At 42.1% G+C, this 57,671-nt stretch carries 44 protein-coding genes and 2 pseudogenes (1 of these 46 running past the window's edge); 23 read left to right on the forward strand and 23 right to left on the reverse strand.

Features of this window, described 5'->3' with window-relative positions; translation table 11 throughout:
- From HMPREF2794_RS01525 to glf, 4 genes are all read left to right on the forward strand, one after another.
- Positions 1–327 (forward strand): peroxiredoxin family protein (locus HMPREF2794_RS01525; RefSeq protein WP_139147225.1); only part of this gene is annotated, 327 nt, incomplete at its 5' end.
- A gap of 20 nt (positions 328–347) precedes the next feature.
- A complete protein-coding gene (locus HMPREF2794_RS01530) occupies positions 348–2,555 on the forward strand; it encodes a peptidase domain-containing ABC transporter (protein WP_371489939.1) in 2,208 nt (735 codons plus the stop codon).
- Entirely contained in the window at positions 2,555–3,868 is a 1,314-nt protein-coding gene (locus HMPREF2794_RS01535) for an HlyD family secretion protein (protein WP_070750699.1), read from the forward strand. Before HMPREF2794_RS01530 ends, HMPREF2794_RS01535 begins: the two co-directional genes overlap by 1 nt.
- Before the next feature lie 36 nt (positions 3,869–3,904).
- A complete protein-coding gene (gene glf / locus HMPREF2794_RS01540) occupies positions 3,905–5,002 on the forward strand; it encodes a UDP-galactopyranose mutase (RefSeq protein WP_070750730.1) in 1,098 nt (365 codons plus the stop codon).
- Between the two features lie 202 nt (positions 5,003–5,204).
- Here glf and HMPREF2794_RS01545 read toward each other — a convergent pair whose 3' ends face one another.
- Positions 5,205–5,930, reverse strand: a complete 726-nt coding sequence (locus HMPREF2794_RS01545; protein ID WP_070750701.1) for an RDD family protein — start codon at positions 5,928–5,930, stop codon at positions 5,205–5,207.
- Between the two features lie 100 nt (positions 5,931–6,030).
- Between HMPREF2794_RS01545 and HMPREF2794_RS01550 the strand changes: the two genes are divergently transcribed.
- Genes HMPREF2794_RS01550 through HMPREF2794_RS01575 form a run of 6 tightly spaced genes read left to right on the forward strand, consistent with a single transcriptional unit; the run spans position 6,031 to position 12,155 of the window.
- On the forward strand, positions 6,031–6,993 hold the full coding sequence (locus HMPREF2794_RS01550) for a stage II sporulation protein M (RefSeq protein WP_029425716.1): 963 nt from the start codon (positions 6,031–6,033) through the stop codon (positions 6,991–6,993).
- Positions 6,974–7,909 carry a hypothetical protein gene (locus tag HMPREF2794_RS01555; protein WP_070750703.1) on the forward strand — a complete coding sequence of 312 codons (936 nt, stop codon included), beginning with the start codon at positions 6,974–6,976 and terminating at the stop codon, positions 7,907–7,909. The genes HMPREF2794_RS01550 and HMPREF2794_RS01555 overlap by 20 nt, the downstream gene beginning before the upstream one ends.
- An 18-nt stretch (positions 7,910–7,927) precedes the next feature.
- Entirely contained in the window at positions 7,928–8,542 is a 615-nt protein-coding gene (locus HMPREF2794_RS01560; RefSeq protein ID WP_070750705.1) for a DUF4129 domain-containing protein, read from the forward strand.
- Positions 8,539–9,813 carry a DUF4350 domain-containing protein gene (locus tag HMPREF2794_RS01565; protein ID WP_070750707.1) on the forward strand — a complete coding sequence of 425 codons (1,275 nt, stop codon included), beginning with the start codon at positions 8,539–8,541 and terminating at the stop codon, positions 9,811–9,813. Before HMPREF2794_RS01560 ends, HMPREF2794_RS01565 begins: the two co-directional genes overlap by 4 nt.
- A gap of 11 nt (positions 9,814–9,824) precedes the next feature.
- Positions 9,825–10,799, forward strand: a complete 975-nt coding sequence (locus tag HMPREF2794_RS01570; protein ID WP_010539430.1) for an AAA family ATPase — start codon at positions 9,825–9,827, stop codon at positions 10,797–10,799.
- Between the two features lie 45 nt (positions 10,800–10,844).
- Positions 10,845–12,155, forward strand: coding sequence for a DUF58 domain-containing protein (locus HMPREF2794_RS01575; RefSeq protein ID WP_070750709.1), 1,311 nt, complete (start codon positions 10,845–10,847; stop codon positions 12,153–12,155).
- 35 nt (positions 12,156–12,190) lie between these two features.
- On the opposite strand, the gene HMPREF2794_RS01580 is transcribed toward HMPREF2794_RS01575, so the two are convergent.
- From HMPREF2794_RS01580 to HMPREF2794_RS01595, 4 genes are all read right to left on the reverse strand, one after another.
- Positions 12,191–12,427 (reverse strand): immunity 17 family protein, encoded by a 237-nt coding sequence (locus HMPREF2794_RS01580; RefSeq protein WP_010539428.1) that lies wholly within the window; start codon positions 12,425–12,427, stop codon positions 12,191–12,193.
- Positions 12,424–12,837 (reverse strand): tRNA (adenosine(37)-N6)-threonylcarbamoyltransferase complex ATPase subunit type 1 TsaE, encoded by a 414-nt coding sequence (tsaE, locus tag HMPREF2794_RS01585; protein WP_008759702.1) that lies wholly within the window; start codon positions 12,835–12,837, stop codon positions 12,424–12,426. The genes HMPREF2794_RS01580 and tsaE overlap by 4 nt, the downstream gene beginning before the upstream one ends.
- A gap of 14 nt (positions 12,838–12,851) precedes the next feature.
- Positions 12,852–13,661, reverse strand: coding sequence for a metal ABC transporter permease (locus HMPREF2794_RS01590; RefSeq protein WP_010539426.1), 810 nt, complete (start codon positions 13,659–13,661; stop codon positions 12,852–12,854).
- Between the two features lie 86 nt (positions 13,662–13,747).
- Positions 13,748–14,182, reverse strand: a complete 435-nt coding sequence (locus HMPREF2794_RS01595) for a YidH family protein (RefSeq protein WP_010539425.1) — start codon at positions 14,180–14,182, stop codon at positions 13,748–13,750.
- A gap of 111 nt (positions 14,183–14,293) precedes the next feature.
- Here HMPREF2794_RS01595 and HMPREF2794_RS29220 point away from each other — a divergent pair, with 111 nt between their 5' ends.
- The 9 genes from HMPREF2794_RS29220 to HMPREF2794_RS01640 all read left to right on the forward strand — a co-directional run bounded on the left by HMPREF2794_RS29220 (position 14,294) and on the right by HMPREF2794_RS01640 (position 30,587).
- Positions 14,294–15,397, forward strand: a complete 1,104-nt coding sequence (locus HMPREF2794_RS29220; protein ID WP_022301562.1) for a leucine-rich repeat domain-containing protein — start codon at positions 14,294–14,296, stop codon at positions 15,395–15,397.
- Between the two features lie 107 nt (positions 15,398–15,504).
- Positions 15,505–18,081 (forward strand): Kelch repeat-containing protein, encoded by a 2,577-nt coding sequence (locus tag HMPREF2794_RS01605; protein ID WP_022301563.1) that lies wholly within the window; start codon positions 15,505–15,507, stop codon positions 18,079–18,081.
- Between the two features lie 133 nt (positions 18,082–18,214).
- Positions 18,215–19,279, forward strand: a complete 1,065-nt coding sequence (locus tag HMPREF2794_RS01610) for a LamG domain-containing protein (protein ID WP_022301564.1) — start codon at positions 18,215–18,217, stop codon at positions 19,277–19,279.
- A 22-nt stretch (positions 19,280–19,301) separates the two neighbouring features.
- Complete coding sequence (locus tag HMPREF2794_RS01615) at positions 19,302–22,292, forward strand: SusC/RagA family TonB-linked outer membrane protein (RefSeq protein WP_022301565.1); 2,991 nt, start codon at positions 19,302–19,304, stop codon at positions 22,290–22,292.
- 14 nt (positions 22,293–22,306) lie between these two features.
- Positions 22,307–23,950, forward strand: a complete 1,644-nt coding sequence (locus HMPREF2794_RS01620; RefSeq protein WP_022301566.1) for a RagB/SusD family nutrient uptake outer membrane protein — start codon at positions 22,307–22,309, stop codon at positions 23,948–23,950.
- Between the two features lie 18 nt (positions 23,951–23,968).
- Positions 23,969–25,873: a GxGYxYP domain-containing protein gene (locus HMPREF2794_RS01625; RefSeq protein WP_070750711.1), complete on the forward strand. Its 1,905-nt coding sequence runs from the start codon at positions 23,969–23,971 to the stop codon at positions 25,871–25,873.
- A gap of 101 nt (positions 25,874–25,974) precedes the next feature.
- Complete coding sequence (locus HMPREF2794_RS01630) at positions 25,975–28,251, forward strand: GH92 family glycosyl hydrolase (protein ID WP_022301569.1); 2,277 nt, start codon at positions 25,975–25,977, stop codon at positions 28,249–28,251.
- Positions 28,252–28,400: 149 nt separating this feature from the next.
- Entirely contained in the window at positions 28,401–29,546 is a 1,146-nt protein-coding gene (locus tag HMPREF2794_RS01635) for a leucine-rich repeat domain-containing protein (RefSeq protein ID WP_010539423.1), read from the forward strand.
- A gap of 39 nt (positions 29,547–29,585) precedes the next feature.
- Complete coding sequence (locus tag HMPREF2794_RS01640) at positions 29,586–30,587, forward strand: M28 family metallopeptidase (protein ID WP_010539422.1); 1,002 nt, start codon at positions 29,586–29,588, stop codon at positions 30,585–30,587.
- A gap of 928 nt (positions 30,588–31,515) precedes the next feature.
- Here the strand turns inward: HMPREF2794_RS01640 and HMPREF2794_RS01650 are convergent.
- From HMPREF2794_RS01650 to HMPREF2794_RS01670, 5 genes and pseudogenes are all read right to left on the reverse strand, one after another.
- Positions 31,516–31,698, reverse strand: a pseudogene (locus HMPREF2794_RS01650) (AAA family ATPase); the annotation flags it as partial.
- Between the two features lie 127 nt (positions 31,699–31,825).
- Positions 31,826–35,851, reverse strand: coding sequence for a hybrid sensor histidine kinase/response regulator transcription factor (locus HMPREF2794_RS29365; protein ID WP_240052957.1), 4,026 nt, complete (start codon positions 35,849–35,851; stop codon positions 31,826–31,828).
- Between the two features lie 167 nt (positions 35,852–36,018).
- Positions 36,019–38,010, reverse strand: coding sequence for a beta-L-arabinofuranosidase domain-containing protein (locus tag HMPREF2794_RS01660; RefSeq protein WP_178678301.1), 1,992 nt, complete (start codon positions 38,008–38,010; stop codon positions 36,019–36,021).
- Positions 38,011–38,052: 42 nt separating this feature from the next.
- Entirely contained in the window at positions 38,053–39,672 is a 1,620-nt protein-coding gene (locus HMPREF2794_RS01665; protein ID WP_070750737.1) for a RagB/SusD family nutrient uptake outer membrane protein, read from the reverse strand.
- A 23-nt stretch (positions 39,673–39,695) separates the two neighbouring features.
- Positions 39,696–42,695, reverse strand: a complete 3,000-nt coding sequence (locus HMPREF2794_RS01670) for a SusC/RagA family TonB-linked outer membrane protein (RefSeq protein ID WP_070750740.1) — start codon at positions 42,693–42,695, stop codon at positions 39,696–39,698.
- Between the two features lie 247 nt (positions 42,696–42,942).
- Here HMPREF2794_RS01670 and HMPREF2794_RS27450 point away from each other — a divergent pair.
- Positions 42,943–43,144, forward strand: a pseudogene (locus tag HMPREF2794_RS27450) (hypothetical protein); the annotation flags it as partial.
- Between the two features lie 21 nt (positions 43,145–43,165).
- Here HMPREF2794_RS27450 and HMPREF2794_RS01675 read toward each other — a convergent pair.
- From HMPREF2794_RS01675 to HMPREF2794_RS01695, 5 genes are all read right to left on the reverse strand, one after another.
- A complete protein-coding gene (locus tag HMPREF2794_RS01675) occupies positions 43,166–43,882 on the reverse strand; it encodes an SDR family NAD(P)-dependent oxidoreductase (RefSeq protein ID WP_070750717.1) in 717 nt (238 codons plus the stop codon).
- A gap of 73 nt (positions 43,883–43,955) precedes the next feature.
- Positions 43,956–44,525 (reverse strand): Crp/Fnr family transcriptional regulator, encoded by a 570-nt coding sequence (locus HMPREF2794_RS01680; protein WP_010539414.1) that lies wholly within the window; start codon positions 44,523–44,525, stop codon positions 43,956–43,958.
- Between the two features lie 13 nt (positions 44,526–44,538).
- A complete protein-coding gene (gene aroA, locus HMPREF2794_RS01685; RefSeq protein ID WP_055270605.1) occupies positions 44,539–45,768 on the reverse strand; it encodes a 3-phosphoshikimate 1-carboxyvinyltransferase in 1,230 nt (409 codons plus the stop codon).
- A gap of 43 nt (positions 45,769–45,811) precedes the next feature.
- On the reverse strand, positions 45,812–46,402 hold the full coding sequence (locus HMPREF2794_RS01690) for a hypothetical protein (protein WP_070750718.1): 591 nt from the start codon (positions 46,400–46,402) through the stop codon (positions 45,812–45,814).
- The gene (locus HMPREF2794_RS01695; protein ID WP_070750720.1) at positions 46,389–46,883 is read right to left on the reverse strand and encodes an RNA polymerase sigma factor; all 495 of its coding nucleotides are present in this window, start codon (positions 46,881–46,883) and stop codon (positions 46,389–46,391) included. Before HMPREF2794_RS01695 ends, HMPREF2794_RS01690 begins: the two co-directional genes overlap by 14 nt.
- 264 nt (positions 46,884–47,147) lie before the next feature.
- Here HMPREF2794_RS01695 and HMPREF2794_RS01700 point away from each other — a divergent pair, with 264 nt between their 5' ends.
- Positions 47,148–48,203: a winged helix DNA-binding domain-containing protein gene (locus tag HMPREF2794_RS01700; RefSeq protein ID WP_070750722.1), complete on the forward strand. Its 1,056-nt coding sequence runs from the start codon at positions 47,148–47,150 to the stop codon at positions 48,201–48,203.
- Between the two features lie 140 nt (positions 48,204–48,343).
- On the opposite strand, the gene HMPREF2794_RS01705 is transcribed toward HMPREF2794_RS01700, so the two are convergent.
- Positions 48,344–49,009 carry a DUF1349 domain-containing protein gene (locus tag HMPREF2794_RS01705; RefSeq protein ID WP_010539411.1) on the reverse strand — a complete coding sequence of 222 codons (666 nt, stop codon included), beginning with the start codon at positions 49,007–49,009 and terminating at the stop codon, positions 48,344–48,346.
- Between the two features lie 87 nt (positions 49,010–49,096).
- Between HMPREF2794_RS01705 and HMPREF2794_RS01710 the strand changes: the two genes are divergently transcribed.
- Complete coding sequence (locus HMPREF2794_RS01710; RefSeq protein ID WP_022301581.1) at positions 49,097–49,870, forward strand: response regulator transcription factor; 774 nt, start codon at positions 49,097–49,099, stop codon at positions 49,868–49,870.
- 35 nt (positions 49,871–49,905) lie between these two features.
- Here the strand turns inward: HMPREF2794_RS01710 and HMPREF2794_RS01715 are convergent, their stop codons facing one another.
- Positions 49,906–50,601 carry an HAD family hydrolase gene (locus HMPREF2794_RS01715; protein ID WP_022301582.1) on the reverse strand — a complete coding sequence of 232 codons (696 nt, stop codon included), beginning with the start codon at positions 50,599–50,601 and terminating at the stop codon, positions 49,906–49,908.
- 190 nt (positions 50,602–50,791) lie between these two features.
- Here HMPREF2794_RS01715 and HMPREF2794_RS01720 point away from each other — a divergent pair, with 190 nt between their 5' ends.
- Entirely contained in the window at positions 50,792–51,856 is a 1,065-nt protein-coding gene (locus HMPREF2794_RS01720) for a DUF2027 domain-containing protein (protein ID WP_010539408.1), read from the forward strand.
- A 123-nt stretch (positions 51,857–51,979) separates the two neighbouring features.
- On the opposite strand, the gene HMPREF2794_RS01725 is transcribed toward HMPREF2794_RS01720, so the two are convergent.
- The 6 genes in view from HMPREF2794_RS01725 to HMPREF2794_RS01750 are tightly spaced (at most 45 nt apart) and all read right to left on the reverse strand, a layout consistent with a single transcriptional unit that may run on beyond the window.
- Positions 51,980–52,588, reverse strand: a complete 609-nt coding sequence (locus HMPREF2794_RS01725) for a LysO family transporter (protein ID WP_010539407.1) — start codon at positions 52,586–52,588, stop codon at positions 51,980–51,982.
- Positions 52,585–52,872: a LysO family transporter gene (locus HMPREF2794_RS01730; RefSeq protein ID WP_010539406.1), complete on the reverse strand. Its 288-nt coding sequence runs from the start codon at positions 52,870–52,872 to the stop codon at positions 52,585–52,587. The genes HMPREF2794_RS01725 and HMPREF2794_RS01730 overlap by 4 nt, the downstream gene beginning before the upstream one ends.
- Before the next feature lie 45 nt (positions 52,873–52,917).
- Positions 52,918–53,934 carry a DUF4249 domain-containing protein gene (locus HMPREF2794_RS01735; protein WP_070750724.1) on the reverse strand — a complete coding sequence of 339 codons (1,017 nt, stop codon included), beginning with the start codon at positions 53,932–53,934 and terminating at the stop codon, positions 52,918–52,920.
- A 6-nt stretch (positions 53,935–53,940) separates the two neighbouring features.
- Positions 53,941–56,634, reverse strand: coding sequence for a TonB-dependent receptor (locus HMPREF2794_RS01740; RefSeq protein ID WP_070750726.1), 2,694 nt, complete (start codon positions 56,632–56,634; stop codon positions 53,941–53,943).
- The gene (locus HMPREF2794_RS01745; protein ID WP_070750728.1) at positions 56,635–57,513 is read right to left on the reverse strand and encodes a FecR family protein; all 879 of its coding nucleotides are present in this window, start codon (positions 57,511–57,513) and stop codon (positions 56,635–56,637) included.
- Between the two features lie 23 nt (positions 57,514–57,536).
- Positions 57,537–57,671 carry the end of a hypothetical protein gene (locus HMPREF2794_RS01750; protein ID WP_022301588.1) on the reverse strand. It continues 300 nt past the right edge of the window, so 135 of the gene's 435 nt are visible here — the last part of the coding sequence; its start codon lies beyond the right edge, outside the window; its stop codon occupies positions 57,537–57,539.

Here is a 57,671-nt window from a genome sequence, read left to right on the forward strand (position 1 = left end):
TCATGGTGCGGACCTTGTAAAAAGGAAATTCCACATTTGAAAAAAGTTTATGATGATTATAAAGACAAAGGCCTTTCAATAGTCAGTGTTTCAATTGATGATTCAGATAAGAAATGGAAAGAAGCAGTGGACAAATTTGAAATGCCTTGGGAACAACTTAGGACAAGCTCGAATGAAGAGATGAAGTCTTTTATGGGAGATTATCTAATAGGAGGAATTCCTCACATGATTATAATTGATAAAGAAGGAATTATAGTCTATGCTGGTTCAGCTCTTCGTGCAGAAAAAGGACAATTGCAGAATTTGTTAAATGAAAAGTTGAAATAATGCATGATGTGTAATATATTATGATTAAAGAATTTCCTTTCTATACGCAACTTGACGCAATGGATTGTGGTCCTACTTGTCTGCGGATGATCGCTCGCTATTATGGTAAATCATATTCTTTACAGTCACTTCGTTCTCGGTCATACTTGACAAGGAACGGAGTGTCTTTGCTAGGTATAAGCGATGCAGCTGAAGCTATTGGTTTTCGCACAATAGGTGCTAAAATAACATTCGAACAGTTAATTAGTGGAATCCCACTGCCTTGTATATTGCACTGGAATCAAAATCATTTTGTAGTGTGCTATAATATTAGGAAGAAAAACAAAGAGTATTTGATTGATATAGCAGATCCTGTTGGTGATTTGATAACTTATAAAGAGCAAGAATTTAGAAAACAATGGATAACGACAGTCAGTGAGAGGGAATCTAAAGGTACTGTTTTAATATTGGAACCTAGTGCTGAGTTCTATGAAATGGAGGATGAAAATAAGAAAAACAAAAGAAGCCTTGATTTTTTCTTAAGATATTTGTCTCCATATAAGAAGGAATTATTACAGTTAACGTTAGGAATGTTAATTGGAAGTTTGCTACAATTAATTTTTCCATTTCTTACTCAATCATTAGTTGATATAGGAATTCAAGATGGAAGTCTCTCTTTTATTACTCTAATATTAATAGCACAGTTAATTGTTTTCTTATCTCAATTATCTGTTGAGTTTATTAGAAGTTGGATAATGTTACACATGAATACTCGTATTAATATATCATTAATTTCGGATTTTCTCTGTAAACTAATGAAACTTCCGTTGAGGTATTTTGACTCAAAAATGGTCGGTGATATATTGCAACGTATAGGTGATCATGGTCGTATTGAAAGCTTTCTAACAGGTTCCTCAATAGGAACCTTGTTTTCCTTTGTCAATTTCTTTGTTTTTGCCTTTGTGCTAGCCTACTATAATTTGAGTATCCTAGCTATTTTTCTGTTTGGAAATACTTTGTATGTTTGTTGGGTTCTATTGTTTTTGAAATATCGTAGAGTATTAGATATACGCCGTTTTTCACAGTCATCAAGTGAACAAAGTAATATGATCCAGTTGGTGACTGCAATGCAGGAAATCAAATTGAATAATTGTGAGAAACAAAAAAGATGGCAATGGGAACGGATACAAGTGAAATTGTTTAAGATAAGTGTTAAAGGATTAGCTCTTGGGCAAATTCAGCAAATAGGATCTGTTTTCTTCTCACATACGACCAATATTATTATAACTTTTATTGCTGCAAAATCGGTTGTAGAGGGGGATCTAACTTTAGGTATGATGATGTCCCTTACATATATAATAGGGCAGCTATCTGCGCCAGTTAGTTCTTTTATTAGTTTCGTTCAACAATTTCAGGATGCACAAATAAGTCTTGAACGTCTGAATGAAGTTCATGAGATAGAAGACGAAGAACATAATATTGATATGAAAATGGCTTCATTGCCAGCATTGAAATATATTGAATTAAATGATTTGTCATTTAGTTATGATGGAGCAGATAGGGACTATGTACTAAATGGTATCAATTTAGTAATACCTGAACATAAAGTAACAGCTATTGTTGGTGCTAGTGGGAGTGGTAAAACAACTTTGGTAAAACTAATGTTGGGATTTTATAAACCGAATAAAGGGAAGATATTAGTGGGCGGAACACCTTTAGAAAATATAAATCCACATTTATGGCGCGCAAGTGCTGGTGCAGTAATGCAAGATGGTTACATTTTTTCAGAGACAATAGCGCAAAACATAGCAGTCGGTGAAGAGCAAATAGATATAGAAAAATTGCGCCATTCTGTAATGGTTGCAAATATTAGGGAGTTTATCGACTCTTTACCTTTAGGGTACAATACTAAAATTGGAATGGAAGGAAATGGTATCAGTCAAGGGCAACGTCAGCGTTTATTAATTGCCAGAGCTGTGTATAAAAATCCTGAATTCTTGTTTTTCGATGAAGCTACTAATTCTTTGGATGCAAATAATGAGAAAGAAATCATGGCGCATTTGCATGAGTTTTATAAAGGAAAAACGGTTGTGGTTGTTGCGCATCGATTAAGTACAGTGAAAGATGCAGATAATATAGTGGTATTAAATAATGGGCAGGTTGCTGAACAAGGTACTCATCATGAATTAACCAAAAGAAAAGGGTTATATTATGAATTAGTAAAAAATCAACTTGAGTTAGGTCTTTAATGAAAGAGGAAAAGGATTATAGAGATATCGAGATTCGTAGCGATGAAGTTCAAGAAGTTATGAATCGAATACCATCCTGGATTTTGAGATGGGGTACTACTGTGATATTTGGTGTTGTTAGTTTTATTATAATAGGATCCTATTGGTTTAAATATCCTGATAAAATAAATGCTCAAATCACATTGACGATGCTAGATCCACCCACATATTTGGTTACGAAAGTATCAGGAAAAGTCGATTCTCTTTTTGTGGAAAATGGAAGCGAGGTCAAAGTCGGTCAGCGTTTGGCATTAATAGAGAATGTTGCATCCTTTCAAGATATAGATTCTCTAAAGATGTTATTGAACCAATGGAAAAATGAAGGATATGATTTGACTTATGGCAATCAGTTATTTGGTGAAAAGACTTTTCAATTGGGTGAAGTCCAATCAACCTATGCTTCATTTGTTACTTTGTTGAAGGATTATGCGCGATTCTTGAAACAGGATTATTATAGGAAAAAGATATTAAGTGTACAAAAACAATTAAATCTTCAAGAAGCTTATTACAGTTTAGTTAAAGATGGGTTGTCTATATCTGAAGAAGATTGTGCATTGGTATATAAGATGTTTGCACGTGATTCCTTACTTTTTTCTCGTAAGATTGTAGTTGCTGAAGAGTTTGAGAATTCAAAACGAAATTATTTGCAGGGTTTAAGTGCAAATAAAAATTCACACATGTCTGTAGCACAAGTTGAATTGCAAATTGAAAGAGAAAAAAGTAACCTAGTTGATATACAAAAAGAATGGGGTAATGAAGATGAAACTTATCAGTTGAATCTGAAAAACAGTTTAGAGCAACTTTGGGTTCAAATTTCTTTGTGGGAGCAACAATACTCATTAATCGCTCCAATAAGTGGGCGCTTATCTTATATAGGAATATGGAGTGGAAATCAATGGGTAACTCAAGGTGAGACAGCATTTGTAATTGCACCGATAGAAAATGCGCTTCCAATCGGTAAAGCTTTTATGCCAATTCAAGGTTCTGGTAAAGTAAAGGTCGGGCAGCAGGTTCACATTCGCTTAAACAATTTTCCAGATCAGGAATTTGGATATTTGAAAGGAAAGGTTAGTAACATTTCTCCTATGCCAATTGTACAGGAACAACAAAATGGATATGTTGTAGAAATAGTATTACCTGAAGGAATGAACACTAATTATGGTAAGACACTACCTGTAACGCGTGAGATGAGTGGGCAAGCGGAAATAATAACTGAAGATTTGAGGTTGATTGAACGTTTGTTGCAGCCATTAAAGAAAATATTGAAGAACTAAAGCTATTAATAATGTGATGTATAATCTTTGAACATTATGAAACAATATGATTATCTAATAGTTGGTTGTGGCTTATTCGGTTCTGTAGTGGCAGAACAAATGACTAAAAAAGGAAAGTCTTGTTTAGTTATTGATAAGCGTGGGCACATTGGAGGTAATGTGTATACAAATACTGTAAATGGGATTACTGTTCATCAATATGGAGCACACATTTTCCACACAAATGATAAGAGAGTATGGAAGTATATAAATTCATTTGCAGAATTCAATAGATATACAAATTCTCCTATTGCTAATTATAAAGGTAAATTATACAATTTGCCTTTTAATATGAATACCTTTTATCAAATGTGGGGTGCTATAACTCAAGAAGATGTACGTAAGATTATTGAGCTTCAAAAAAAGATGGCTAACATAGAAGAACCGTCCAATTTAGAGGAACAGGCAATATCTTTAGTCGGAAAAGATATATATGAGACTTTAATAAAAGGATATACAGAAAAGCAGTGGGGCAGAAAAGCGACGGAACTTCCACCCTCAATAATAAAACGTATTCCTGTACGATTCGTTTTTGATAATAATTATTTCAATGATAACTATCAAGGAATTCCGATAGGTGGTTATACTCCTATTATTGAAAGAATGTTGATCGATTGCGATGTTATGCTAAATACAGATTATTTTGAGAAGAAAGATTGTTTTGATAATATGGCGGCACGGATAATCTATACGGGAGAGATCGATCGATATTTTAATTATTGTTATGGTAGATTAGAGTATCGTAGTTTGAAGTTTGATACCACCTTATTGAATGGAGTTGAGAATTACCAAGGAAATGCTGTAGTTAATTATACTGATGCTGAGGTTCCTTATACTCGAATTATTGAGCATAAGCATTTTGAATTTGGAAATCAACGAGATACGGTAATTACTATAGAATATCCACAGAGTTTTGCTAAAGGAGGTGAGCCTTATTATCCAGTGAATGATGAACATAATAATACCTTGTATGAGAAGTATCGGATGTTAGCTCAGCAAGAAGAAAGAGTAGATTTCGGAGGAAGACTAGCTGAATATAAGTATTATAATATGGATGAAGTCGTAAAAAAAGCGCTAGACTTTAGTAATAAGTAATTATACAATCAATAATCTTATCAGGTAGGTCTATAAAATAAATAGTAATATCTTTTTGAATTATTATCTTTCTGAAATATACTAATAACTAGATTGAAAATATGGAATTTACTGGATTTATAGAGCTTTAATTAAAAAAATATGGAACAAAAGTGAAATCCGATTTTGTGAATATGCGAATTGTGGCAGAGTAATGTGGAGTTTAGATTTCCTCCAACGCATAATACTGATAATCCCGAAGTATCGTTTGAAGAAACTTCTCCTGATTATTCTCTCGTGGAGTAACAGATAAGATTTCCTGTACCTTTTTGGCGAGTAACGTAACGCGCCTTACCCGATCCTTTTCACCGGACTCCAGCGTTCGGGTGATTACGTTCACCTGTTCCAATGATAAATCAGCAGATTGTGGATACGTCGGATGATAATTCTTTGTCAGATAGTCAAATTCATCGAGGCTGACGTGTATTTTGCGATAATTCTTCTCTTTGATCACCATCGTTCCGGCTGCTAAATCACCCAGTCTCTGACTGTTTTTAGTCAGCAGGACGACTAGGAGCCCCAACCCTCCTGTAGCAGGACCATCAATAATGAATAGAAGCCAACGCAACAGATAAGCGCTGATGCTGGGAGTAGAGCCGTCTGATTTTACGACACGTATATTCATCAGACGCTTTCCGAAGCTTTGTCCGTGATTGAACATCTCGCAGAGAAACGAGTAAAAAAGTACAGGCAAATAGACGAGACACAGAAAGAAGACCGTGCCGACTCCAGAGGATAAGTGCAGTTTGACAATGAGTGTCGTTACAGAATATAGATAAATCACGATCAGAAAATAATCGATGACCAAAGCTAGCAATCGTTCGCCGATACTGGCGGGCGTTTGGCTGATTCGAACAAACTGACCGGTAATAATTGTAGATTCTGCCATTCTTGGTTAAACATTTTTAGGTTTAAGTTGCAAATATATCATAATTCTTTTACTTTTGCTTCCGGTTTCGGACAAAACTTATCCGAAATCTCTGAAAAGCATGAAGGAAGTAACGTTTATCCGTCGGAATATCGAGAAATGGAAAGAGACCGAGAAGGTGGTGGAACAGGCTGCAACTCTGTCCCCTGACCAACTGGCCGACGCCTATACGGAGTTGACTGCCGACCTTGCTTTCGCCCAGACTCATTTCCCGACTTCCCGCATTACCATTTATTTAAATAATCTCGCTTCAGCCCTGCATAATGAAATCTATCGGAGCAAACGCGAGAAGTGGACACGGATTATCACCTTTTGGACGCAGGAAGTGCCGCAAACCATGTATGATGCCCGCCGGGAGTTATTAACTTCCTTTATTATCTTTGCGGTCTGTATGCTGATCGGGGCTGTTTCTGCTGCCAACGATTCTGAGTTTGTGCGTCTGATATTAGGAAACAGGTATGTGGATATGACGCTGGATAATATCGCCAGAGGTGAACCGATGGCAGTATACAATGGCTCTCCCGAAGCTCCGATGTTTTTGGGCATTACAATCAATAATGTGAGAGTATCTTTCCTGTGTTTTGCATCGGGTATATTGACCAGCTTTGGTACAGGCTTCATTCTCCTTCAAAATGGAATCATGGTAGGGGCATTTCAGACGTTCTTTTATGAACATGGTTTGCTCAAGGAGGCTGCTCTTGCTATCTGGTTGCACGGGACGCTTGAAATATGGTCGATTATAGTAGCCGGTGCTGCCGGACTTGCTTTAGGTAACGGCTGGTTGTTTCCCGGAACCTATTCCAGGCTGGAATCGTTCCGCAGAGGAGCGAAAAGAGGGTTGAAGATTGTGATTGGTACGGTACCTGTGTTTATTATGGCAGGATTTATCGAAGGCTTTATCACCCGCCACACTGAACTTCCCGATATGTTGAGGCTCGGAATCATCCTGACATCCCTTGCATTTATTATCTTTTACTATATTTACTTACCAAATAGAAAAAAAAATGGAATCACAGAAACCTAAGGTTGCAATGTACGTGAAACGTTCCTTTGGTGAAAAGTTGAACGCTTCTTTTGACTTCATAAAAGAGAACTGGAAACTGTTGTTGAAGTTCATTACTTATCTGCTTTTGCCGGTAAGCCTTATTCAGGCATTGAGCTTGAACGGGCTGATGGGAGGAGCGCTGAAAATATCTGCAGTGGCCAGTACTACTGCCATGGCTGCCAGTCCGAGTTCCTTAGTGGGATTCATGTCCTATTACGGTCTATATATGCTTGTCTTTATGATAGGGACTATCTTATTGACTTCCTTGATCTATGCAATGATCCGGACTTATAATGAACGGGAAGAACGATTGGAGGGAATCACATTGGGGAGTTTGAAACCTTTGCTGTTTCACAATATAAAGAAATTGCTTATACTGACACTTTTCGGTATCCTGCTGGTACTCATCGTGGGGGGTGTGATAGGTGTTCTCGCTGCTTTATCCCTGTTCACTTTGTTTCTGACCATTCCTGTTATTATTGCATTCACCGTGCCGCTTGCCTTATGGGCGCCCATCTACTTGTTTGAGGACATTACCGTGATGGAGGCTTTCAAAAAAACATTCCGACTCGGGTTTGCCACATGGGGAGGCATCTTTCTGATCTCTTTAATAATGGGAATCATAGCCAATGTATTGCAGAGCGTTACCATGATGCCGTGGTATATCGCTACGCTGGTGAAATATTTCTTCTCTATGAGTGATGCGGGAAGTGAGACGACCGTATCGGCAGGATATGGTTTTCTCCTTTATCTGCTTGGCATTGTTCAGGCATTCGGCGCTTATGTTTCGATGATCTTCACCTATGTCGGATTAGCCTATCAGTATGGACACGCTTCGGAGGTAGTAGATAGCGTCACTGTAGAAAGTGATATCGATAATTTTGATAAACTCTAAACTAATATTTAAGAATAGATGCTGACATCCCCGGCTGATACATTGGTTTGCGACACCGTGCAGATTGCCAAATGGCAATCCAACCCGGCGTATGACTACAATCGTGAACTGATTACGCCTGAAATTAATGTCTTTGAATGGCTGAGTAGGCGGTTTGGGGAATTGTTACAAAAGATATTCGGCAGCCGTTTTGCCGAAGAATATTCCGGACTTATATTGATATGTCTGGCCATTGTTATTTTACTTCTTATTATATGGTTTCTTTATAAGAAGCGTCCGGAGTTATTCATGCGTTCGCCTAAAAATAAACTCCCTTATGAGGTAGAGGAAGACACGATTTACGGTGTCGATTTTCCGGGAGGGATTGCCGATGCGCTGTTCCGTTCCGATTATCGGGAGGCAGTGCGGTTACTTTATTTGCAGACGTTGAAGCGGCTTAGTGATGAGAAACGCATTGACTGGCAGCCCTACAAAACACCGACACAATATATCAATGAAGTACGGATACCCGTATTCCGCCAGTTGACCAATCATTTCCTGCGGGTGCGTTACGGTAATTTTGAGGCTACGAGGGAACTTTTTGACTCTATGAAGTCTTTGCAGGAAGAAATAGGGAAAGGGGGTAACTCATGAAGGGGAGCCGTTGGTTTATCATCTTTATAGGTGCTTTTCTGCTAGTGATGTTTGCCATAGAATATCACTTGCCGAAGAAGTTTGTATGGACACCTACCTTTAGCCACTATGATGAGCAGCCTTTCGGATGTGCTGTGTTCGATAGCCTGCTGACTGTTTCTTTGCCTTCGGGATACACGCTGTCCCGAAAGACCTTTTATCAGTTGGAGCAGGAAGATACAGCCCATCATAAAGGAATACTTCTGATAGCCAGTAACCTGCCTTTCAGTAAGGTCGATATTGATGCTCTGCTCAAAATGGCAGACCGGGGGAATAAGATCATGCTGGTAAGCAGCTCTTTTACTAAGCTTCTGGAAGACACCCTGAAGTTTGATTGCACTTATTCTTATTTCAGATCGGTCGATTTGAAGAAATATGCCGCTTCGTTATTAAAGCGGGACAGTATATATTGGATCGGTGATCCGGAAGTCTATCCGCAACAGATATTCCGTTTTTATCCGCAGTTCTGCAAATCCTATTTTCGCCAATATGACTCGTTGCCGGTACGGAAATTGGCCGAGATTGATTTGGCAAAAGATATGGGGAATGCATTGGATGAACTGGACTCTGCGACAGTTTCCCGCAATTATCATCCGTTGGTAGCTATGGTTCGTCCGTGGGGGAAGGGAGAAGTCATTTTGGTTTCCACTCCTTTGCTTTTTACCAACTACGGAGTGCTGGACGAGAAAAATGCGACTTATATATTCCGTCTATTATCGCAGATGGGAGAGTTGCCTGTCGTCCGTACCGAAGGATATATGACAGAAACTGCTCAGACGCAGCGATCTCCTTTGCGTTATTTTCTGTCGCAAAGACCGCTTCGCTGGGCGATATACCTGTCGATGTTTGCCATATTACTCTTTATGGTGTTTACGGCGCGAAGGCGGCAGCGGGCCATACCCGTAGTGCATGAACCGGAAAACAAATCCCTTGAATTCACCAAGCTGATAGGTACGCTTTATTACCAAAAGCATGACCATGCGAATCTGGTTCATAAGAAGTTTACCTATTTTGCAGAAGTGTTGAGGAGAGAGATTCAGGTAGATGTGGAAGAAGTGGCGGATGATGAGCGCTCTTTCCATCGGATTGCTCAGAAGACGGGGATGAGTGTGGAAGAAATCAGTAAGTTTATCCGCGAAATCAGACCGGTGATTTATGGAGGACGTGTCCTTTCCGGTGAGGAAATGAAGGGATTTATTGACAAAATGAATGAAATAATCAATCATATTTAAAGAAGATATTTATGGAAGAGAATACAGAACAGCGGGTAGATTTAACTCTCTTTTCCGGGAAGATACAGGAATTGAAAGATCAGATTGCTTCCGTTATTGTGGGTCAGGAACAGACGGTGGATTTGGTACTGACGGCAATCCTTGCCAATGGTCATGTGCTGATAGAAGGAGTGCCGGGAGTGGCAAAGACATTGCTTGCCCGCCTGACAGCCCGCCTGATTGATGCGGATTTCAGCCGTATCCAGTTCACACCGGACTTGATGCCGAGTGACGTGTTGGGTACCACTGTGTTCAATATGAAAACCAATGAGTTTGACTTTCATCAGGGACCGATCTTTGCTGATATCGTACTGGTGGACGAGATCAACCGTGCTCCTGCCAAAACACAGGCAGCCCTGTTCGAGGTGATGGAAGAGCGTCAGATCAGCATTGACGGTATTACTCATAAGATGGGAGAGCTTTATACCATTCTTGCTACACAGAATCCGGTGGAACAGGAGGGAACCTATAAACTTCCCGAAGCGCAGCTCGACCGCTTTTTGATGAAAATAACGATGGATTATCCTTCGCTGGAGGAGGAAGTAAATATTCTGGAACGTCACCATACGAACGCTTCATTAATTAAGCTGGACGATATCAAGCCTGCCATCACCAAAGAAGAGCTCTTGTCACTGCGTGCTTTGATGAATCAGGTATTTGTAGACCGTACATTACTCCAGTATATAGCATTGATTGTGCAGCAGACGCGTACCAGCAAAGCCGTATATCTTGGTGCTTCTCCGCGTGCTTCTGTGGCGATGCTGCAATCTTCCAAAGCGTATGCCCTTTTGCAGGGACGCGACTTTGTGACACCGGAAGATATTAAGTTTGTTGCTCCGTATGTACTTCAGCATCGTCTCATTCTGACGGCAGAAGCGGAAATGGAAGGATATTCTCCGGTAAAAGTAACCCAACGTTTGATCGATAAAGTAGAGGTTCCCAAATAATAACCGGATCTCTATAATTCGTAACTTAAAACTCAGAACCTGAAATTGTACTTAACCCGTCGTTTCTATATTGCCCTTATTCTGGTTATCCTGTTGTTGGGTAGCGGATATCTGTTTGCTCCGTTTTTTAGATTCGGGCAGTGGGCGCTCTTAGCCTTGTTTCTATTTGTGTTGGCAGATGGATATGCTCTCTATCAGACCAAAGGGATTCAGGCATCCCGTCGATGTGCTGACCGTTTCTCCAATGGGGATGATAATGAAGTGAGTATCCGTGTCGAAAGTACTTATCCGCGTCCGATCTCGTTGGAGATCATAGATGAAATACCTTTTATCTTCCAGAATCGGGATATCAGCTTCCGGACGACTCTCCAGCCGGACGAAGGGAAAATGATCCGTTATCATCTTCGCCCGACCCGTCGCGGCGTTTACTCTTTCGGACAAATCCGCGTATTTGTAACCGGTAAGATCGGTTTGCTTTCTCGTCGGTATACGTGTGGGAAGCCACAGGATATCAAAGTATACCCTTCCTACCTGATGCTTCACCGCTATGAATTGCTGGCAATGAGTGATAATCTGACCGAACTGGGTATCAAGCGTATCCGCCGGGTAGGCCATCAAACGGAATTTGAGCAGATTAAGGAATATGTAAAAGGAGACGATTATCGGACTATTAACTGGAAAGCGAGTGCCCGCCGGCACGAGTTGATGGTGAATGTTTATCAGGACGAACGTTCTCAACAGATTTACAGTGTGATAGATAAAGGCAGAGTGATGCAGCAGGCTTTTCGGGGAATGACTTTGCTTGATTATGCTATCAATGCTTCACTGGTACTTTCGTATGTAGCGATGCGGAAAGAGGATAAAGCAGGGTTAGTGACCTTTGACGAGCATTTTGATACTTTTGTTCCGGCTTCCAAACAGCCCGGCCACATGCAGACGCTGCTTGAAAAGCTGTACAGCCAACAGACTACTTTCGGTGAAACGGATTTCTCGGCTCTTTGCGTGCATTTGAACAAACATGTCAATAAGCGTAGCCTTTTGGTTCTATATACCAACTTTGCCAGCATCAGCAGCATGAACCGCCAGTTAGCTTATTTGCAGCAGCTTAATCGTCAGCATCGTTTACTGGTTGTTTTCTTTGAGGATGCCGACTTGAAGGCGTATATAGAAAGTCCGGCCCGAGATACAGAAGATTATTACCGGCATGTGATTGCAGAAAAGTTTGCTTTTGAGAAGCGACTGATCGTTTCTACATTAAAGCAGAACGGCATTTATTCGCTGTTGACAACTCCCGAAAATCTGTCGATTGATGTAATCAATAAATATCTGGAGATGAAATCGCGGCAATTGTTGTAGCAGAGTTTCGTCTCAAATTACTGGTGATTTCTTGTTTAAAAAGGGGATTGTCCCATTGCCTTTCGGGTTTCTACAAAGAAGAATACAGCCATCCCTATGATAATGACTCCCAATATGCCGTAGAAAAGCCGTGCTCTGCCACGTCCTACATTCCTGACAATTGTTTGGGCGTTGCGTGTGGTGAAGAACCAGTTCCAGTTCAATAATGAGGCTAGCAGGGAGGTGATTCCCGCTAGCGCAAAAATAGCTTGTACGATGTATTGTCCGGTCATAGTCTGATCACTCTGCTTCCGTCTTCCAGTTCTTCAATCGTAACCTTTACAGCATCCCCCGGCAGCAATTCTTCCACCAGTTCCGGCCATTCGATGAAGCAGAGGGCGCCGCTGTAGAAATAATCTTCGTATCCCATGTCATACACTTCGCTTAACTTTTTGATGCGGTAAAAGTCGAAATGATAGATCAATTCTCCGGTTTCGTCCGAACGATATTCATTGACGATAGCGAAAGTAGGAGAACTGATGACGTCTGATACACCCAGTTCCTCGCAAAGAGCTTTGACGAATGTTGTTTTGCCTGCTCCCATTTTGCCGTATAAAGCGAAAACAGTGTTATCACCCATAGCAGCGATAAATTCGCGGGCTGCTTCGTGGATACTTTCCAATGATTGAATCTTGATTTCCATATACTATTCTATTATTATGACTGTTTCTTGCAACAACTCTTTCCGATCTTGCAAACGGCATAAATCAGGATGGAGAAGAATATAATCGAGGCTCCCGAAGGAACTTTCCAATGATAAGAGATAAACAGACCGCCCAGACATCCCAGAAAACCGATACCTATGGACAGCCAGATGATTTTTTTGAAACTGTACGTGAAGAGGTTTGCCGTCATTTGCGGAATGGTGAGCAGTGAAATGGCCAGAACGATACCGACCATGCGCAGACAAGCAACGATGGTCAGGGCGATAAACATCATCAGCACATATTCGAATACCTCTACCGGAATCTTTTGAGAACGGGCAAACTCACGGTCGAATGCGATAGATACGATTGGACGGATAAACAGATAAAAGAATCCGGTCAGTATGAATGCCAGTATGCCGAGCATCCACAGGTCCGCCTGATTGATGGTCAGGATATTACCGAAAAGATAGGCTGATAAGTCCGGAGCAAATCCCGGTGACAGGAAGCTGAACATGATTCCTAAAGCCATTCCTAATGTCCAGAACACCGCGATCGCGGAATCTTCGCGCATATCTTTCCGCCGGCTCAGCCACTCCACGCCGAATGCGGATAATACGGAGAAGACGGCGGCTGACAATATGGGAGAAATTCCCGCGAACAGTCCCAGCCCTATTCCTCCGAAAGATGCGTGAGTAATTCCTCCACTGATAAATACCAGGCGGCGGGTGACAATGTAAGTACCGATAATCCCGCAGGCGATGCTTGCCAGTAAGCTGCCTAGCAGAGCATGTTGGAAGAATGTATATTGTAGTAAATCCACTTCTTTAGTTATTGATTACAAGTTATATGATAAATAACAAATTCCACGCGGCTACTATCGACCGATGACAGATGATGTGCAGGCGGTCAGGCCTCTTTGTGTCCTGCGGTTCTTCTTTCTCCGATGATCAGAAAAACTTCATCTTTGAGGTCATCCGGCAGTTCAATACCGCGAAGCTGTAAACTGCGTACCCAGCCTGCTACATCGATATCCTGCATAGTATATAACACATCCCTGAATTGGTTTGTTTCTTCTTCCGTATAAGCATCCGCCTCTTTTCCGATGAACAGATCCAGTTCTTCGTCATCGTAGTACTCTATTTTTTTGCTGACAGCAGCCAGCAGGCTGTCCTTTTCGCACACTTCGTGTTGTCCGCAGCATTCTGCATCTACTTCTTTCACTTCCGGCATGTGATCCAGTTCGCCTCTTTCTATTTTCTTTTTCAGTCTGTTGTTGCGGATATAGCCGGCTATCAATGCAATGATACCTAGCAACACTAGACCTATAATAAGTATCCACATAGTCTGTACTGATTCAAATTTCTGCAAAGTTACTTATTAATTTGCATTCTATCATGGATGGTATCTATTTCTTTTCTTACTTTTGTGCGTTACTAACTTAAATATACATAGATGGTGAAGCATAGAAAGTGGATGATTTGCATATTTATAATATGTTTGATTGGTGGACTTTCTTCTTGTGCGGAAGATAGAAGTGTGATTGGGGATGATTTTGAGATACCAAAGTTGACAGACGAAAATACGATTGAATTTACTGTAGATGTTCTCGGTGAGTGGACGCAACTGGAAGTATTTGGCGGTGGCGGCAGAATGGCTATCGAGTGGGGAGACGGAAGACTGCAGAAGATCGAAGATCCCGAAGCGGGACTGATTACATATAAATATGGCAACAGAAGAAGTTACCGGGTGAGAATATGGGCGGAAGAGCTGGATTATTGTAATCTGGGAAGTTTGCTGCTTCCCGTAAAAGACCTTCGTATAGGGAACTTGCCTAAAATGAGAGATTTGGCTCTTACCTGTTTTGCCAATACCCGGGAAATTGACCTGAGTCGTTCCTGTCCCAATGTGGAGAATGTGAACATAGGCAATTGTGCTGATCTGGAGTATGTCGATATAAGTCAGTGTGATAGCCTGAAGTCGGTATTGATTGGCGGAAACCCGAAACTGACATCACTCGATGTGACTGATAAATGTAAACTTAAAAATCTGAATTGCTCCGGCAATCAATTGAGTTCTCTTTCGCTTAAAGACTTACCCCAGTTGAACAGTCTCGATTGTAGCTACAATCCGGAATTGAGCAGGTTGGAATTTGATGAGAAAATGGAGATTAGCACCTTGTTTATAGGTCATTGCAACTTTCAGAATCTGGATTTCCTGGACAGGCTGCCTTTGTTGCTGGAGTTTGTCTGCCGGAACAATCAATTGAAAGAGCTGGAATTGCCGGAATCTCTTTGGATAAAGTATCTGGATTGCAGCAATAATCAGCTGACTCGTTTGTCTATTTCGGAAAACTGGTTATTAACGAGGGTCGATTGTCATTCCAACCGGCTGGACAAAGAAGCATTGAATCAATTATTTGAAATGCTGGGTACGGCCAGTGATTATCCTCATTCTAAATCATATCTTTCTTACTATGATAATCCGGGCGAGTATACTTGTAATCAGGAGATGCCCGTAAGAAATGGGTGGACTATAGAAGAAAAGGGTGCTCAATAAAAAGCGCAAACAGTAAGTACGGCGGTAGAATAGTGAAGGCTATTTTTACTCGTCTGAACGGTTATTTAAAATAATCCCGTATATTTGTGATAATAAATCGGATGACTATGATACGACGTAGGCTTTGCCTCTTATTCTTTCTGACTGGGCTGACTATGTTTGCCTATTCGCAAGGGTTGTTATTCCAGGCTAATGATAAACAGATAAAGGAAAGGACTTCTCTTCAGATCTTTAGTGAAGAGGAGATACCTTGTTTTACGAAAAACTTTCAGTTAAGCTTTGAACTTTCTATTCGCGATTTTGATACTTTCGGATATGTTTTCCTGTTGAAAGAAGATCAGGGAAAGATGAAATACAGCTTTACATATACTTATCTGGACGGTGATAACAGTACGTTCAAGTTTAATACGGACGGTAAAGAAAATCATTACTCTCTGAACTTACGGAATGATGCGTTGGCATACCAGTGGATTCCGGTTTCGTTTACATTCGATTTGCAGCACGACCTGCTGACCATTCATATTGGAGACAACGAGAAAGAAATCAAGACTCTGGGATTGAAAGCACCTTTTTGTCCGCAACTTTTCTTTGGACGTCATGATTATATTCTGGATATGCCGACTTTTGCCATTCGTAACTTGAAGCTGGAAGGAGATAAAAGTTACTCATGCACTTTTCCTTTGAATGAAAATGAAGGAGAAGAGGTGCATACCTCTACAGGAAAGGTACAGGGAACGGTTGTTAATCCGGTCTGGCTTATTAACGGTTCTTATCATTGGGAGAAGCTTTTTGAATATCATTCACAAACACCCTCCGGCATCACTTTTGAACCGGACAGCCAGAGATTGATCGTTTTCAGTCAGGATTCACTTCTTACTTATAATTTGTTGAAACGTCAGTCGCAGACTAGCTCTTATGCCAACAGGCTGCCGGTAAAACTGCAACTGGCTACTCACTTTATGAATACTACCGATGGCAAACTCTATGTCTATGAATTAAACAACCTTCCTTTGGGAGATGTTACCGTAGCGGCTCTTGACTTGAATAAGTGGGAATGGGAACAGACGGGTACGGCTGCCTTGCCCGTACAACTGCACCATCATGATGGCTTCTGGGATGAAACGACCGGTAAATATCTGATATTTGGTGGTTTTGGAAATAAGCGCTATAATAATACTTTCCTTGAATATGACATTGCGACAGACCGGTGGGATACGCTATCTTATTCGGGTGACAGAATTATTCCCCGTTATTTCTCCGGTATGGCGGTCAATAAGAACCGGGAACATGTGTATATTTTCGGAGGAATGGGCAATGAATCGGGCGAGCAAAGTGTAGGCAGGAATTATCTTCAGGATTTCTATCTGCTTGATAAAAAACAGAAAACGGTAAGACTCTTGTGGCAGAATACTTCGGAGCACCGTCTCGTAGTAGCCCGGGATATGATACTGACTCCTGATGAGAAATATGTTTATGCCTTGTGTTATCCGGAATACCTCTCGGATACGTATCTGCAACTATACCGTTTGACGGTTGCCGATGGAACGGTAAAAATCTTGGGAGACTCAATTCCGATGCGTTCCGAAGAGATCATGACGAATGCGAATCTTTATTATAATTCACTGACACATGAGTATTATTGTACTACAGCGGAGTTTGACAAGGAAGGCCATACGGTCATTCGGACTTACGTATTGGCTGCTCCTCCGGTTTCGCTGGATGAGATTCGTTCTTATGGTGCAAGGTCTTCCCTCGCGCTCTCCTGGGGATGGCTTATTGCAGCAGTAGGAGGGATATCGTTGTTTGGTATCGGATTCTTATTTGTCAGAAAACGACGGAGGAAATTATCGGAGAAGATTTTGAAACAATCGCCGGCACCAGAGCCGGTATCTGCTCCGACAGAACCGGGGAAGAATGTGTCAGTGAAAACTGCTCCTTCGAGAGAAAAGATTGAAGAATTGATCGTACGTCCTAATGCGATCTATATATTCGGTTCTTTTACGGTGACCGATCGTAATGGCCGTGATATAACCCATTTGTTCAGTTCCAGATTACGGCTGGTATTTGTCTATGTTTTGCTTCATAGTACTCATAATGGTGTTTTGTCCGCTTCTCTGAATGAAGTCTTCTGGCCGGATAAACCCGATGATAAGGTTAAAAACCTGAAAGGGGTAACGATTAACCAGATACGAAAGAACCTGACCGAGCTGGACGGAGTGGAACTGGTATATGATAAAGGTTATTTCCGGTTGGTATTTACTGACTGTTATTGTGATTATTTCCGTTTCCGCATGTTGAAGAATGCTGAAGAAGTAGAGAATGAACTGGGTATCTTATTAATGCGTGGGAAGTTTCTGGAGGGTATGGATGCAGGAATGATGGATCACTTTAAGCAGAAAGTAGAAGAATTCCTGGCTTCTTTCTTACCGTTGGAAATCGAACGTTTGTATCAGCAGCACAAGTATGACGCTGTCATCCGTTTCTGTAATGTGCTTTTCCGGGTAGACCCGGTGAGTGAGTTGGCATTGGCGTATTGTATACATGCGCTTCATCATATAGGCTCTACGCAAGAGGCTATCATGCAATATTCTCTTTTTGTTCGTGAGTATAAGCAGATGATGAATGAAGATTATTCGACTTCTTATGCTGACCTGATGAGTAAAAATCCTCCATTTCATCGATGAAAAATCATTGGTTAATGATATTTATCCGCTTATTAATCCGTTATTAACCCACCACTAATAAGTTGCTTAACCTCGCTACATTAGATTTGCAGCGATGTTATTTACTTATTGTTTTATTTAAAACCTAATACGTATGAGAACAAGATTCATTATGAAACTTTGTTTCCTTTATTTGTTGGTTTGGTGTATGAGCTCGTGCAAGAGTGACAATGGCGATTCGGTACGACCGGTAGCTCTTGAATGTATGTACACCCATCTGACTGACATGACGAACATGCTTGATACTGCAAAGATCGGTACAAGCGACGGTACTTTTCCCCTGGCAAACGCCCAAAGTCTGCAAAGTGCCGTTGAAGAACTGCAAAAGGGTATTTCTAAAGGTATGGCAGGACAATTTGTATTACAGTATGAGATTGATAATTACTGTATTGCTGCCGAAAAGGCGATTACCGAATTTCAGGATTCCTATCAACAGACATTGCAACCGGGCACACCAGCCGAGCTGAAAATATTCGGTATCGATGGTAAGGGACGTATTGAATTTGGTGCCGATCCTGCCTATGGTGGCGGCAATACCTTTACGGTAGAGAGCTGGGTGAAGTATGATGCTGGTTTCTTTGAATCGGGAATCGGAAGTTTCCTTTCTACTTTTGACGGCAGACAGCCTAATGAGGGATGGATGATTAACTTTTTAGGCTCTAATCTTCGTACTACTATTGGTATGGGACCGCAGGAAGGTCGTGTGCTGGAAGAAGGCCGTGCTTATCCTGACAATTTTGGTAAATGGAATCATATTGTAACAGTTTGGGATAATACCCTTTCGGAAGGACAGCTTAAAATGTATGTGAATGGTGAGTTATTCTTCAGCAAGACGAATGATGTGAAGAATGATGCCGGTGTCTTGCAGAATTATATGCCGAATACCCGTAACCAGAATATGTGGGCATTCCAGGAACCGACGGATAATTCTCGTTGTATGACGGGCTTTATCAAGAAATTCCGTATGTGGAGTACAGCGAAGTCTGCTGATGAAGTAAAGACATTGATGAATTCGGACGTGACCGGGATAGAAAGCGGACTAGTGTGTGCATGGGACTTTACATCAGTGGCGGAGGACGTTACTAACATTCCTGACAAGACAGGAAAGCATGCGGCAAAGATCGTAGGAAACTACAAGTGGTTTAAAGCTGGAAACTAACCTTAATAAACAGACGAAGAATATGAAAAATAATATAATAAAAATAAGAGCTTTCCTGTGTCTGCTGTTTCTGGCGTGCGGATGGGTAAGCGTACAGGCACAGCAAGTGCTTACGGTGAAAGGTGTTGTGGTAGATGCTCTGAAAGAGCCGTTGCCCGGAGCCAGTATTCAGATAGTGGGAATGTCTACCGGTACGGTGACAGATCTGGACGGTAACTTCAGTATTCAGGTGCCGAAGGGAAAAAGCATTTCAGTTTCTTTTATAGGATATGTAACGCAGGAAATTCCTGTTAACCAGAATCAGACAAAACTGACAATTCAGTTGCAGGATGACTCCAAACAGCTGAATGAAGTAGTTGTGATCGGATATGGTACTGTAGAAAAGAAAGACCTTACAGGATCGATTCAATCGGTAAGCAGCAAAGAACTGAGCAAGCTAGTTACTACTGATGTGACGGAAACATTGAACGGACGTGTCGGTGGAGTACTTGTAAACAAGACCTCCAACCGTCCCGGATCAGATACGAAAATAGAAATTCGTGGTATTAACTCCTTCAATTTCTCCAATGAACCTTTGTATGTGATTGACGGTGTACCTTCACAAACAGGAATGCGTCATCTGAATGCTGCTGATATTGAGTCTGTTGATATTCTGAAAGATGCTTCTTCCAGTGCAATCTACGGTTCACGTGGCGCAAACGGTGTAGTGATTATCACTACTAAAGGGGCTAATAAACGTCAGGGATTCAACATTGACTATGCAGGCTATGTAGGATTCAAAACTCCCACACGTATTCCGGAAATGATTGGTAATATGGGTAATGGTATGGAATATGTAGATTACCGCATTGCTTTGTGGAAGAAGAAATACGGAGATGCTTCTTTGAGCCGTCCGGACTTTCTGACTGATGACGAGAAACGCCGCATCAAGCATGGTGAATATTACGATTGGTTGCGGGAACTTTCTCAGAACGCATTGACTACCAGCCATTCTCTTTCTGCTACGGGAGGAACGGACAAATTGTCTTTCTCTTTCGGATTGGGATATTTGAAGGATGACGGTATGGTAGGTGATGAAAGTTTTGAGCGTATCACAGCCAATATCGGATTGGAATACCGTTTTTCGGAAAAATTTAAGACAGGTATTAACAGCTATATATCTTTGAATAATACGAATGAAGGGGCCAATGATGCATTGATCAATGCTTACTTTTTACCACCGACGGTTAGCCCGTATGATAAAGACGGAAGTTATCTTTTCAATTGTCAGCCTACTTCCAGCAAAATCAATCCGTTTGTTCAGATTGAAAATAATAAAAGAGAAAAAGAAGCGAACTATACCAACTTCTCCGGTTATCTGGAATATCAGCCGATTAAGGGACTGAGACTGAAATCGCAAATTGCGGTACAGTATGATTCGGATATAAGCGGAGAATGGGTTGGAACCATGACACAGGCCAAGGGAGGTTTAAATGCACCGGAAGCCTACCGGAGTGAAGGACGGAATATGAACTGGGTATGGGATAACATTATCACTTATGATAAGACATGGAAAGATATTCATCGTCTGAATGCTATCGGTCTGTACAGTGTACAGAAAGAAACTCACAAAGGTTCGGAAATGCGTGGTGACGGTCTGCCTTACAACTCCGACTGGCATGCGATTGAAACTGCCGAAGAAATCCGTGATGTGAAGAGCTATTATTGGGAATCGTCCATGCTTTCTTTTATGGGACGCGTCAATTATACATTGATGGACCGTTACTTGTTCACCTTAACAGGTCGTTATGATGGAACATCCCGTCTGGCTACCGGAAACCAATGGGGATTTATGCCATCGGCTGCTGTCGGCTGGCAGATGAAGAACGAAAACTTCCTTAAAGATGTGGATTGGCTGAATAGCCTGAAGTTCCGTGTCAGCTGGGGTAAATCGGGTAATAACAGTATCGATCATGATATCACTTGGACGAAACTGGACCTGACACATTACATCTATGGCGGCAAGGGAGAAAATGCTTTTGGGCTTGGTGACCGTAAAGGTAACAAGGACCTTCGTTGGGAGATGACGTCGGAATGGAACTACGGTCTTGATTTCGGATTTCTGAATAACCGTATCAATGGTACTATTGACATTTATAGCCGTACTACTAAAGACTTGATCTTTGCCCGTTCGGTAGGTAACCTGAACGGCTATGGCTCTATCCTCGAAAACATAGGAACGTCTTCCAATAAAGGTGTGGAAATCGGATTGAATACAGTGAACGTTGCTACAAAAGACTTTACCTGGAAGACAAACCTGACATTCTCACTGAACCGTAATAAGATTGTAGACCTTTATGGTGACAAGAAAGACGACCTGGCGAACCGCTGGTTCATCGGTCAGCCGATGAAAGTGATCTATGACTTGGAGAAAGTGGGTATCTGGCAGACGGAAGATAAGGAACTGGCTGCTAAATACGGTCAGGTGCCGGGACATATCCGCGTAGCCGATCTCGATGATAATTATGTGATTGACGAGCGTGATTATAAAGTACTCGGAACCCCGTCTCCCGACTGGACAGCAGGTATGACCAATACCTTTGCCTACAAAAACTGGGATCTTTCTTTCTATATGTATGCGCGTATCGGTGGTATCTATAATGATGATTTTACTTATATGTTTACCGCATGGGATAATGAACACTGGAACAAACTGAACGTGAAATACTGGACTCCGGAAAACCACAGCAACGAATATCAGCAGATAGGTGCGCAATCTTATCATACGCAGGTATTGGGTAAGATTTCCGGTTCGTTCCTGAAAATACAGAGCATAACGTTGGGGTATACCCTTCCCGAAACCTGGATGAAGAAGATGAAGATGAAAAATGCACGTGCTTATATCAATGTGCAGAATCCGTTTACATTTACAGACTATCTCGGTCCGGACCCGGAAACCATTGGTGAAGATGTGTATAAATCTCTGTCGCTCTATCCGATGACGTTTACTTTTGGAGTGAATTTAACCTTCTAAATACTTGAACCCTTATGAAACGACTAAAAGAACAAATCAAATATGTGGCACTGCTGGCAGTATGCTTGTTGAGCGGATGCTCCGATTTTCTGGACAGTTACAATCCTTCGGCAGTAACGGATGATTTTTACAATACGAAAGAAGGACAGCAGAAATTGCTGACTGATATAAATGCCCGTTACCGCAATGTCTTTAATACAGGCGAGTTGCAATATTACGGAACAGATATCTATATGGCTATCTCCGAAGAACCTGCCGAACGTATGTTCAACGGATACGATAAGACGTTCAACTCTACCGCTCCTGTCGTGGGCGATTACTGGAAAGTGCTTTATAAGATTGTGCAGGAAAGCAATATCCTGTTAAACCGCTGTACCCCGGCTATTGCGGGAAATGATTATACTTCACTGACTGCGCAAGCCCGTTTCTTCCGGGCAATGGCCTATTATTATCTGGTCGAAACTTTCGGTCCCGTTCCATTGCTTGTCGAAGAAAATACAGATGTCATTCAACAGGCGGAACGTACGAGCGAACAAGCGATTTATACTTTTATCATTACTGAACTGAATGCTATCAAAGACCAGTTGGACATGACTACCAATTCAGCAGGAAAGGTGACCAATGCGGCAGTGATTCATTTTCTGGGTAAGATGTATCTGACACGTGCTTACAAATCTTTTGCCGAAGCGAATGACTTCTCTGAAGCAGCTACGACATTCGACCTGCTGATAGAGAATCCTTCCTCGGGATATGCTTTGCAAGAGAACTTTGCGGCTTTGTTTGACGAAAACAATCAGGCTAATTCCGAAGTAATCTGGGCGATACAGTACGGACTGGACAAGAACTATCGGGGAGGCGGAAATCCGCAACAGGCACAATTCGGATTTAATATTGTAGCATTGGAGCCTGATATGTTTACGAAGAGTCAGAGTGATTATTCTAATGCGTCCCGTAAATACTGGGTAAATCCGAAAGCTCATGAACTTTATACAAATCCGGAGATAGATACCCGGTATGATGTCACTTTTGCACGTGAATACTACATTAATAACCCGGATAATGCCGACTACGGTAAACTGGGAATCTATTTTCCCCGTTGGAATGATAAGTCGGGGATGAGTAATAATGCGAAGAAGTACTATCCGTTTAAGCAGGATGATGAATATGTATGGTATCCGCAGTCTACGGCACTGCCTGTTCTGGAAACAGCCTCAGACCGTATGCCGATGATTCAGAAGTTCCGTGACACGAAGATACAATGGGGAGAAGGCGGTTCGCGTGAAGATGTAATCTTCCGTTTGGGTGATACTTACTTGTTGTGTGCTGAGGCTTATCTGGGAGCCGGTAATAAGAAACTTGCTTTGGAACGGATCAATAGCATACGTAAACGTGCAGCCAAAGATGCCACTGCTTACGAAGCCATGAAATTGACGGATTTGGATATCAATGTGATTATGGACGAACGGGCCCGCGAGTTGATGGGAGAGCATGACCGCTGGTTCGATCTGAAGCGTACGCAGACATTGCTGGCACGTGTACCGGCATACAATCCGTTTGTGGTGAAATATGATAATTTGAATGCGAATCATCTGGTACGTCCTATTCCGCAGGATGAACGGAATAAGGTGGACGGATTATCACAGAATGAAGGTTATTGATTAATGGTTAACTAACAAATGAAAGAATTAATTATGAAAACGACTATATGTGGTGCTGCACTATTGCTCAGTCTGACGGTAGCCAGTTGCGAAGTGTACGAATCACCGGAAATAAATCAGGGTTTAGACGAAGAAAACAAGACTTCTCTTTATGTAGATGCTTACGATCCTATCAGTAATGTGGGGCAATACTACATGCCGGAGATGACAGTGAAACCGAAAAAATATTGGAACTGCGTGGAAGTTGTTACGGTCGGCAGTCGTAATGACCTGGGACAAACCGAAAAAGTACGCGGATTACAATATCACTTGATGTGTCAGTCATTGGCAGGATTGGCTAACCGTGCCGTAGAACAAGGTAAAAGCGAAATAGCCGTTTGGCTGCACGACCACGGAGGCAATGACTCTTATAAATTATCTAAGCAGGCGCTCGAAGATATGGGTATTCATGAACAGGGAATGCAGAGTGGTCTGGAACTGGCACGTAATGATTATGGACCGTCTGAAGGAGTAACTATTCAGTTGAAAGGTATGTTTGACGGATATGTGTTGACGGATATCGAGCGTAATCCGGAAAGTGGAGTGGTAGCTTCTGTGGCATCTCATGTGTATAACTCTATTATAGTGGATGTTCGTGATAAAGAATATTACGAGGAGGCAGGATATGCGATGAAGTATGATGCCAGAAACAAAACCACAGCTCAGGCATGGGCGGAATTTAAAGACAAGTGTAGCAACAAAGCCTTGGTGGTAATGCCTGTACAGACGGGTGAACTTCGGGAGTTTGCTATTAAGAATAATCTTTTTGTTCTGAATCTGAATAAACGTCAGGGCAGTTCGGCAGGTGGACAAAATACGGCTCTGCTGAAAGAAATCCTGGCTTGGCTGGAACCCAATGCACCTGTATACGGATGGGAGCAAGGGGTAAGTGAGGATGCTTTTGTTGATCTGGTGTCCAAGAGCGGCCATCCGATGATTCCTTGTGACTGGAGTTATAATCACTCGCTGACTTCTTTGCTCTATTCTCAACGTCAGCGACCTACATTGGCCCGTGTCAAGAATCCGCAATTCTTTGATTACACCCGGAAGAAGAATTTTGTTTCTTTCTTCCTGTCCGATGGCGACAATATCCAATGGATGATGAATGACTTTAAAGATTACTATAATGTTGCAGAAGCTGAGGAAGTGCGGATGACATATGGTATGCCCGCTTCCGTATTGCCAATGATGGCTCCTGCGCAATTCGACAACCTGTTGAGTCAGCAAAAGCCCAACTGCTCTATTCTGGAAATGCTGGGAGGTGGCTATTACTATGTAGACAATTATAGCGAGAACGGTGACCGGGCAAAGAACCTCAAAGTCGTGGCAGACCGGCTGGCAGCCCATATGCGTCAGCACCGTGTGAAGTTGTTGGGTGTGATGGCAATGAATGTAAAGTCGGAAGCAGCTAAGGAAGCATTTCAGGCGTATGTAGATGCCAATGATCAGTTGGAAGGTATTGTTGCTCTTCAATATAGTCCTTATGCAGGCGGCGGTGGCGAAGTAATTTGGGTAACGAATAAGGCAGGATATGACATACCTGTTATTACAGTGAAATATTCTCTTTGGAATTTTGGAAATCGTAATACAGAACGTGAAGGGACTCCTGCTTATATTGCCGGAAGACTGAAACAGGAAGCACAGGAAAAAAGTTTCTCTGTAGTCTGTGTACACGCGTGGAGTAATTTCTCAGATCACGGACAAACGGAAGATCCGCTGATAGAAAATCAATCCGGAAATATTCGTGGAGCCGGAGCAGCCAAACTTTGTGCGGGACACCTGAATGAAAACTTTGAAGTAGTCAATTTACAGGAGCTGGTATGGCGCTTGCGTATGAGTGAGCGTCCTGAACAGACAAAGAAATATTTGAGTGAAGTATTTTAATTAACCTAAGTTATACAGATTCTCCGCACCGTTTCTCTTTTTTATAGGTAGGAAGAAAAGCGATGCGGAGGTTTGTCTGACTTAAGCAAACAATAATAAGTATGGTTTCAAGATTGCTTTTCTTATCAATCTGTCTTCCTTTTCTGTTTGCCTCGTGCCAACAGACGAAGAAGACGGTAGAGTTTGTAGACTACGTGAATCCTCTGATGGGTACTGAGTCTACTTTTGCATTTTCCCATGGCAATACGTATCCTGCTGTGGCAGTACCTTGGGGAATGAACTTCTGGAGTCCGCAGACGGGAGAGAACGGTAGTGGATGGATGTACACATATACTGACAGCCTGATGCGTGGTTTCCGGCAGACACACCAACCCAGTCCCTGGATAAACGATTACGGTACATTTTCTATTATGCCGCTTGCCGGAGAGCTGAAGGTCAGTCATAAGGAACGCCTGGTGCCTTTCTCCCATCAACAGGAGAAATCTACTCCTTATAACTATAGTGTTATATTTGACAATGGAGTACAGACCTCCCTTTCAGCTACTTCCCGTGGAGCTGTTTTTGAGGTTACTTTCCCTGACAAAGAAGACCAGTATGTAGTGGTGGATGCTTATAATGGCGGCGGTTCTATGGTGATTGAGCCGGGAAACAAACTACTAAAAGGGGTATCACGTTACAATAATGGAGGAGTGCCGGATAATTTCGCTAACTATTTTATGGTTGAATTCAGTCACCCGGTGACTGGATATGGGGTTTACAATGGTGATACACTGCTGCATGAGCAGACTCATGTGGCAGCTGATTACAGTTGTGCTTATCTGAAGTTCGACGTTCCGGCAGGAGAAAAGCTGACCATCCGCACAGCTTCTTCTTTCATCAGTCCCGAACAAGCTGCTATCAACTTCAATCGTGAAGTGGCAGATGCTGACGTTAAGCTGATCGGTGGAAAAGCCCGCGAACAATGGAATAATTATCTGGGGCGTGTAGAAGCCGAAGGCGGTACGGATGATCAACTCCGTACTTTCTATTCTTGTTTGTATCGTACATTGCTCTTTCCACGTGAGTTTTATGAATTTGATTCGCAGGGAAATCCTGTTTATTATAGTCCTTATGACGGTAATGTATACGATGGCTATATGTATACCGACAATGGTTTTTGGGATACGTTCCGTGCAGTTCATCCGATGTTCACGCTGCTCTATCCGGAGGTTTCGGAACGTGTGACACAATCTATTATCAATGCCTATAATGAGAGTGGTTTTATGCCCGAATGGGCCAGTCCGGGGCATCGTGGCTGTATGATTGGTAATAATTCCATTTCTCTTTTAGTGGATACATGGATGAAGGGTATACGTACTGTCGATGCAGAGAAAGCATTGGAAGCCATGATTCATCAGACACAATCCCGTCATCCGGAAATAGCTTCAGTTGGGCGTGATGGTTTTGAATATTATAATAAGATCGGATATGTTCCTTATCCCGAAGTTCCCGAAGCTACGGCTAAAACGCTTGAGTATGCTTATGCCGACTGGTGTATAGCCCGTTTTGCCGAAACATTGGGTAAACAGGATATAGCCGGTCAGTATTATCGGAGAGCGCAGAACTATCGTAATCTCTATTATCCGGAACATGGCTTTATGTGGACAAAAGATGCCAAAGGCAACTGGCGTGATAAGTTTGATGCCACCGAGTGGGGAGGACCTTTCACCGAAGGCAGTTCCTGGCACTGGACTTGGAGCGTATTCCATGATCCGGAGGGGTTGTCTGACTTGATGGGTGGTCATGAACCGATGGTAGCTCGTCTTGATTCCATGTTTGTGGCTCCGAACACATACAATTATGGAACTTACGGATTCGTAATCCATGAGATTGCCGAAATGGTCGCTTTGGATATGGGTCAATATGCGCATGGCAATCAGCCGGTGCAGCATGCTATTTATTTATATGATTATGTCGGTCAGCCCTGGAAAACACAATACCATATTCGCAATGTGATGGACAAGCTTTATAATCCCGGCAGCAAGGGATATTGTGGGGATGAGGATAACGGTCAGACATCGGCATGGTATGTGTTTTCTGCGATGGGATTCTATCCTGTTTGTCCGGGAATGCCTGAGTATGCTATTGGCTCTCCATTATTTAAGAAAGTGACTTTACATCTTTCCGAAGGAAAAACTTTTACAGTTTCGGCGGCAAATAATGCGGCAGACCGTCCTTATATACAAAAGGCAATGCTCAATGGAGAAGAACTTTCCCGCAATTATCTGACTCATGATGAACTGTTGAAAGGGGGAGAATTGACGCTGTCGATGGATAGTGTTCCCAATACTCAGCGAGGCACACAGCCTGCGGACTTCCCGTATTCCTATTCCAAGTAATTTCAATAGGTTTTAGCATATATTTCATTGACCGGTATGGAGGAAATCCTGATGGATTTAATCTGTATCGGTCATTTTTTATCTATTTAGAGATAGATTCTGTGTTCTTTTCGTATTTTTGTATCATAGACTCTAAATGATACATCACGATGAAACAAAGTAAGTTATTGTTGGGCTTAATAGGAATATGTCTTCTGTTTGGATTCAGTTCTTGTGAGGGAGAAGATAAGAGTGTATTCGGTGATGATTTTGAAATCCCTGAATTGACGGATGCGAATACTATTCAGTTTACGGTCGATGTTACTGGTGAATGGAAAGCGCTACAAATAATTGTTGGCGGTGGAAGGATGGCTGTCGAGTGGGGAGATGGTCGATTGCAAAAAGTAGAAAATACAGATGCCAACCCTGTGATACACTATAAATACGGTAATAGTAAGACATACCGGGTGAGAATATGGGCAGAAGAACTGGAGTTTTGTAGTGTCGGAAATGAAGCAACTCCTTTTAGTGATCTTCGTTTGGGGTATTTACCAAAGATGAAAACTCTGAATCTTAATAGCTTCTTGGATACTCCGGAATTGGACTTAAGTACTTCTTGTCCGAATGTGGAAACCATTAATATTGGAAATTGGGCAGATTTGGAACGTATAGATTTGAGCCAGTGTGTGAAAATTCAAACAATAGATGTTTATTCCAATCCTGAATTAACATTACTAAAATTGGGACAACTTCCCGCATTGAGATCATTGAAGTGTATTTTTAATGATGCGTTGGTTTCTCTTTCCTTCAAGGGGCTAACTAACTTGAGTGATGTACAATGTGGTTCTAATCCGCAGTTGTCAATCATTGAAACAGGTGAAAAGATAAATGTGAGAAGTCTGTCAATAGGTGATTGTGCTTTCCGGTCCTTAGAATTTATAAATAGCTTTCCTTTATTACAAGAGTTGAGTTGTAGCTCAAATAATTTAACCTCTCTGGATTTATCGGAACTTCCACTCTTACGATCTGTTGATTGCAGTGATAATAAAAAATTGGTTCACTTGCAAATACCGGAGCAAAATTCGGTTAATCCAATATTGCAGAATTTGGATTGTAGTTTTTGTTATTTGGATGAGAAAGAACTGAATGCGATTTTTTGTGTATTACCTGTTGCTCCGAATCCCTATCCTGAATATCCAAGTGGCTATGGCATTACTTTCAATGGTAACCCGGGATCGGAAAATTGTGATCGGAAGCTTGTTGAAGATAAAGGATGGAATATTTTCGTCAATCCGGAAGATTTGATCAATAGATAATTGTGAATTGTTTTTTGCCTATTTAAAATCATGTATATTATGAAAAAGCAGGTTTTACTTTTTTCTTTGTTATGTGGCGTAACATCATTCGTGTGTGCCCAACTTCCTGTAGAAAAAGGCTTGAACACTATCAGCCGTTCTTCCGCCGAAGCGACTATCGGCTTTTTGGCAAGTGACGAATTACAGGGACGTGAAGCCGGATTCCACGGCTCCTATGTCTCCTCCGAGTATATAGCATCTTTATTGCGATGGATGGGAATACAACCTCTGAATGAAAGTTATTTCCAGCCTTTTGATGCTTATCGCAAAGAACGTCAGAAGAAAGGGCGTTTAGAAGTGCATCCGGACTCTATTGCGAAATTGAAACAGGAAGTTCATCAAAAACTGTCCATGAGAAATGTACTGGGAATGATTCCCGGTAAAAATACGAAGGAGTATGTGATCGTCGGCGCCCACTTTGATCATTTGGGAATAGACCCTGCGCTTGACGGAGATCAGATTTATAACGGAGCGGATGACAATGCTTCCGGCGTATCAGCGGTACTGCAGATTGCAAGAGCTTTTGTTGCCAGTGGACAACAACCGGAGCGGAATGTAATCTTTGCCTTTTGGGATGGAGAAGAAAAAGGCTTGCTTGGTTCTAAGTACTTTGTGCAGACCTGTCCTTTTGTCTCGCAAATCAAAGGATACCTGAACTTTGATATGATAGGTCGTAACAATAAACCGGAACAACCGAAACATGTTGTCTATTTCTATACAGCTGCTCATCCCGCTTTTGGCGACTGGCTGAAAGAGGATATTAAGAAATATAGTTTACAGTTAGAACCGGACTATCGCGCCTGGGATAATCCGGTAGGAGGGAGTGATAATGGAACTTTTGCCAAAGCAGGCATTCCTATTATCTGGTATCATACGGATGGACATCCCGATTATCACCAACCATCCGATCATGCCGACCGATTGAACTGGGATAAGATAGTGGAAATCACTAAGGCTTCTTTTCTTAATATGTGGAAGATGGCAAATGAGGTGTCATGGTAGAGCTTTTATTCTTTCTCTCCAAGTGAATTAAACATAAGTTTTGCTCCCATGCTCTCACTTTCTGCCTGTATCGCTTTGTTCATCGGCGTTTCAGCTATGGTAGCAACTGTGGTGGCAGAGTGGGAGCAAGCTGTTGCTCTCACTCTGCGTCGCCTTGCAATATGTGGTTTCCTTAATGTTATTGTTTGATTTGCAGGGTGTTAACTCCTGCTGTATCAACTGTTAATGATTGACATGCCAGTTATTAATAATTGAAAAATCAGGTGTTAATAGCTGATGCCTCATGCATTATTGGTTGATAAATGATTGGTTCTTTTTGAAAGAACAGGTGGATTGAAACTACTGTTACGACCGAGTAAACCGGATCATGCGGTTCATTAAATTCAGACGATTGGTGTTTCAAGAAGTTTCAAACGCTTGAAACACTTTGTTCCAAGGCTTGAAACACTTTGTTTCATTACTTGGAACACTTTGTTTCAAGGCATGAAACACTTTGTTCCAACGGTTGGAACTGGTCTTGGAACTACATGTTATGACTTTACCTTGTATTTTGATTTTGTTTCGTCCGATGATGACTGAGACTGGAGCTTGGGAAGTGACGGCAATAACTGCCATCACGTTGCCGTCACATCTTGCCGTCACATTGCTATCTGCTGATTATTAGTCTGATATCGTGGTTTTGTGACGGGTGACGGCAAGATGTGAGTAATTTAAAATTAGTGAGAGGGGAGTGACGAATTTACATTCTGCAGGGCAAATGCTCAATAAATGCAACATTCCCATTTTGCAAAAATCTTTCCCTCTTGTCGTTTCTCTCTCTTTCTTCTTCTCTTTGTGCCCTTCTTTATCCTCCCTATCCTATAATTCAGAAAATTTCCTTAGCTTTGCATACTATATTATATATCTACAACTATGACCATTCATTCATTTTCCCACTCAGATAAGCTTCCAGCGTAGAAAGAAGCAAACTCTTCCCAAAACGCCGGGGACGACTAAGAAAATAATAACGTCCGGTAGTAGCCATTTGATAGACTAACGCTGTCTTGTCCACATACACATAACCGTCATTTATCAGACTCTCAAAGTTCTGTATTCCTATGGGGTTAATCATAATGGGATGATATTTAAGTATTTACAACGCAAAGATAAACGATTTCCTCTCGCAGATAAAGTGAAGGGTGTTAAAAGATTGGGAATTAAAACTCTCATCCATCGTTCATGAATCCGGGAAACATCTTTTACTGTGTCTTCAGTTTCTTCTGATACTCACTGGGAGTAATCCCAAATACCTCTTTAAATGAAGTCGTAAAATGTTTGTGGTCACTATACCCCAAAGCAATGACCACTTCAGCCACAGTCACTGTTTTATTCTCCAACATCCGGCAGGCATATTTCATCTTTATATCTTTAATAAAATCCAGTGGAGTCTGTCCGGTTATTGCTTTAATCTTCCTCGATAACGTTGAACGTGACACATGGAGATGATCAGCCAAAGTAACAACATCAAGTTTGGGATCGGATATATTTTCCTCTACAATCTTCAACGCTTTTTCGATCAACTGTTCATCTAAAGATGTAAAGCCCGTATGTAAAATGAGGCCAGCCTTCGGATTATTTTTAAATTCAGTCTGTATTTTCCTTCGTTGTTTTAACAGGCTTGCCAATCGTACCTTTAACACTTTCGGTTCAAAAGGCTTCGGAATATAATCATCAGCCCCCACTTCATAAGAACTAATCTGATTTTCCGTACTAATTCGCGCTGTGAGCAGGACAACAATAATATGGCTTGTAGCAACATCACTTTTTATAGTCCGGCACAACTCCAAACCATCCATTTCAGGCATCATAATATCGCTCACGACAATATCTACGTTATGTTCTCGAATATATTCCAAAGCTATCCGGCCATTTTCCGCCGTTGCCACTTGATAAGTTTTAGCAAAAAGACCCTTCATCAAAAGCAGTAGCTCCGCATTATCTTCCACCAATAAAAGAGTATATTCTCCTTTTTCTCCTTCTTCCTCTGTTTCTGGCTCCTCGACTATCTCCTTCCCGTTCGTCTCGACAACCCGATCCTTGACGGAATCCACTTCCTTCAATTCATCAGCAGTGAAGCATTCTTTATCAATCGGTATCTCAACAATGAACAATGACCCTTTTCCCGGTTGACTCTCTACTGCTATCGTTCCATGATGCAGCTCCACCAATTCTTTGGTCAGTGAAAGCCCTATTCCATTAGACAATTCGGATTTATTATGCCTATTGCTATAAAATCGTGTAAAAATTCTATCCAGTTCTTTGGGAGCTATTCCTATTCCTTCATCCTGAATCCTGATCCGCAGATATTGATGCCTGTCGAATACATACACTTGCATATCAAGCCTCACCGATCTTCCCTGCGGAGTATACTTATAAGCATTAGACAGGAGATTAAATAAAATCTTATCCAACTTGTCTCGGTCAAAATAGCCCTTTATCTCCTCTTGTTCAGCTGAATATGAGAATACAATCTGTTTATTCTTCATCAACAGATCAAAACTATCCTCACAAATTCCCCGCACAACAGCAAGAATATCTCCATAAGAAACAAACAGTTTCATGTTCTTACTATCTATCTTTCGAAGATCCAGAATCTGTTGCAGCAACCTTTTCAATCTCCGGATATTGGTCTGAATCAGTCCAACCCGTTTCCTGTCTCCCTTATCCGGAGATTCTATTTCATCGGCAAGGCAGGAAAGTATTGTAAGAGGAGTAAGCAATTCATGAGATATGTTTGTAAAATACCGCAGTTTCATTTGCGTAACCTCTTCCATCAGCCGTTTATTGTTTTCCTGTTTAATCTGTTGAAAATAGAGATGTAGCATTGACCACAAAATACCGATTGCCAGCATCACATACAATGTATATGCCCACCATGTCTCATAAAAAGCAGGCAAACGATGAATGGTAAATTCGGTTATTTTATCACTCCACAACCCGTTCTTATCAGTAGCTTTTACCTTGAAGACGTATTTTCCCTTACCTAAATTGGTATAAAAAGCCGAGTTTTTGCCCTCTTCCGGATACACCCAATCATTGTCGACTCCTTCGAGACGATAAGCATAACGCACTTGTTCCAAGTTATGATAATCAAGGGAAGAAAAGTTTATCTCCAGACTCTGGTCATCGGGATTTATACGAACAGATTTCTTCAATGGATCTTCTGCCAACCCGCTATCCCAAATGCTCTTTCCTTTCACTGTAATATCCGTAATGTAAGTAACCACCTGCTCCGGAATACTCTCAAGTTGTTGGGAAGGAGGAATAGAAATAATTCCGGAAATTCCTCCAAAGAAGATTTCTCCTTTCCCATCATAATAAGAGGCGCGTGACAATAAACGATTTAACAAAAAATCAGACGTACCGGTATAATAACTTCTATATGCACCATTCCGGGGATTGTATTCTTTCACAGCCTGATTCGTTATTATCCATATATGATTATAATTGTCAACAATCACATTATTAATAATATCTCCTTTCATACCGCAAGCTATGCTATGTTCCGCAACTTCTTTCCGTTCGGAATCATACATCAATATCTCCCCCTCGCTTGTCCCCATCCACAGTTTGCCATCAGTCGTTACATCCACACAAGTGAAGTCCTTATTCAGAGGAAACAGTTCGGTCTTCTTATCCGGATACACCCTATAGATTCCTTTTCCTTTAGCCACTGCCCATATCCGTCCGTCACTCGTCTGTGTAATTCCGGCTACATTGCCAAGCTCATCAGATATCACCTCAAGCGTTCCGGTCGATATATGATACACATATAGCCCGGTAGTAGTACCAATCCATAAATTCTTCGCATTATCTTCAAAGAAGGAAGACGTTTCTCCCGGATTCCCGGTAACATCACCGATTTGTATACGGACTTCTTCTTTCATCTTCATGTCTTCCTGACTTAATCCGAAGACAGTAGAACCATACGGCATTGCCCAAACCCTACCGGGGATATGGGAAGGAATCAGATTACGCACCTCCCACAATGGAAGATTCCCGATGTTCTCGTTTTTTAAGTAATATCCGATCCTGTCAGTTCCGGAGTCATAGATATACAGTCCGTAACGTTCCTGGGAAAACCAAAACACCCCTTTACTGTCCATACATAAAGAGATAATAGCCGGGTTCGCCTTTATCTGCTCTCTCAAAGCAGGCAAAGTATATTTTTTTATAAAGTGTTTACGAATATCAATAATAAAACTCTCCATATCAAATGCCGATACCCATAGTTTTCCATCTCTGTCTTTATATATTTCATAAAGCATCTTGTTGCCGGGAGTAAGAAAGGAAGATGTGTCTACCTGTTCGAGCATTTTATCTTTCGTAATGCGGAAAGCAAAAAGGTCTTTTTTGGTAGTGACCCATAGATAATGGTAGACGTCATCCTGCACCATGTGATAAGTATCTCCCGTTGCCTCCCCTGTTACATCGACAGGAAGCGGTTGAGGAATATACTGACGTTCCGGAGACTGCTCTTCTGGATTGAAACGGACGATCCCTTTTCCCCAAGTGCCCAACCAATAGCACTGATGAGTTTCATCCCAGATAATCTTCTCAATATCCCGATATTCTTCATGATGGAAATAAGGTTCAAAGCTATCCGTCTCCTTATTCAATTTATACATTCCCCCTTGTGTAATGGATATTAATAAATGATCATCCTTGTTTTCGTAAACAGTATAAACAAATTGGGAAGAGTGATTATATTCTACAGGATATCGTTTGAGCAACTCGCCATTGGCGTCGTATCTGAATAAACTTCCGGATGTACTTACCCAAATCGTGCCATCCCTGGTCACATTGATGGAAAACACATTTCTGTCAGACACATTTCCCATGTTGACGGGAGTGATCCGGTATGTTGCCTTATCCAGTATATAAGCTCCCTGAAAAGTTCCGAACCAAATATGCTTCTCATGATCTTCATTAATGTAAGTGATATAATTATCATCCAGCAGCCCGTGATGAAACAAGTCAGAGCGAAACACACGGACATCATATCCGTCGCTCCGGCATAATCCGTTGAATGTGCCGTACCATATATAGCCGTCACTATCCTGAAATATCCGATGGATAGCCTTAACAGGTAATTTATCCAACGAGGGAATATCCTTAACCACTATTTCCTGCGCACAAACAGTACTCATGAACAAAGTCTGAAGCAATAGAAAGAGAAATACCTGGTTCAGCAATGAAAATTGATGCACATACCTGATGTTCATAGTATTATTCTTGAATATTTCAATGCGCAAATATATCAAAAAAGCTTCAACCTGACATAAAGACTCCCATATAAAATGAGGGTATTGCAAAAGTAAAATAATAACAGATTTCACTTTTACAACACCCTCACTTCTTTTTAAAATGACTAATACCTATTGAAAATTACCTATTTCTTATACAGCCAGATACCATAAGTAAACATATCTGCATTCTTTTCCGGTTTCTGTTCGCCCGGCCGGAACCATTGCCCGATGTTCACAAACGGAGTGAGAACAACATCTACTTTACTTCCTTTATACAACGCTTTTGTCCGATAGACAGGTCCCAACATATTGGCATAAGGTTTATTCACCACCGATGGCTTAACGTCTACATCCAATCGAATATCCTTTTCCTGATTCATGTCATCGTTACAAAGTTGCTTGTTCCACACCATATCCAGACAATAAACCACAGGTCCTCGTAAAAAAGCGTATGGAATTTTGTCTGTCGGCTCTTCTCTATACATGATCTCTCCTCTCGGAAGCGTATAAGTAGTATATTTACTATGGTGCTCACGCATCACCCATTTTTCCTCCATGGGAAAGGTAATACTAACCTTATCTCCTTTAGACCATTTACGGGATATTTTTAAATACGTTCCCGGCTGCACACCTGCCATATTCTCTCCATTTACAGATACCTGCGGAGTCTTGCACCAACTGGGAATACGCAGATTCAGAACTCTGTCGACAGCCTTCTCCGAAAGGATAGTCAACTCCATATTCTCCGCCTCCGGATAATTACCGGAGATTTCAAAAGTAAAACTCTTTCCTGCATATTGGGACGGCAGATACTGGTTCACAAAGAACTCTCTACCTCTTTCCGCATACATAAAAGTGGGCAACATGGAAATGATGCGATGTCCGCTTGCCGTACAACAGTCGGGACCGTGAAAATAGCCGGAAGGTTTGGAACCGTTCGGGGCGGTATGATAACGGCAGGAACCGGTTTCGCAATCTTGTGCGGCAAATACGTGATTAATCATCAACCGTTCCATTGCATCTGCGTATTTAGACTCTCCGGTCAGTTCCAGTAGCATCTGTGTGAGTTGCATCCACGACATAGTAGCACAAGTCTCTACCACATGTCCCGAAACCGGTTTTACGTAATCATGTTCATAATGTTCCGCCACACTGACACCACCGGTAATATACATCTGACGCTTGTGAATATCATCCCACGCTCCTGCTACTTTCCTGAATAGAGACTTGTCACCTGTGATACGATACAGGCGGAGAAAACCCATAAAATTCATCTGGAACGTATGCGAATGCACATAAGGCTGGAGCTTATCCACTCCCAATGTACCGTCGGCCACAGAATCCAATCGCGAAAAGGCATCCCAACCGCTCCATTTGTCAATGTTGCTAACGACCCATTTACTCCAATCCAGATACTTCTTCTTTCCCGTCAGTTCATACAACCGTGCAATAGGATCGCAAAGCAATGTCCCCTCCCATGAATAATGCACTCCATGTCCTGCAAAGTCTGACAAGGCATCCACTTGTTTCTGTTTATTCTCCGGGGCTCTCAAATCAGAAGGCCAGAATTCCAGTTTACCGGGTCCGAAATATTTCAAATAATAGTCTGCCAGCTTTTCAACAGCAGCCAACGCTTCTTTATCCCCTGTCTGCTCGTACACTGTAATAAAAGCATGAAAGACAAAATAGAGTTCATAGGCATCCATGCCTCTGACAGGTCTCGCGTCCGAACGGTAACTGCGGGCTGTAGCTCCCAGATAACCATTATCTTCCTGTGAGTCAATAATACGTTTCAGAACGGCACGGGCTTTCAACATCAGTTCGTTATCACCACTCTGAATAGCCGATAAATAGGCGGATTCGAGCCATTTCCCATGTTGCTCGGCTTTCGTCCAGTCCCATCGGGTATGTTGACGTTCCACAATAAAATCCACATATTTGTCTATGGGGAAGTTCTTTAAATAAACATTCCGGTTCAGTTTCATACGGTCTCCATAGAAACCGGTTATGTTTTTTACAGAAGAAACGGGTACCGGATTCTCCAGTGCCGCCACTTTATCATGACTGCGGGCGGCAAGAGAGGGAGCAGCCATCGAACCGGCTAATAAAATTGTTACAAAGCTTCTTAATTTCATATCTTTAAAAATAATATTGAGTATCTATAAATATTCGATTCATTAGTTACCACTCGTATAATCAGGATTCTGTGTCAGTTCCGGATTGGCAATCAAAGTAGATTCCGGTATCGGGAATACGCTCCGGTAATCTCCCATAGGCTTATGTGACAGCCAACTTTTCTCTGTGAAAAGTCCAAACCGTATCATATCTCTACGTGTATGTCCTTCCCATGCAAACTCCCAACAAAGTTCATCAAACAGACGTCCGAACTTTACCGGTGTACGGTCTCCCGGCTCCGTAATACTGTAGTTTTCAACATATCCCCACTGATAAGTTGAATTTTCTTTCAATTCCTCATCCGTAACCGTTGCCTTATCGGGATTATTCTTGAAGTTTCTCTGACGTACTTGTGTCACAAGTGCCCCAGCACCGGCTTTATCGGTACGTAGCAGACACTCCGCTTTCATCAGCAACACTTCGGAATAACGGATAAGAGGAATATCTGTATCACAGCTCCATTCTGATCCGGTAGCCACTTCATATTTATTCATACGGTAACCTGCCATCTCGCTCGTAAAGTTCCCATCGGGAAGCTCCTTAGTAAAAACAAGAGGCTCACCCGCCATATCATACACACCATATAAGGAGTTTCCTTCCGCATCAAACTGCTGCCCCATCAACCACGAATCTTCCAAACGCGTATCACCTTCCTGATAGGTATCGATAAACTGGGTGATACCTTTCGGGCCTCCCGCCATATTGGGAGCTGCATTCAGTAAATATTTTTTCTGTAATTCACTATGCCAGGAATTCATAAACAAGTAATTTCCGGTAATTCCACGGCTGTAATCGTAAACAATGGTAAACATAACCTCTTTCGACCCCTCTACTCCACTTGCACGGAACGGATCTTTATAATCCGGAGACAAATCACACTTTTGCTCTCTTATAATATCATCACACTGTGCCATACATTCCTCCCAGCGGGGAGTACCTGTATACACTTCCGCGTTCAAATAAACATTTGCCAATATAGCCTTTCCTGCCCATTTATTCAGTTTTCCATAAGTACTGGCGTCCTGTTCCTCTGCAAGGTCGGGAACAGCTTCACCCAGTTCTTTCACTATAAAATCATAGATTTGTGCACGTGAGGTCTTCCCCGGCAATTCCTGTGACATGGTGGTAACCAAAGGAATATCTCCGAAATTATCCATCAGAATCCAGTAATAGTAAGCACGAAGTACCCTTAATTCGGATATTCCTTGTTGCTTTTTCTCGGGGGACGGTGCGGGGATAATCTCTTTTTCCAGACGTTCGATAGCACCGTTACAGAGAATCACTCCTTTAAAGTAGTTGTTCCAAAGACTGGAAATCTGTCCCAGTTCGGAATTCCAGTTGTGAAAATGCAGGCGTTTATAAATGCCACCGTCATCCCAACCTGTGGAATTCGGTGGAGTCACGATGCAGCAGCCTGTCAATTCCTGGGTTTGCCAATAGCCACCTACATAGTCAGCATGCAATGGCTCGTAAGCACCTGCTATATTAGGGATAAAGTCATTTACTGAATAACTGTAGGTCTGTTCCGTCACACTTGAATATACTACTTCGTCCAAGTCATTACAAGAGGTGGCACATACAGCCAATGCCATCCATAATACATGTATAATATTCTTTTTCATATCAATCATTCTTTAAATCAAGTTTAGAAATTCAGGTTAACACCGATTGAAAACGTACGGGCTGAAGGATAACGATACATATTATCCACGCCGGGAGTCAGTCCGGTTACATTCACTTCCGGATCGATACCGGAATACTTGGTAATAGTAGCCAGATTAGAAATGCTTCCGTAAATGCGTACTCCTTTAATCCACTTGTTTTCTTTAATCACCGGAGTATATCCGATGGTAAGATTATCGATCTTCCAGTAATCTCCATCCTGCACATAATAACTTACATACTGCAATTCCTGATCGGCAGCCAGCGGACGTTTGCCATACACATTGTCGAATGCTTTTTCCATCACATTGCCCAGTCCCAACGACACAGGAGCCGCATAATTCATTTCCGGCATGTTCAGTATCTGGAAACCAAAGGCACCGCGCATGGTAATCGACAAATCAAACTGCTTATATCTTAAAGAGTTATTCCAATTCAGATACCACTTAGGAAGCCCATTGCCAAGCACTTGCTTATCATCCGCCTGTTGTTCTGCAATCGGTTTCGGTTTCCCGTCGGCTCCTTCGATAATCCAGTGGCCGTTTTCATCGATATCTATGCTTTTATATCCCCAGAAGTTACCGATAGCCATCCCTTCCTGCACTCTGTGAGTCTTTTGCTGGATGGGAGCGTATGTATCTCCCAAATCGGTATACCCACTGGAAGAATACTTACCATTGGACAAAGATACCAGTTCATTACTGTTTGTTGAGAAGTTGATGCCTGTATTCCATGTAAAAGATTTTGTCTTCACGGGAATGAAGTTCAAAGAGACTTCCAGTCCCCTGTTCCGAATAGAACCGGCATTAGCAGTAATCGTATTCTTCACATAAGGAGGAACCGACACGGTATAATCCCAGATTAAATCGTCCGTATCGCGGTTATACCAGTCGATACTCCCTGAGATCCGGTCATTGAAGAATGCAAAATCAAGGCCGATATTCGTCTCTTTCTTCTTCTCCCAGCGTAAATCGGAGTTCGGATTAGAAGATGCCCGGAGTAAGGTAGTCCATTGTCCGCCATAATAACCGTATCCACCGAGATCTAACGTATTCAAAGACAGATAAGGACTTCCCGGAATCGTTCCGGTTATACCATAGCCCGCCCGCAACTTCAGGAAACTCAAGAAACGGACGTTCTTCAAAAATGACTCCTCTTTCAGGTTCCATCCGATTGACACGGCAGGGAATGTTCCCCACTTGTGATCGGCTCCAAATTTGGAAGAACCTTCATGACGGATGCTTGCCGATAAATAATATCTGCCCTGATAATTGTAATTGATTCTTCCGAAATATCCCACAAGCTTATATTCCTCCTGATAAGATTTCTCTGTAGCCTTTCCTTCCTTCAAAGCTGTACCGGCTGCCATATTATTATAGGAATAGTCGTCTGTCGGAAAATTATAATTATCCATGAAAGCTTCCTGGTTATTATTCTTGTTCCAGCTATAGCCAGCTAATGCATTCAAACTGTGTCCGCCTTTGAAAACTTTATTATATTGAATAGTAAGTTCCGTCATATCCGCCTGATTCTTATGCGTTTCACGAGAGGCATAACCGTTTTTATTCTGGATAGTGGTAGAACGGTGGTTCTTTGTCTCATAATAACCGGAGAATTTATTATAAACTTCTCTGGAAAGCAACCATTTGATATCCAGTCCCTCAAGTGGAGTAACCGTAATAGTTGTATGCATCCGGAGATTTGTCGCATCATTCTTCCCTTGTGTCTCATTCAGCAATGCAAGGGGATTATAATATAAATCACGTGCTACTTCTGTCCATTTACCGTTTTCATCTTTTATCGGTTGTGTCGGATTGTAAATCAAAGCGCTCTGATATACATTAGTGTTATAGGGAATGCTATAACTTTGCTGATATCCGCTTAGTCCGGCATCTATCTTCAACTTGTCATCAAACATTCTGTGCGTCACATTCAAACGTGGAAACATTGTTTCTACTTTAGAACGCTTGACAAGTCCTTCGTTGGACGTATAGTCAAAGCTGGCTATATAATTGGTATTCTTCGAACCACCCCGCAGATTAATACTATATGTCTGGTTAAAAGGTGTCTGCATTATTTCATCCAGCCAGTTCGTCTTACTGCCGTAATCGGTAGCTCCGGTATATCCCTCTTTCACCTTTTCCAGATATTGCTCTGTCGACATCATCGGCAATCTCTTTGCAATCTTCTGAAAAGAGATATAAGAATTCACCTCTATAGTAGGCTTCATCTCTCCCTTACTGGTTTTAGTTGTGATCAAAATAACACCGTTCGTACCTCGTGTTCCATAAATTGCAGCAGCCGAACCATCTTTCAGAACGTCTATCTGCTCAATATCATTAGGAGATACTGAATTCAGTTCTCCCGGAACTCCATCAATCAAAATCAACGGACTCGTCCCCGATTTCAGGGTAGTGGAGCCGCGCAAAACGATTTCGGAAGTGGAAAGCGGATTTGCATCGGGATTAATGACAGACAAACCGGCTACTTTTCCTTTGATCAGTCCGGCAGCATCGGGAGTAGTTACCTGAACGAAGTTTTCCGCTTTTACACTCATGACCGAGCTGGTTAGTTCTTCTTTACGTTGCGTACCGTAACCAATAACCACGACTTCATCCAATGTTTTCGTATCTTCTTTGAGTATAACTTTCAATGAGGTTTTTCCATTCAATGGAATTTCTTGTGTGATATAACCGATAAAGGAGATGACAAGCGTGCCTTTCGACATTCCTTTAAGGGTAAAGTTTCCATCCAGATCCGTTATGGTACCATTAGAGGTACCTTTTAGCATGACACTGGCCCCAATCACCGGCTCTCCACTTTCTGTAATGACCTGCCCCTTCAGTGTAGCAGCTTGCATGGTTATTTGTACCTCATTTACATTTGCAAAAATAGATGATGGGGAAGCTGTACAAAGAGCTGAAATCATCATCATAGAAAAGAATCTTTTCTTTGACAAGTTCTTTAATTGATAGTTTTTCATGAATTCAAGTTTAAAATCAACAATATCTTTACTACTGAAAAGATGACGGCCACTCATCTCTTTGCTGCAAAGAAAAGCAAATAAAAAATAAACGAATTCATAGAGATGGTCCAAAAGATGGGGGATAATTAACTATTTGTATTTTGACCCATTCACCCCTATTATTTGAATAATTACTCCCCGAGTATTCTCTATTTCCGGAAGAAACACCTGTTCACCACCATTAATGCGTCGCAAGGATTGAGTGATAACCATACTCAAATCCGTAAGGTCACATTGGGTTATTGAGAGTGAATTACATTGGGTACTGGATGTGGAATTCAGAGAGGATGATGACAGAAAAACCGGGAATAGCGGGAAAGAGAAAAGCATGTGGATGGGATGAGAAAACAAGAGACAAGGTCATTGGAATAAAAACAAGCGAAAAAAGAGAGAATGATAATGTATAAATTATTGAGCGTTTGCCCTGTTTACATTCTGCAATAAAGAGCAGAAGGAATCAGTCTGAATAACCCTGCCACATATCTCCATCTTCTGGAGATGAAGGCTATCTTTTTCTTTTTTGATATCGCTCTTTTTATTTGTTTCACTGCTTTGTCGACAGGAGTAACCCAAAACAATCCTTCTCCTTTCGCCATTGCTGTATCTACAAACCCCGGGCGGATGTCTGTTGTGTAAATGGGGAAGGGCAGCTTTGCCGCTTTTTGCCGAAGTCCCTCCATGTAGTTGATTTGATATGCTTTAGAGGCATTATAAGCCGGGGCAACACCGCTGCCGCGTGTTCCGCCTACGGAGGAGATCGTAATCAGATGTCCGCCCTTTTGTTGTTCAAAATACCGGAATCCCCAATCGGCTATATTGGTAAATCCTACCACATTGGTCCGTAAAGTCGGTTCTTCGAGCTGATAGGAGAGTTGCGGATTCAGCTCCCCCGTTCCGGCACTGATAATCAGCATATCCATGCCTCCCATTTCTTGTACAAGCGTTTCCAGCGATGAAATGGTAGTTTCTGTGTGAGTGATGTCACATACCTGATAGAATAGTTTATCTTTATCTTGTGCGCAAATCTCTTTTAACAGATTCTCACGGCGGCCAGTGATGCCGATAAGGCAGTCTTCGCAGGCATATTGTTCTGCCAATCCGCGACCAATGCCGGAGGTTGCACCTACAATTATTATTTTCTTCATAAATCCAACAGACTATGTTTGCCTGCAAAGGTAGGAGAGGAGCATGAATAAAATCTTGATTGAAATCAAGAATTTACTTCTGAACTACTTTTCTCCGGATACGGCTCAACGTTTCCGGACGAATCAGGAGGTAGGAGGCAAGCTCCTTTAAAGTAATCAGTTTCAGTAAGTCGGGACAACGGTTGATAATATCAAGATAGCGTTCTTCCGGTGTCAGACTGTACATGGAAATCATCCGGTCATAGATTTCCCATAAAAGAGTTTCCGCTATTCGGCGTCCCAGTTTTTGGTGGTCGTTATTGATATCGTAGAAGTCAGCCAGTTGGGTATGGCTGATCACATATACCGAACAGTCACATAGTGCTTGAATATCTACATTAGATTTGTCCTGCAACTGAAAAGCCGGATAGTTTCCGACAAATGAATGGTCGAATGTATATCCGACAATGCTGCTTTCGCCTGAACTGTTGGTGCAGCAATAGCGGAAAGAACCGGAAACGACAAACCCCATTATCTTACAGATTTCTCCTTGCCGGACAAAGTATTCTCCTTTTTTATAAGAAATCTCTTTCCCCTGCTGTAATACGAAATCTACAATAGGGGAATAATTGATATGGGAAGTATATTTGTTGAAATCTTCCACAGCTTAGCGGCAGTTAGCCTTCGTTTATGACTTGAAATCCGGCCTGTTTCAGATCTTCCCAATAACCGGGATACGATTTGGAAACGACTTGCGGGTCGGCAATCAACAGGTTGGGGCAGGATATGACTGCCGGTGCGAATGCCATCGCCATCCGGTGGTCTTCGTAAGTTGCAATCACAGGAGTCTCTTCCGGTTCGCAACGTTCGCCGTTCCACATCAATACGCTGTCATTTTCTTCTTCGATGAGGTAGCCCAGCTTTTTAAGTTCGGTTCTCAAAGCGGCGATGCGGTCCGTTTCCTTTATTTTCAGACTTTGCAAACCCGTGAAGCGGAAAGGGATATTCAATAAGGCACAAGTGACAACGAACGTCTGTGCCAGGTCCGGGATATCAACGAAATCTTCTTCCAGTCGTTCCGGTGCCTTGCCTGTCTTTTTTATCTTCACTCCCTGAGGGGTAAATTCCGTAGTTACTCCCAGACGGGAGAAAACCTCTGCTCCCCGACTGTCTCCCTGGTAGCTGTTGTGGAATAGTCCCGGCAGTTCTATCTCTGCTTCGCGAGATAAAGCAGCGATCTGATACCAGTAGGAAGCAGCGCTCCAGTCACTTTCTACGGTGAAGGGAACACTCTGATACGGCTGCGGAGCTACGGAAATGCTGCTGGGCGAAGTCCATGCAGCCTTGGCTCCGAAGTCCTGCATTAATTGCAGTGTCAGATTGATATAAGGACGGGAAATGATTTCTCCGGTCAAGTGTAATGTCAGTCCGTCTTTCAGTACCGGGCCTATCATCAACAAGGCAGATATGTATTGGGAACTGACATTTCCCTTTAGCGAGATTGCATTTCCTTTCAGTTCTGCACCTTTGATGCGGAGAGGAGGATATCCTTCGTTGTGTACGTATTCTATCTCAGCTCCCAATTCGCGAAGGGCATTCACCAGAATCTGTATCGGGCGTTGCTGCATACGTGCGGTGCCTGTAATGGTCCGCTCTCCCGGAGTTGCACTCAGATAAGCAGTCAGAAAGCGCATGGCGGTGCCGGCTGCCATGATGTCAATCGTTTCTTTTCCTTCGGTCAGGGCTTTTATCATGACTTGGGTATCATCGCAATCGGACAGATTTTCCGGCGGATAAATACCTTTGCCCAGCGCATTGATGATGAGTGCACGGTTGCTGATACTTTTAGAAGCCGGCAACTGGATCGTCGCCTTTACCATCGAAGGGGAAATAAGTTTATAGAGCATCATTCTAAGTATATTCTTTGTTATGAAGTACAAAAGTAGAGATTTATTCGGAGACTTCCAACTGCTTCCTGCTCTTATCAAGTGAGTTGAAGTAATATCGGTATCGGTGTTTCTGCTGATATCTCATCAGCCAGGGGATGACAAGAAGAATACCTACAAAGAGTATTAAGATAAATGAAACTTCTTTCAGTTCATCGGAATGGTTGAAATACATACTGATAAATCTGAGTGCTGTCCCATAAAAGAAGATTAGATATATGATGAAATCAATATTGATTCTTTGTTCCAGTCTTTTCTTGAGCACTGCGCCGGATTCCTTTATTGAACATAGGTCTGCCGACCGTATAAGTAGTTGATAGTGTCCGATAGAAGAAAGAAGTAAAAATAATAAAAAGGCACTTCCGGTCCATAAAGAGAGCGAGGGCTGTCCCATGATGGTCATATCCCAAACGCTGGCAGCTATCGAGACAATCAAGAAAATAGCAAATAAAACAATTAATGTCTTTTGACGGCGCAACATTCGGGAAATCACATTGCAATGTTTTTTGTGTATGACTTCTTTGATATCGACTCGGCTTATTTCTATATCTGTATGAACTTCGTCCCAAAACTCTTTCAATTTATTCTCTTCCATTATTTATCTGTTTAATAAGTTGTTTCTTTATTCTATTGATTTTCACTCCGACATTACTTTCCGAAATGCCAATGACCGCAGAAATCTCTTTGTATTCATATCCTTCGAGATAAAGAAGTATGATTGCTTTTTCAATATCAGATAGCTGATTGATAGCCTGATATAGTATCTCCTTCCTTTCTGCCGAATTGCTATCCTCAGAATGATTGTCCTGTAAGGAATATTCTTTGGCGGATAACTCTCTGTGGACGGGTTGTATCGATTCTTTTCGGACAAGATCAATTGCAGAATTTAGGGCGACTCTGTATAGCCAGGTGGAAAAAGTGCTTTCCTTCTTAAATTGTGGATATGCCTTCCATATCCGGATAAGTATCTCCTGATAGTAATCTTCTCGATAAGGATGTTGGTAAAAATAGACATTACATATTTTTTGTAATATCCCTTGATACCGGTTGATTAGTCCAATAAATTCTTCTTCCACTGCTTTGAATATTAATGTATTTTGGAGAGTTAGTCGTATGATTGTTGCTGTATCTTACAAAAGAAAGAATAAAAATGATAACCGATGTCAGTTTTCCGGATAACTTTCATCTATTTGTACACATTACAAAAAAACAGGAACTCCTGAAAGTGGTTATATCATGTATTTGGTTGCTTTTGCTCCTCCATTCTTTCGTCCGATATGTAATTTATGATGATTTGTAGCAAAGAAACTTTATATTTGTAGCAAATAAAATAATCAACTATGAATATACCGAATATCCGTTTGCTGAACCAGCAGTTAGTAAATCCGCTTTTCTGCGAACCAAAAGAGTTGGTGTCATGGATGGGAGCTATGCAGGCACAAAATTACCCCATGGTGAAGTGGGCAGTGGGAATGCGTTTGAAATCAGCTACGATTCAAGCGGTAGAGAAGGCTTTGCGCGAAGGGGAAATTCTGAGAACTCATGTGATGCGTCCCACGTGGCATCTGGTGGCGGCAGAGGATATCCGCTGGATGCTGAAACTTTCGGCACAACGTATTATTTCGGCCAATGATTCTTTTGCGAAAGGATACGATCTGGATATCCCTGATGAACTGTATGCAAAAGGTCATCAACTGTTGGAGAAGATTCTGTGTGGAAAGAAAAGTCTGACAAAGCAGGAAATCGCCGAACACTTTAACCGTTCGGGAATTTTGGCGGATAACCACCGTATGACCCGCTTTATGGCACGTGCGGAGCAAGAAGGCATTATTTGTAGTGGAGAAGATAAAGGAAGTAAATGTACGTATGCGCTTCTGGAAGAACGGGTGCCGCCGATGCCCGAGTTAACGAAAGACGAGTCTTTGGCACGTTTGGCACGGAGCTACTTCCGCAGTCACTCGCCTGCTGTTTTGCAGGACTTTGTCTGGTGGTCGGGGCTGCCGGTTTCGGATGCAAAGCAGGCTATTTATCTGATAGCATCGGAACTGACAACTGAGCAATGGAAGGAGCAGACATGGTATATTCATGACGCTTGCCGGACTCGCGGCAAACTGACGGATGATATACATCTTTTGCCTTCTTATGATGAATATTTGTTGGGATATAAGGACCGGACGGATGTTTTACCTCTTGAACATTACCCCAAAGCGTTTACCAACAATGGACTATTCTTTCCGATTATCCTTCATAAAGGGCAGGTTGTCGGGAACTGGAATAAATCGGCAAAGAAGAAAGGACTCAATTTGGAATATTCGTGTTTCAGGCAGGAAGCCGATATGGATGAAGCAATGTTGCATCAGGCAAAGCAGAAGTTTGCTCAATTTCTTGGGAAATAGCTTTATTCTTCATAAGAAAAGATACTGTCCGGGAAAATAAAAGAAGGTAATCTCTATTCTTTCATTTTCTCGGACAGTATCTTTGGGAATGTGACAGAAAGGGTATTCCGCTATGTTATCCTTTTATTGGTTCTTCTTACCTATTTACTTGCTTGTTTTTTAGCCCATTCCAGTCTTCGTTGATCTGCCAGCGGAGTTACCTTGAACTCTTCGAATATAGCCGTGAATCCTTTTCCATCCGGACAAGCTCCCATCAGCCCTACCATGACCGGACAGTTATCCTGTAACCAGCAAGTACGCATCATCGTGTACTCCTTATCGTCACGGGAGAAGAAGATTTCCACTGCATCCAGCCGGCGGACTGCCTTGATCCATAAGGAACGCGGGGCATCCGGTAGTTGCACTACGCTCCAGTCGCTTGTGTGGTGTGTAACTACAGCGCTGACATTCTGCTTGCCGTCTACGTATTCAACTCCTGCCTTTATCCAGTTCTCGTGGTCGATGCGCAGCATCAATCCCATTTGGTCGAATGTGGTCACATAGTTGCCCGTTATCTTCACCTTTACTTCAAACTCCCCACCGTAAGTGGCATAGTAGAAAGGCCCGTCATCTACCGTAAATCCATAGTGGGAAATCCGCCAGAAGTCCGTCTTGGCAGGTACGTCCATCACCAAAGTTTTGCCTTCCTTTATTTCCCATTGTTGAGGCTCATTCAGCCAGTTCATTTTATTCAGACTTTGTCCCATAGAAGAAGTTGTTGCTGCCAATAACGCGATTGACATGATTTTGATTTTCAAATGTTTCATGGTCGTTTCTTATTTATTTATCTTTGTGGTGCAAAGATAGGCCATACCTGTTCGTGCGACAATACTGAATAATAACCATTTTATACGATGGACGTACTGCAAAAAGAAATAGATGAAGTTTATGCCACGCAACCGACAGCACATGAAACGCTGGATTACGGGGTAGTGGAACAACACCAGCGGTTTATCCGTTCACTGACGGAGATTAATGGAGGATGTGCCGTCATTTCCGATCTTTCGAACCGGAAGAGCTACGTTACTGTTCATCCATGGGCTCATTTTCTGGGACTCACTCCCGAAGAGGCTGCTTTAAGCGTAATTGATTCGATGGACGAAGACTGTATCTACCGGCGTATTCATCCCGAAGATTTGGTGGAGAAGCGTTTGCTGGAATATAAGTTTTTTCAGAAGACTTTCTCCATGTCTCCCGATGAACGGCTCAAATACCGGGGAAGATGCAGATTGCGCATGATGAATGAGAAAGGTGTTTACCAGTATATTGATAATCTGGTGCAGATTATGGAGAATACTCCTTCCGGAAATGTATGGCTGATCTTCTGCCTTTATTCCTTATCTGCCGACCAGCGACCGGAACAGGGCATTTATGCTACTATCACACAGATGGAAAGTGGAGAAGTAGAAACATTATTCCTTTCGGAAGAGCACCGCAATATCCTTTCGGAACGCGAAAAGGAAATACTGCGCTGCATACGGAAAGGACTGTCGAGCAAAGAAATAGCTGCGACTTTTTATATCAGTGTAAATACTGTCAACCGCCACCGGCAGAATATTCTGGAGAAACTTTCTGTCGGCAACTCGATAGAAGCCTGTCGGGCGGCGGAATTGATGAAATTGCTGTGATACTCTCTTCTTTCAGGATTTGTCCGGCAGCGTATTCATCCAAGCAAAGGTAGTAAGTCATCGAATCTTTTCACCTGTTTCAGGCGCTCATGCGTGAACGTGTCTGTCACTTCGTGCTTCCACATCACTTCAAAAGGAATATGTACCCCGTATCCGCCCAGAGATAATACAGGCTGAATATCTGATTTAAAGGAGTTTCCCACCATCAGGAGTTCGGAAGGGGCTATTTGCAGGATATTCAGCAACCGGAGGTATTCTTTCTCCGTTTTATCGGACATCACTTCGATGTGGTCAAAGTAAGGGGAAAGTCCCGAACGTTCCAGTTTATTCTCCTGGTCCAGCAAATCTCCTTTGGTGGCGACCACTAGCTTGTATTTTCCCGTTTCTTTCAGTGCTTTCAGTGTTTCCTTTACCTCCGGCAGCAGTTCGATAGGCATTTTCAACAAAGATTTCCCTAAATCGACAATTTCTTGAATGATGTCGGTGGCAATCTCCCGGTTGCTGATTTGTAGTGCCGTCTCAACCATCGAAAGGGTAAAAGCCTTGGCGCCATATCCCAGAATTTGCAGGTTGTTCATTTCTGTTTGAAATAAAGCTGCTGAGATTTCTTTGGGAGTGCCATAAGATTTCAGTAGATGTGTATATTGTTTTTCTACTTCCTGAAAGAAAGGTTCATTGCTCCACAGCGTATCGTCCGCGTCAAAAGCTATGACTTTAATAAGTTCATTCATCGGTTTTGTCATTAATAGAGAACTAAAATGAAATGATCTGCATTCCGTTTATATTTTGCGGACAAAGTTAATATAAAAGGGGGAATAAAGGCACTCATTTTGTTTTTAGAACCGAATCTTCCTGTTTTTTCATATAAATCCCTATCTTTGTTACCCATTTTAATTTTGAATTTTAACAGGAGATACAATAATGAAAATAGGAGATAAAGTACGCTTCCTCAGTGAGGTAGGCGGTGGAGTCGTAACAGGATTCAAAGGAAAAGATTTTGTATTGGTAGAAGATGCGGATGGTTTTGACATTCCGATGCCGATACGTGAATGTGTCGTGATTGAAGCGGATGATTATAATATAAAGCGTAAACCCGGTGCGACAGCTCCGAAGCAGGAGGAGCCTGTGAAACCTGTAAAACCGGAAATGCCGGTTATACAACGCCAGCCGGAGGTGCGTGGCGGAGACACGCTGAATGTGTTTTTGGCTTATGTGCCCGAAGATGCCAAGGCGATGATGACTACTCCTTTTGAAGCCTATCTGGTGAATGACAGCAACTATTATCTGTACTACACATATTTGAGTGCGGAGGGAAAGGCCTGGAACAATCGCTCGCATGGACTGGTAGAACCGAATACCAAACTGCTATTGGAAGAGTTTACCAAAGATGTGTTGAATGAGATGGAACGGGTAGCTGTCCAGCTGATCGCTTTCAAAGACGGAAAGCCTGCTGCCATCAAACCTGCCGTTAGTGTGGAGCTGCGGATAGATACGGTGAAATTCTATAAACTGCATACATTCAGTGCTTCTGACTTCTTCGAAGAGCCTGCTTTGATTTATGATATTGTGAAAGATGATGTGCCTGCCAAGCAGGTATATGTATCGGCAGAAGAGATTCAGTCGGCTTTATTGCAGAAAAAGTTTGTCGATAAACCGAAGTCACAGCCTATTGTAAAGCCGAATCACGGTCAAGGCGGGAGAAATGGAATTATTGAAATCGATCTTCATATCGATTCTTTGTTGGATGATACGAAAGGCATGAGTAACAGTGAAATACTGAACTATCAGCTGGATAAATTCCGGGAAGTGATAGAAGCCAATAAAGATAAGCGTGAACAGAAAATTGTGTTTATCCACGGAAAAGGAGACGGAGTACTGAGGAAAGCTATTCTTGATGAGTTGAAACGGAAGCACAGCAATTACCGTTATCAGGATGCGTCTTTTCAGGAATATGGTTTCGGAGCTACTATGGTAACTATTAAATAATATCGGTATACTTGCCGGAATACAGTCTGACAGGTGGGATGAGATAAAAAAAGAAGGGTGGGGAGCTCAGTCGGCCTCCACCCTTTCTCTTATTATATAATTCAGTCTGAAGGAATATTGCTGTTAAAATGATATTGAGCAAAGAAAGGTGACCAGAAATGGGACACTGAAATCAACGACAAAACCATGAAAGATAGAAATGATTACGAATTCTTTTCCGGAACATCGGGTGATAATAGGAAGAGTAGTGTCCATGGTGGTAGCTCCGCCTACGGAGATAGGAGCCAGTTTACCGAAATACTTCACAAGTAACGGGGCACCCAGCAATGCTATAATTTCACGCATGATATTGGATAGCAATGCGATTGTTCCTAATTCCGGGCCTTTATATTCGGTGATGAATATACTGGAGAGGGAATAGTAACCAAATCCGGCTCCCACTGCCATACAGTCTAAAGAGGTTCTTTGACTCATGAAAATCCCCGCTACGGCACAACCTGCCAGCGTTCCCAGTATCGTCATGACAGGAAGAAACATCAGGCGGGGATTCAGGGAACGGAAACTTTTCAGTGTATTGGGGTCATTACCGATACTGATGCCTACGCAGAACATCAGTCCGCAGAGGGCATAATAACTTAGTTTGCTATCGGTAAAGTCATAAGGAATCAGATGGTAAAATCCACAAAGAGTACCAATGATAAAAAATGAGACGATAATCAGACTTCCTTTCATGCTTCTGTCTCCTTTCTCCTGTTTCTTATATATAACAGGTACCAGAGTCCCCATGCACACAGGACACTGCCAGTCACTGCTGCCAGTGTGATAATGATTGCTTCGAGTCCCAATGTATGTAATCCTTTGATGATAGCCTCGTTTCCTCCCACATCAATTCCGAGGAGAAAGAGCAGGGTCCATATCAGGAGAGTGATTATCTTATGTATCCATAATAGCCTTTTATTACGCAACAGGTAGCCGACGAGCATCCCGGTTAGCATAATTCCAATGATAATAAACATAGTAAAACGTCAGTTTTTGATTTTGCTGCGAAGGTAGTAAAATAGTTAACGCTGCCATGTCCTGATCCGTACTTTTTTACTGACTTCCGTGCTGATTCCTACCATTCCGGTACCTCCATGTACATTACTGGGGTATCTGATGGGTTCGTTGATCGTTTCATCGTAAACATCAGAATCTACTAAATTGAGAGCTTTCAGGTAGTAATATTCCGTTTCTGTGATGCTTAATAAACGGATGATGACATCCAATGAATCATAATATCCATATCCGTCGGAACCAGAACTGCTATTAACACTGGGACTGTTGTAAACCGTCATGGTGTAGGATGAGTTTCTGAACCGTGAATCATCAAATACGCCGTAAATGTTTTTGGCTGTGTCGAATAGTCCGTTGTCTTCGTCATCTCCTGTTGACGGTTGTCCGTCTGTCAGCACAACATCTTCGCGACCGATAAATGAATAGCCAAGCTGTCTTGTCCAATAAATATAGTCCTCTCCTCCTTCCTCATGGTTGTATCCCCATAGTGTCAATTGCTTGCCTACTACTATACGGTAGTAATTCTCTTCGTTGGGACGATCGCGGAAAGTAATTTTGTAACGCATGTAGTCTTGAGTGAAGCCATTTTGTGTTAAGGGGACAGTGAGCGTATCAATGTTTTCTATTTCATCAAGACGCTGTGGCACGGTAACTTCTGCCCAGGCATGATATTTTCCGTCATCTGTAAGGGCATCGATGCGTACCACGTCACCGGGAGAAAATGTCCCGTTCATGTTGAAACGGCATTGCTGGTCATAATCTGTTTCCGGAGGGAGAGGACGCAGGGTCTCTCTGATTTGTCCGTTGACGCGCACTTCAACTGTGGCATTTTCAATGTGGGTGCTATTGTCTTTTCCCGTAAGGTTGAGAAATAAGACATTGGTCAGGCTGTCGGCATTGATAAAGGCATTCATTACCAACTTGGGAGGATTATCTTTTATATTAAAAGGAAGCTCGTTCTCACAAGATACTGTTGACAGTATGATAACTAATAGGATAAGTGGATGATATGTATAAGTTCTCATGTTGGTTCAGAATTTATAAGTGTAGGTAAAAGACGGAATACAGGGCAATAGGGTGTATTTTTTGATGACGGCTTTTCCATCATAATTATATGCACGGTATACCCATGCCGGATTCATGGAGTTGTATGCATTATATAAGCTAATATTCCAGATACGCATTCCGTGTTTGGTCTTTCTGTTGAAATTGATTCCTATATTCAGTCGGTGGCTTGCCGGTAACCGGTAATTATTGCGATGTTCTACATAATTAGATTCTCCGATATTGGGAGAGTTGTTGTAAGCAGGATTGTAGTAGTCCTCGTATCCTGGAGTATAACCATTGTTTGCCCCATTGCCGGGACGGATTATGGCGGTCTTTTCTTCGGGAATGGTACTTGTCCCTCCCGTATAAAACACCCATGAAGCACCGATGTCAATGCGTTCGTTGAATTTATGATTGACTGTCAGGTTTATGTTGTGGCGGCGGTCGTATTTGTATGGAAAACGTTCTCCATTGTTTATGCCGCCTTTGGCAAATTTGCGGTCGCTTTTGGATAAGGTGTATGACAGCCATCCTGTTGTCTTTCCAAGTGTTTTCTGTGCCATTAACTCAATTCCTACCGAGCGGCCTTTCCCCATTTCCACTTTGTTTTCCCATCCGGTGGAGGACCCGAAGAAGCTGACTCCATCCTTATATTCCAGCACATTGCGCATATCCTTGTAATATCCTTCCACCGAGAATTCCCAACCTTTAATTCCTGTATAATATCCTCCCAGAGAATATTGATGAGATTGCATCGGCTTTATTTCTTTTGTTACAGGAACCCACAAATCAGTCGGCATAGCTATCGGCATGGATGAAAGTAAATGTACATACTGACTCATTTTGGTATAAGATGCTTTTAGCGTTATGTCATCCGTCAGTTGATAACGGGCTGATATGCGTGGCTGTAGCGAAAAATAGCTTTGTTTTTGTACATGAAATAAAGAAAAATGCAGTCCGAGATTCAGGCGGAGGCGACTGCTGATCTTTAGGTTATCTTCTGCATAGGCGGATACTTCGTGTGCGTAAATCCGGCTATTATTCATGTTATGGTAAGTGGTGTCACGGTATGTCTGATCATCTGTCCTGTCAGAAATCTTGGAAGTCATTACTTCCGGACGGAAACGATGATAGATGTATCCGGCACCAAACTTGACATGATGTACGGGCGAGGGGTTGTAATCAAAGTCTATCTGATAGTGCCAGTCGTTAATGCCGGAGCGGTAATCGGAAGAATATCGGTTGGTAAAGGTTTCGTCATTGCCGAGAGCATATTGATTGCTCGTATATGCGTTAATGTCGAATAAGTAGTTGTTGTAAGAAACGGTTGTATTGCTAAACAGACGGTTATTGAAAATATAGTTCCATCTGGCGGAAATGATTGTGTTCCCCCAATTCATCTTACTGCCGTCCTTATAATCTGTATTGCTGTCGTAGTCAGCAGCAAAATGGTCTTTTCCATTGTAAGCACTTAAATAGAGGCGGCTTCGGTCGGAAAATTTATGGTTGATCTTTGCATTGATATCATAAAAGTAATAACTGTATTTCTCGTCATCGGGCATGAATGGTTTGGCTATTAAATCTGCATACGAACGTCTTGCGGATATGTTGAATGACGTTTTGTCTTTCACGATCGGCCCTTCCAGATTTATCTTGCTGGTCAGTAAGCCGATACTGAGTGTTCCATGATACTTTTTCATATCTCCATCATTGGTTCGTACATCAATGACAGAGGAGAGACGCCCGCCAAAACGTGCAGGAAAGGAACTTTTAAACAGAGTAACCTTTTTGATAGCTTCGGGGGTAAAGACGGAAAAGAATCCGAACATATGATCTACGTTATATACCGGGGTCCCGTCAAGTAATATCAGATTTTGGTCAGGACTGCCACCGCGTATGTATAATCCCGCCGAACCGTCTACGCCTGCCTGTACTCCGGGCATTAACTGGATAGCTTTCATTACATCTGCTTCTCCCAGTATGCTTGGAGTGTTCTTGATCTGAACCATTGGTATTTCAATTGATCCCATCTGTGTAGCTACTGTACCTGCTTCTGCTTTATCCGAAACGACTACTACTTCCTGTAATTGTGCGTTTCCTCTCATACGGATATTCAATAGTGTATCTTGTGAGAGAGTGAATTTATGTGTCTCTGTGGCGTATCCCAAATAGGAGAAACGTAATTCCGTTTCTCCTTCGGGTAAAGTAATACTATAAAAGCCGTAAGGATTGGTAGTAGTGCCTTGATATTGATGACTCTCAATGATATTAGTACCAATCAACGTCTCGGAAGACGTTCCGTCGGTAACATATCCGCTGATAGTAAACTTGCGGCTTACCGGCTTTTGCTTTTTCTTCTTTTGCAGGAGGATATAGCGCTCGGAGAACTGATAACTTATCGGTTCATCTTTGAATACGAGATCCAATATTTCATGCAAAGGCATATCTTTCACTTTCAGGTTGATTTTATGACTGATGTTGATTTCTTCGCCATAGATAAAGGAATATCCTGTCGAGTTCTCGATCCGCTTAACGAACTCCTTCAATGTAGCATTTCGCAGCGTGAGCGTGAGTCGGGCATTGGCATTTTGTGCGTATGCCTGTGCAGTGATAAGGATCACCATACCTATCAGAACGAGTGTTCTGACAGGCAGGTGTCCTTGAGGAATAGTTTTCATTTAGTCTAGTTTTGGAGTAATAGTAATCTGTTGAGTGTTTCGTGAATAGTTAAAATAACCGGCATTGTGCAATACAGACAAAATCGTTTCCAGATCTTCTCCATTGCGGAATCGTGCTGTGACCCGATAATTTCGCAGGGTGGAATCGGCGATGTGGATAGTTGTTCCGAACGAGTTGGACAGTTCGCGGGCAATCTCCTGTAGAGGTAGGTCGTCGAATATAAACTCTCCGTGGCGCCAGGAAACTTCGTCTCCGGCATTTTCCAGTACCTTGCGGGTAAGCTTTTGTTCCACCTTATTATATATAGCTACTTCGTTTGGTTTCAAAACCATGTGTACTGAGTTGTTTTTATTGCTGACCGCTACCGATCCCGTTAGTAAAGTCGTCTTTACATCCGGATTGTCAGGATAGGCATCGACATTAAAATGAGTACCTAATACTTGAACGTCAATCGTTTCAGTCTGCACTATAAACGGGTGTTTTTTGCTTTTGCTTACCTCAAAATAGGCTTCTCCGCTCAGCTCCACTTCCCGGTTATCCGATTTGAACTGTTTCGGATAGGAAAGGGAAGAATAGTGGTTTAGCGTGACAGAAGTACCGTCGGGCAGAAGGATGGTGCGTGTTTCTGCCAGGGTGGTAACTGTCTGTATGGATACCGGTTGCATATATAGATAAGCTGCCCATACCGATAGACAAAGTAAGACTACTGCTGCCGCTGCCGCAAATGTGCGTACCGGATATAACCGGTGATGATGGAATTTCAGCTTCTTCTCCAGTTGCGGATAGCTGGCTGCTGCTGAAAAACGTCCTCTCGGTGAGCGGGTGGAAGCTATGAGCTTGTTCAGTATTTCTTCTAATTCTCTATCGGTATATTTCATATTTTTTCTATTTAGCTTTCTTTCTACTTTCGTTTTAGCAGAATTGTCAGTTTGCTGATACCGCCCTCTTTCCATTGGGGAGTACAGGATAAGGTAACATTCTGTTGTTTCAGTATCATCTTTTGGGGATAAAACTTGATGGTGGTCATAGCTGATTT

The sequence above is a fragment of the Bacteroides sp. HMSC067B03 genome (assembly GCF_001811315.1).
Lineage (GTDB): Bacteria > Bacteroidota > Bacteroidia > Bacteroidales > Bacteroidaceae > Bacteroides > Bacteroides faecis.

Excerpts from the sequence above, each read along its gene's own strand:
- HMPREF2794_RS01555 (WP_070750703.1), top strand. The coding sequence starts at position 6,974 with ATGGAATCACAGAAACCTAAGGTTGCAATGTACGTGAAACGTTCCTTT.
- tsaE (WP_008759702.1), bottom strand. The coding sequence starts at position 12,837 with ATGGAAATCAAGATTCAATCATTGGAAAGTATCCACGAAGCAGCCCGC.
- HMPREF2794_RS01705 (WP_010539411.1), bottom strand. The coding sequence starts at position 49,009 with ATGAAACATTTGAAAATCAAAATCATGTCAATCGCGTTATTGGCAGCA.
- aroA (WP_055270605.1), bottom strand. The coding sequence starts at position 45,768 with ATGCTCTATAAACTTATTTCCCCTTCGATGGTAAAGGCGACGATCCAG.
- HMPREF2794_RS01565 (WP_070750707.1), top strand. The coding sequence starts at position 8,539 with ATGAAGGGGAGCCGTTGGTTTATCATCTTTATAGGTGCTTTTCTGCTA.
- HMPREF2794_RS01735 (WP_070750724.1), bottom strand. The coding sequence starts at position 53,934 with ATGAGAACTTATACATATCATCCACTTATCCTATTAGTTATCATACTG.
- HMPREF2794_RS01720 (WP_010539408.1), top strand. The coding sequence starts at position 50,792 with ATGAAAATAGGAGATAAAGTACGCTTCCTCAGTGAGGTAGGCGGTGGA.
- HMPREF2794_RS01635 (WP_010539423.1), top strand. The coding sequence starts at position 28,401 with ATGAAACAAAGTAAGTTATTGTTGGGCTTAATAGGAATATGTCTTCTG.
- HMPREF2794_RS01545 (WP_070750701.1), bottom strand. The coding sequence starts at position 5,930 with ATGGCAGAATCTACAATTATTACCGGTCAGTTTGTTCGAATCAGCCAA.
- HMPREF2794_RS01710 (WP_022301581.1), top strand. The coding sequence starts at position 49,097 with ATGGACGTACTGCAAAAAGAAATAGATGAAGTTTATGCCACGCAACCG.
- glf (WP_070750730.1), top strand. The coding sequence starts at position 3,905 with ATGAAACAATATGATTATCTAATAGTTGGTTGTGGCTTATTCGGTTCT.
- HMPREF2794_RS01560 (WP_070750705.1), top strand. The coding sequence starts at position 7,928 with ATGCTGACATCCCCGGCTGATACATTGGTTTGCGACACCGTGCAGATT.
- HMPREF2794_RS01550 (WP_029425716.1), top strand. The coding sequence starts at position 6,031 with ATGAAGGAAGTAACGTTTATCCGTCGGAATATCGAGAAATGGAAAGAG.
- HMPREF2794_RS01615 (WP_022301565.1), top strand. The coding sequence starts at position 19,302 with ATGAAAAATAATATAATAAAAATAAGAGCTTTCCTGTGTCTGCTGTTT.
- HMPREF2794_RS01570 (WP_010539430.1), top strand. The coding sequence starts at position 9,825 with ATGGAAGAGAATACAGAACAGCGGGTAGATTTAACTCTCTTTTCCGGG.
- HMPREF2794_RS01620 (WP_022301566.1), top strand. The coding sequence starts at position 22,307 with ATGAAACGACTAAAAGAACAAATCAAATATGTGGCACTGCTGGCAGTA.
- HMPREF2794_RS01730 (WP_010539406.1), bottom strand. The coding sequence starts at position 52,872 with ATGTTTATTATCATTGGAATTATGCTAACCGGGATGCTCGTCGGCTAC.
- HMPREF2794_RS01670 (WP_070750740.1), bottom strand. The coding sequence starts at position 42,695 with ATGAAAAACTATCAATTAAAGAACTTGTCAAAGAAAAGATTCTTTTCT.
- HMPREF2794_RS01690 (WP_070750718.1), bottom strand. The coding sequence starts at position 46,402 with ATGGAAGAGAATAAATTGAAAGAGTTTTGGGACGAAGTTCATACAGAT.
- HMPREF2794_RS01595 (WP_010539425.1), bottom strand. The coding sequence starts at position 14,182 with ATGTGGATACTTATTATAGGTCTAGTGTTGCTAGGTATCATTGCATTG.
- HMPREF2794_RS01665 (WP_070750737.1), bottom strand. The coding sequence starts at position 39,672 with ATGAAAAAGAATATTATACATGTATTATGGATGGCATTGGCTGTATGT.
- HMPREF2794_RS01660 (WP_178678301.1), bottom strand. The coding sequence starts at position 38,010 with ATGAAATTAAGAAGCTTTGTAACAATTTTATTAGCCGGTTCGATGGCT.
- HMPREF2794_RS29220 (WP_022301562.1), top strand. The coding sequence starts at position 14,294 with ATGGTGAAGCATAGAAAGTGGATGATTTGCATATTTATAATATGTTTG.
- HMPREF2794_RS01640 (WP_010539422.1), top strand. The coding sequence starts at position 29,586 with ATGAAAAAGCAGGTTTTACTTTTTTCTTTGTTATGTGGCGTAACATCA.
- HMPREF2794_RS01530 (WP_371489939.1), top strand. The coding sequence starts at position 348 with ATGATTAAAGAATTTCCTTTCTATACGCAACTTGACGCAATGGATTGT.
- HMPREF2794_RS01725 (WP_010539407.1), bottom strand. The coding sequence starts at position 52,588 with ATGAAAGGAAGTCTGATTATCGTCTCATTTTTTATCATTGGTACTCTT.
- HMPREF2794_RS29365 (WP_240052957.1), bottom strand. The coding sequence starts at position 35,851 with ATGAACATCAGGTATGTGCATCAATTTTCATTGCTGAACCAGGTATTT.
- HMPREF2794_RS01605 (WP_022301563.1), top strand. The coding sequence starts at position 15,505 with ATGATACGACGTAGGCTTTGCCTCTTATTCTTTCTGACTGGGCTGACT.
- HMPREF2794_RS01675 (WP_070750717.1), bottom strand. The coding sequence starts at position 43,882 with ATGAAGAAAATAATAATTGTAGGTGCAACCTCCGGCATTGGTCGCGGA.
- HMPREF2794_RS01715 (WP_022301582.1), bottom strand. The coding sequence starts at position 50,601 with ATGAATGAACTTATTAAAGTCATAGCTTTTGACGCGGACGATACGCTG.
- HMPREF2794_RS01625 (WP_070750711.1), top strand. The coding sequence starts at position 23,969 with ATGAAAGAATTAATTATGAAAACGACTATATGTGGTGCTGCACTATTG.
- HMPREF2794_RS01745 (WP_070750728.1), bottom strand. The coding sequence starts at position 57,513 with ATGAAATATACCGATAGAGAATTAGAAGAAATACTGAACAAGCTCATA.
- HMPREF2794_RS01740 (WP_070750726.1), bottom strand. The coding sequence starts at position 56,634 with ATGAAAACTATTCCTCAAGGACACCTGCCTGTCAGAACACTCGTTCTG.
- HMPREF2794_RS01700 (WP_070750722.1), top strand. The coding sequence starts at position 47,148 with ATGAATATACCGAATATCCGTTTGCTGAACCAGCAGTTAGTAAATCCG.
- HMPREF2794_RS01630 (WP_022301569.1), top strand. The coding sequence starts at position 25,975 with ATGGTTTCAAGATTGCTTTTCTTATCAATCTGTCTTCCTTTTCTGTTT.
- HMPREF2794_RS01535 (WP_070750699.1), top strand. The coding sequence starts at position 2,555 with ATGAAAGAGGAAAAGGATTATAGAGATATCGAGATTCGTAGCGATGAA.
- HMPREF2794_RS01580 (WP_010539428.1), bottom strand. The coding sequence starts at position 12,427 with ATGACCGGACAATACATCGTACAAGCTATTTTTGCGCTAGCGGGAATC.
- HMPREF2794_RS01610 (WP_022301564.1), top strand. The coding sequence starts at position 18,215 with ATGAGAACAAGATTCATTATGAAACTTTGTTTCCTTTATTTGTTGGTT.